The sequence below is a fragment of the Streptomyces sp. NPDC046985 genome (assembly GCF_040644415.1).
In the GTDB taxonomy this organism is placed as follows: Bacteria; Actinomycetota; Actinomycetes; order Streptomycetales; family Streptomycetaceae; genus Streptomyces.
Genome location: NZ_JBEYWK010000009.1, coordinates 1 through 56,932, shown reverse-complemented (window position 1 = coordinate 56,932; position 56,932 = coordinate 1). Strand labels below are relative to the sequence as shown.

Genomic DNA, 56,932 nt, shown 5'->3' with positions numbered 1-56,932 from the left:
GCCCCGCCGAAAGCTCAGCTCGCCCCCGCCGCACTCGACGGGCCCAGCCCGCCGAACGCTCGGCGTGTCTCCGCCGCGCTGCACGAGCCCAGCCCGGCCGAACGCCCCGGTCCGCCCCTCCGCTCCGGACGGGCCCGACCCGCTGAACGCCCCGGTCCGCCCCGCCGTACTGAAGGAGACCGACTCGCGCAGCGCCGGAGGTACCGCACCCGTGGCCATCGTCCACCCCACCGAGCCGCTGCCGAAGGAGGGACCGCGGCCGGCGCCCGAGCCGGGGACGGCGCCACTCCCGCAGGCGTCGCCCCCGTCGCCCCCGCAGCCGCCGCGGGGCAGGGACGGCTGGCACCTCACCTCGCCTGTGGCGCTGACCCTGCTCCTGCTCACCGTGGTCGTGGTCCAGGGCCCGCTGCGCGGGGCGCTGTCCGCGCCGGTGATGCAGAGCTGGATGACGGTGTTCACGGCGGTGGTGGTGCAGGCCCTGCCGTTCCTGGTCCTCGGCGTGCTGCTGTCGGCGGCGCTCGCGGTGTTCGTCCCGCCGTCGTTCTTCGCCCGCGCGCTGCCGAAGCGGACCGCGCTGGCCGTGCCGGTGGCCGGAGTGGCGGGCGCGGTGCTCCCCGGCTGCGAGTGCGCGTCGGTGCCGGTCGCCGGGGCCCTGGTCCGCCGGGGCGTCCCCCCGGCCGCCGCGCTGGCGTTCCTGCTCTCCGCGCCCGCGGTCAACCCGATCGTGCTGACGGCCACGGCCGTCGCCTTCCCCCGCGCCCCGCAGATGGTCCTCGCCCGCCTCGCCGCGAGCCTGCTGGTGGCGTGCGCGATGGGCTGGCTGTGGCAGCGCCTGGGCCGCGCCGACTGGCTGCGCCCGCCCGCCCGCGACCCCCACGACGGCCAGGGCAGGGGAGCGGCGTTCTGGGGTTCGGTACGGCACGACGTGATGCACGCAGGCGGCTTCCTGGTGGTGGGCGCGATGGCCGCCGCGACGCTCAAGGCGGTCGCCCCGGCGAGCTGGCTGCGCACGGCCGCCGGGAACCCGGCGGTCGCGGTCCTCGCGCTGGCCGCCCTGGCCGTGCTGCTGTCCATCTGCTCGGAGGCGGACGCGTTCGTGGCGGCGTCGCTGACCCAGTTCTCGCTCACCGCCCGGCTGGTGTTCCTGGTCGTCGGGCCGATGATCGACCTGAAGCTGTTCGCCATGCAGGCGGGCGCGTTCGGCCGGGGCTTCGCCGTGCGCTTCGCGCCCGCCACCCTCGTCCTCGCCGTGCTCGGCGCCGTCCTGACCGGGACGGTGCTGCTGTGAACCGCCACGCCCAGGCGGCCGTGCTCTTCTTGGTCGGCGCCGCCATGCTGCACGCCGGCGCCACCGGCCTCTACCTGCGCTACGTCAAGGCGGGCCTTCAACCGCTGCTGCTCGCCGCCGGAGCGGTGCTCGTCCTGACGGCGCTGATGACGCTGTGGTACGAGCGGTCCGGCCGCGAACGGCCCCCCGGCCCCGCCGCGGCCCTCGCATCCGAGGACGGCCACGGCGCCGGAGACCCCGGCCACGGCGCCGCTGACCCCGACCACGGAAGCGTCGAGCACGGCCACGCGAGCGGCCCCACCGCAGGGCACGGCCACCCGACCGACGGCCACGATCACCCGACCGACGACCGCCACCGCCCCACCGACGACCGTGACCGCCCCCCCGACGACCACGATCACGCGGCCGACGGCCAAGGTCACGCGCCGGACGGCCACGGCCACGCACCGGACGGCCACGGCCACGCACCGGACGCCCACGGACACGGTCACCGCGAACCCCGGATCTCCTGGCTCCTCGTCCTCCCCCTCCTCGCACTGATCCTGGTGGCCCCGCCCGCGCTCGGCGCCTACAGCGCCGTACGCGCGGGCACGGCGCTCCAGCCGCCCTACGGTTACGCCGCCCTCCCCGCCAGCGACCCGCTCCCGCTGAGCGTGGTCGACTACGCGGGACGCGCGGTCTACGGCCACGGCAGGTCGATCTCCGGCCGCCGCGTGCGGGTCACGGGGTTCGTCGCCCTGGACGGCGGGGGCACGCCGTACCTGGTGCGCATGGCGCTCAACTGCTGCGCCGCCGACGCGCAGCCGGTGAAGATCGCCCTGACCGGCCGGATCCCCCCGGTCCTGCGCCCGGACACCTGGCTGGAGGTCACCGGGACCTACACCGCCCGCCGCACCCGGGACCCGGTGAACGGCGGCCCGATCCCGTTCCTGACCGTCACCGCGGCGCATCCGGTCCCGACGCCGCACGACCCGTACGACGAGACGTGGAACCAGTGAGGACGGCGGCGCGGCGGCTCAGCGCTGCGGCGACGCGGCGCGGCGGCTAGGTCCTGTCCGGCGGATCATGTGACTGCCTCGGGTTCAAGTCGTTGGCATGCCCATGGGGCGTGGAGATCTCACGAACGAGGAATGGGTGCGGTTAAGGCCGCGTCTGCCGAAGTCCGGGCAGCGGGGCGGGCGCTGGGCAAGTCATCGCAGGGTGATCAACGGGATTCTCTTCCGGCAGTGCACTGGGGCGCCATGGCGGGATCTGCCTGCGCGGTTCGGGAAGTGGAAGACCGCCTACGAGCGGCACAGACGCTGGTCGGCGGACGGCACGTGGGACAAGATCTTTGCAGCCGTCTTGGCCGACGCCGACACGGAAGGACGCATCGACTGGTCCATGGTGTCCGTGGACTCCACCACCTGCCGGGCCCACCAGCACGCCGCAGGTGCGCGTGGAAGATCTCCACGGATGCCCGGGGAAAGGCGCACGCCTCGGCAGCACCGCCCTGACGAGGGACTCGGGCGCTCCCGGGGCGGCCTCACCTGCAAGATCGATCAGTGCCCTGAAAGGCTTCCGGGCCGTGGCCACGAGGTTCGACAAGCGCGCCCATGTCTTCCACGGCACTGTCACCGTGGCCTCGATCCGCCTCTGGCTCAAGGCGTGATCAGCCAGCTTCCAGCGCATCGGCCCGCTTCGCCAGGTCTGCCGCGATGTCATCCCAGTCCGGTCCGTGCAGCCACAGGTTCTCGGCGGCCTCCCGCATCAGCGCCGGCTCGTCCGGCCGCTGCAACAACACCAGTCGATAGGCCAGATTTCGGACCCAGACCGGCAACTGGCCGTCAACCACGTGCGGGCAGAGCTCACGCAGCATGGCGAGGATCTCATCCGTGTCCGCGAAGGTTAACTCCTCAACGAAGTAGTGCTCCCGGTGTTCCTGGTCGCATTCCGGCGTGGGTCGGTACTCGTCTCCGTAGAGACACCGGGCGTGCTCCGTCAGGGTGCTGTGCATGTCCTGGAGCCTACGACGCCATGATCCACCGGACAGGACCTAGTGCTGTGACCGGCGACACGGCCGGCGCGGCGGGCGGCGCCCGAATGCGCGACTCCCGCTGCTGCGAAAGGATCGGGAAGACAGCGGCGCGCCCCGCGCGGCGACGCGGGACGGCCCGCTGACCGGCGCCGCGGCGGCCGCCCGTGCAAGGGGGCGTCCGAGGAGGCGCGCAAGGGGCCGATGGGGTGACGCCCCGCCCCGGCATCCCGCCCCGGCCCCTGTCCCGGCGTTCCGACCGGAGTCCGGAGTATCGACATGGTCACCAAGCCCATCCTCAACCGTCGCGCACACACGGCGGAGCCCACCGCGCGCGCCGCGTACGCTCCCGGAGCCGCCGCCGACTGCGGCCTGCTGCTGATCCGGCTGACCTTCGGCCTGCTGATGGCCGGGCACGGCTCACAGAAACTGTTCGGTCTGTTCGGAGGCGCCGGCCTGACGGCGACCGGACGTGATTTCGCGTCCCTCGGTTATCGCCCGGGGAAGCTGTTCGCGGTGATCGGCAGCGCCTCGGAGCTGCTCGGCGGCCTCGGTCTGGCCGTGGGGCTGCTGACCCCGCTGGCGGCCGCCGCCCTGATCGGCGTGATGATCAACGCCATGGTGACCGTCACCGGCGCCCACGGCCTGTGGGAGACCGACCACGGGGTGGAGTACAGCGTGTGCATCGCCGTGGTCGCGCTGGCCGTCGCGGCCATCGGACCCGGCCGCCTGGCCCTCGACCGGTTCTTCCCCTGGGGCAGGGGCGGCTGGACGTCGGCCGCCTTCGCCCTCGGCCTGGGCGGCCTCGCGTCGATCCTCACCCTGGTCCTGTGAGGGCCGTACTCACCCTGCCTCGTGAGGGCCGTACTCGCCCCTGCCTCCTGAGGGGCCGTACTCACCCCGGCCCTGCGAAAGCCGCACTCCCGCTGACCCGGTGGGGGCGCCCCCGAGATCAGCCCCCAGCCCCGTACGTCACGTTCGGCCGGAGCACAGGTCACCGTCGCTGGTGATCATCCGCGCACCCTCGTCCGATCCGACTTCCGCGGGGGGACGAACGACCCGGCCGCACGGCTGTACCGTTGCGCAAGGTAGTAAGGGCGGCAGTGGCGGATCCGCACCGGGTCGGCCCGCTCCCCGAGGGACAATCACGGTTGAAGAACCGACGAGCGCCGGTCGACCGCCGGTGGAGAAGGGAAGGGGCAGCCGGATGCTGCGCAACGGACTGGAACCCTGGCACCTGCTGATCGTGGCGATCGTGGTCATCGTGCTGTTCGGCTCGAAGAAGCTGCCCGACACCGCCCGCGCGCTGGGCAGGTCGATGCGCATCCTCAAGAGCGAGGCCAAGGCGCTGAAGAGCGATACGCCGGACGCCCCGCCGACCCAGACGGCCGCCTCCTCCGCTTTCACCCCCGAGCCCGCGAAGCCGGAGCCGTCGCCGGGAGTCCCGTCGCCAGCGACCCCGGCGCCGGGCCCGAGCGCGAGCTAGCGCCGCGACCGTAGAGGTCCACCGGCTCGCGACGTCCGGCACGGCGCCTCGCCGCCCCGGACGCCGCGAGCTGTCCGGCAGACCTTCCTGGCGCACCTTCCCGGCCACAGCGCCCCGGAACGCCCGGTCAGCCGTCGAGCAGACTCCGGAGCGCCTCCAGCGACAGGCGGGCTTCCAGGACGGCGGCTCCGCCGTGGAATCGGACGCCCTCGGCCGCCAGGACGTCCGCGGGTGAGTCCGTACGCGTCGGGTCGGTCCAGTGGAAGCCCGCGCTGACGCGGCCGGACGCGGTGAGGACCCGCCACGCGTGGGGGCGCCGCACACAGGTGGCCAGGTGGGCGCCGACGAGAACGGCGTGACTGCCGACGAAGGACGCCACGTCGCCGTACGTCGTCCACCGCCCGGACGGGAGGGCGCCCAGCAGGGCATGGAGACCCGTCCAGTCCTTGCGGGCGCCGTTGAGCTGCTTGGCCAGGTCGGCGAGGCCGGCCCCCGCCAACAGCGATGCCCGGCCAGTCGACATCGCCGTGCTACACCACTCCCCACGCCCCTCCCAACCCAGCCAATCACCCTACTGAGCCCCAGGATCCACGCCTCCGCCGTGCACACCTCCGGCTTCGCCGAACCAGCTTCCCCGTGTCCGATCGATGACCGGGGCGCCGTCTGAGTACGCGTACTCAGAGGGGCTGGTGGCCGATACGGATGGGTTGCTCGACACAGCGTTACTACTGTTGCGGTCGCGCGTTCACAGGATCTCGGTGACGTGCGACGAGACATGAGGAGGGGCCACGCATGGCGTGGGACGAGTGGGAGCAGATCAAGGCCGCAGCGGCCGAACGGCACTCCGCGCGGATGCAGCTCAACCAACTGTCCGGCGACCAGAACGGCATGAGTCCGGGCGGCAGCGGCGCTCCCGGCAGGCTCCGGTCCGACAAGAAGGCGTGGTCTACGGCCGGCCAGGGCGTGGGGGACCTGCGGGACGACATCGGCAAGGCGCTGACGAAGCTGGAGCACGGCACGACAGCGCTCGGCAAGGGCGCCGGCTGTTCGACCGCGGCAGCCCATAAGAGCGTGTACGACTCCTGGGAGCGACGCGTGAAGGACATCAGCGAGCTGTGCGACGGGCTCGCCGGCGTGCTGGAAAAAGTGGGGAATGATCAGTTCAAGACTGATGAGGCCATCAGGGTCGAGATCGCTGGGCTGAAGGTCTGCTCCGGGGACGCGTCCGCCGCCGGCGGCACGGGCAAGGGCCGGTGATCCGGACGCATGGACCTCAAGGAACTCCAGGCCGTAAGCCCCTCTGAGTACGCGGACGCAGCGGACGGATACCGCGCGATCGGTGACATGGCCGACGCGGCCAAGGGCCGCATCGACAAGCAGATCACCGAGGTCATGCAGAGGGCCAACGAGGGCGAGGCCGCGGATGCGGCGCAGAAGCAACTGAATAAGCTCTCGCGGAACTTCCACTACACCCAGGTCGAATGCGGCCTGATCAGCGGAGCACTCAACGGTTTCTCGTCCGAGATCGCCGCCTCACGTCGCCGCCTGATCGAAGCATTCGATGACGCGAAGGCGCTGTCGTACACCGTCGACGCAAACGGCAGCGTCGCGTACCCCGCCGGCGGCGAGAACGAACTGAGCGGAGAGGAGACCGCCGGCGGAACGGTCACCGGGTCGAACGGCGTCTACAGCCGTGGACCCGGCCCCGACATGACCGGTCTGCGCAGCCCCAACCCGAACCGTGCGAAGGCCCAGGACATCGCCGACCGCATCGCCCACGCTGTGCGGGAGGCCACGGAGATCGACGACCGCTACAGCAGGGTGTTGGAGAAGCTCAAGGCGGCCCCTGGGCTCACGGTCGACACCAGGACGTGGACGGACGTGGCCGCCGACGCCGACGCGGTGAGTTCGGCCGCGAGCGAGTACATCAAGGGGCACATCCCGCTGGACAAGTCGCCTGCCGACTGCAAGAAGTGGTGGGACAGCCTCAGCGATGAGCAGCGCGACGAGTACAAGCGGGCTTTTCCGGAGATCATCGGCAGCCTGGACGGCATTCCGTCCGAGGTCCGGGACGAGGTCAACCGCGAGAACCTGAACATGCTGATCGGCAAGCTCTCCGGTGAGGACGGCGAAAGGGCCAAGACCCAGGTGGACGCTCTCAAGAGCATCCAGCGGCAACTGCAGGACAACGCTGCGAAGCGACTGGTGGATCCCAAAGAGCCGCCCATGTACCTGTTGGGGGTCGGTGACGAGGGAGTGGGCCGTGCCATCGTCGCGTTCGGGAACCCCGACAGGTCGAAGAACGTGTCGGCGTATGTTCCCGGTCTCGGTACCGCCTTGGACACCGGCTTCGCGGGGGGCGACGTGAAGCGCGCCTATGACACTGCGGTCGACGCCCGGTACATCGATCCGTCCAGCGCGTCCCTCGTGTGGCTGGGCTACGACCCGCCGCAGCTAGACGCTCCCCTTGACCCCGCCACCTTGGCGTCCGACACGGATGTCATGTCCGCACATGACGCGGACAGGGGCGCACCGGCGTACGACTCGTTCATGGGCGGACTCGCGGCGACGAACGATCACAAGGACCCGCACCTGGTCGCGATCGGGCACTCCTATGGTTCTCGCCTCGTGGGCGCGGCAACGCAGGAGCCAGGGGGAATCCCCGGAGCCGATGACATCGTCCTTGTCGGGAGCCCTGGCGCCGGCGTCGACCACGCGGCAGATCTCGGGGTCGGAAAGGGCCATGTGTTCGTGGGCGCTGCCGAGAACGACCCCGTCAGCCACCTGCCGTCGAAGAAGGAGGCCGTGGCCGGCGCCGTCGGCTTCTTCGGCGGCGGTCCGGGCGGTGCGTACCTCCTCGGGGACCTCGCGGACCAAGGCGATGACGACCTCTGGTTCGGCAAGGACCCGGCCAGCGAGGCGTTCGGCGCCAGACGCTTCAAGGTGCTGGACGGCCCGATGCCCGTGGTCGACGGGCAGGGACTGACTCCGGCGCACTCCAACTACTTCAACCCGGGCAGGGACAAGGACCCTGTGTCCGCTGCCAACATCGCGGCCGTCGTCGCGGGCCGTCCTGACCTCGTGACCTGGGACGAATACCGATGAAGATTCGTGCTGTGGCCCTCATGGCGGCAACTCTCGTCCTTTCCGGTTGCGGCCTCATCGGGGGCGGTGGAAGCGAGGGCGGGAAGTCCGGCGCGCCGAAGGAGCGGAACATGAACATGCAGGAAGCGGCCGATCACGCGGAGGGGATCATCGACGCGACCCTCAAAGCGATCAACCCGTCGGTCAAGGTCATGCGGGGGCCGTCGAGTGACTCCACCTGCACCGATTCCAAGAACGACGGCACCGGTACCGGATCGGTCACCCGTAGACGCTATGTGATGACGATCATCTCGGATGAACGACGCGGCAGCTTTCTCGGCGTCGTCGAGCGCTACTGGAAGAAGCAGGGTTACAAGATCACATCGGTGCGAAACAGCACTGACATGCCGGCGATCTTCGCGATCGCGCCGAACGGCTTCGGGGTCAGTGTGGAGTTCGGGTACAAGGGCCAGGCCGGCTTCCAGGTGACCTCACCGTGCGTCGACGAGTCGAAGGTCACCGAGGCGCCCAGGCAGCCCCTTGATCCGAACTCGCCGGAATCGAAGGGACTCCCCTACCTTCACTCCGACTTCTGGTCGGCGCGCACCCGGATCTCCTCAGCCTCGCCGACAGCGACGGGAGGCGAAGGGTGATCCTCAAGAAGCGCGGCCGAGTGAGGGGTGCGGCCCACATCGTGGCCTCCGACGAACTGGCCGAGCTTGCTCGGCTAGTCCGTGGACGGATTCCTCAGCACGTGCCGGCTGGGCTGTTCGAGCCCGTGCAGGACTGCCTCGACAGGGCCCTGCCCTCCTGAGATCCGGTGCCCGCGACGGGCGGCCTGTCACGACGCTGCCCCCGAACGACAACGGAGCCGACGTCGTCGGCCGTCTTCCGGACAGCCGGAGCATGGTGATCCAGCGCAAGCGGTTCGCGCCGACCAGCACGATCGCGAGCCTTGAACTGCGCGACCTGCCAGGGTGACTCCCGGCAGCGGACACGCTGGAAGCAGGCTTACAGCGAGTAACCCCCTGTAAGCCAGTAACCCCTGGATCGGGGCAGGAAGGCAGGGGAACTTCCTGTTCAGCTCCCACTCGTGTCGTACAGCTTCCAAGCCGGCCAGCGGACGGCTTCTTCTTCCTCGCGTCCGCCGCTCAGCAAGTTCCGTCGGAGCAGCGTCAGCCGCAGATGACGTGCCGCGTCGGCCTCTTCCTCTGGCCCCCGATCGAGCAGTACGGCCCGGGTCGCTGTGCCCTCGGTGTTGCGCACCAGCGCGTCGGCCGGATGCCCGTGACGGCTCTCACCCAAGGTGACGGTGGTCCCGGGCAGCCGGGAGAGGACCTGATAGAGGCGCTTGGACAGGGGGTCTCCGGCATGGTCCTGTGGGCCTGAGCCGTCGTTTTCCGCTGCGTCGAGCAGCGCGGCGGCCACACCGCCCCGTTCCCGCCAGCGGTCTTTGTCCCCCACCACGATCAGGTGACTGCGTGCCCTGGTGATGGCGACGTTCCAGAGGTTCAACTGGCCGGCGACCCATTCGACGGCGCCGGGATGCATGCCCTCTCCGGCGACGAGGGAGAACACCATGACGTCGCGTTCGCCGCCTTGGAAGGTGTGTACCGTACCGACGCGCAGACGCTTCTCGTCATATCGCCCCAGCCGACGACGCAGTGCTTCGGCCTGCGCTGTGAAGGGCGTCACGACGCCGACGGTGGCCTCTGAAGGCAGTTGCTCCAGCAGATACCGGACGCTCGCATCCACTTTGTCCATCTCGACCTCGTTGACCCAGGAGCCGCCGTGCCGGGGACGGGCGGCCGGTCCGGGCACGTGGGTCCAGATGACTGCCGGACGCGGCAGGGCAGGCCGTCCGCGAGTGTCCGTGAGAACGGTCAGGTCACCGTCGTAGAAGAAGTCGTTGGAGATCGCGGCGATACGCGGATGGCAGCGGAAGTGCTCGTCAAGCAGCAGGCTGCCGCCGACGGACCTCTCGGCGGCGTGGAAGGCGGAGTGGCGCCGGTAGGCGAGGCGGTGCTTCTCCAGCCATTCCGAACGCAGCCCGACCTTCCGCCGGATGAGGGCCTCACGTTCCGGGCTGGTCTCCGTGATGTGCGCCAGTTGCATGGCGTCGCCGATCACCAGGGCCCGCCGTGCGCGGAAGAGCAGCGGCAGAACGTGCGGGATGGCGCACTGGCTGGCCTCGTCGATGACGACGAGGTCGAACAGAGCCGGGCCGGGTGGGAAACGCCGGGCGGAAAGGCTGGTCACCGCCCAGCCGGCCACCGCGGGCCGGGCCTTCTGTCCGTGGGCCCGGCCGAGGACTTCCCGTACGTCGGGCCAGTCGCTGTGGCCGCTGTCCCGTGCGCGCAGCAGGTCGAGGATGCGGCGGCGTCCGGCACGGGCATGGGCCTGAACAGTGCTGGCGAGAAGGATGCGTGACGCGGCATGCACAGACGCCTCGGCACTGTGCAGTGCCTCCGACAGCGCCGTGTCGTCGACGGAGGCCACGAGACTGTGCCGCTCACGCCAGTCGGCCTCGGCGGCGGCGAAGCCGGCGAGCGCGAGGCACCCTTCGACGCGATCACCGTCGTACGCACCGAGGCCGTGCTTGCGGAGGAAGCGGGTGCGACGCCAGTGCCCGAGGACCCACGTGCGGGCGAGGCGGGCCGCCTTCTCCTCCACCTCTTTCGGATGCGGCAACCCACTGAGCACCTGGTGCAGTTCGGTTACGGCGACGCCGAGCTGCCTGGCGTTCTCCTCACGGGCCTCACCGGCCTGGCGCAGCCGCCGTTCCGTGGTCGCGATGTGCGTGAGAGCGCACCGATCGCGAGCGAGCTGGTCGGCCGACACGTCGACCTCCACGGCTGCGGTGGCCACGTTGGGGGAAGGCTCGGCCATGGACCGCAACTCGTGCAGGGCGGCGGCCTCGTGCTTCGCATTGCTCGTCGCGTTCCTCCGGGCCGAGCCGGTGCGCACGACGCTGCCGGGAACCAGCCCGTCGCACCGACGCCAGACCTCGTCCACGGCCTCGTTATTCGTGGACGCCACCAGGACGGTCTGCCCGTCGACGATGGCGGTGGCGACGAGGTTGGCCACAAGCTGGCTCTTGCCGGTGCCGGGAGGACCCGTGGCCACGGTCAGGCGGTGGGTCATGGCGGAACGGATGACTTCGGTCTGGGCTTCGTTGCAGGGCAGAGGTGTCACCAGGCGCGCCGGTTCCGTGTCTGCCAGGGTCAGCGCACGTGCGCGCTGGGCGGCGTCGGGCGCCAGGGCGCCGAGGGCAGTCACCTGAATCTGGTCCGTCTGCTTCCCGATGTCCTTGAAATCGTCGAGCAGTCGCTTCGTGAAGCCGGTCTTGGGAAGGGCCGTGAAGAGGACCGCGGCATTACGGGCGCCGTGGCCGGGGGTGTGGACGTCGATACGGTCCGCGAGCTGGTCAGGGCGGAGTTCCTGCACACAAGGCAATGCGAAGTCCTGGGCCAGGAGATTGCGCGCCTCCACCGCCATACGGTCGTGCTGGCCTCGATGCCAGGAGGGCTGGAAGGTGTCCGCGAGCTGGGCGGCTTCCTCCTCGCCGAGCCAGTCGACAGCGAGTCGTGGATGTGGCTGAACCGGGCCGTAGGGCTTCAACCACACCTCGCCCTCCCCCTGGACGATCTCGACGCGCCGTATCAGCAAAGGGGCGAACTTCGGATGCCGCCAGGAGCGTCCGGCACGCGGACCGGTCAGGACCACAGCGGGGTAGCCCGCCCACAGCTCGGCGTCCTGCTCTGTCGCCGATTCGACGAGGGCGGCTGCCTCCTCGGGGAGCGCGACGCAGCCGTCGGCATCGACATCGCCCGACAGGAAGCGTTCCGCCCCGGTAAGGCAGGCGTACGACGTGTGGTGATGCCCTACCTCCATCAGCGGTGTCTCGGTGTCGTCGGCCAGGACGCACTCGCGGTAGTAGTCCAGGAGGTCGGACCAGGTCGGCTGAGTCACCGTCGACTTCGCCGGCCCGGATTGCGGCTGCTCCGCAGCGGCCTGACGCGGTCGATGACTCAACGGTTCGAGAATCGGAGCACGGCCGAGCGGAGAGGCGGCGATCACGATGCGGTCGTCGACACCGTGCGCCGAATGCACCGGTACCTGTCGGCCCCCTCGTGCCCGCATACGACGGTTGACGTAGGCGAACAGGTCGTCCACCGACACTTCACTGCTGCCGTCCTTGCTGACCTTGCCCGTTCGGAGGGCTTCGATCACTTCGGCGGTGAACGCGGAAGGCTTCACGTCGGCGCCTCCGCCGGCATCGGCGTACGAGTTCTCGCCGGCGCGCGAGGACGACAGGACGTAGACGCCTCTACTGGTCAGCAGTGCCTGCTCGCCGGACTTGGCCATGGCGCCGTCCGGCTGCCGGTCGGAGGTGCGCAGGCCGACGGCGAAGCCACCGCTGCGACAGCAGTCGATCATCACGACCTTCTGTGGCGCTACGCACTGTTCCAACAGCTCATTGACGAAGCCGGCGCTCACACCGGTCTCGGCCGCCCTGTCGAAGTCCGTGTCCCGGGCGACGACATGGAACTCGCCGCCGTCCCTGACCCGTCTCACACCGTGCCCTGAGACGTACAGCAGTGCCAGTTCGTCCTCGTCGCACGCCGTCAGGAACTCGCCGATGGCCAGTCGCATGTCGTCGGCGGTGAGGTCGGTCTCCGTCCGGACGGAGACGAAGTTGCCGATGTTGCGGTGCCGCAGAACCTGAGCGAGCCCCCAGACATCAGCCTGTGTGGACGGCAGCGGCGCGAAGCGGTCGTCGTCATAGTGCTCGGCGCCGATGAGCACGGCGCGGCGTTTGTGCAGGCGGGTCACGGTGCGCCGCCCTCCGGCCCCGGGCGGCCCTCGCCACCCGCAGCCCGGTCCAGGAACTCGTGGACCATCCGTTCCTGCGCCGCATCCGGGCGTCCTGTGATCTTGACTGAGTTCTCCCCGCAGGACACCTCGACCTTGCGGTGCCGTTCCTTGGCACACCACTCTTTGATCAGTGTGATGAGCACCTGAGAGGCCGGACGGGCAACAGCGGTTGCCGTGGCCGCCCACAGCGCCACCTCGTCCACGCCCGCGCCTTTGTGACCAGGCTCAGCGAACGCTCCTTCGGACGCGAATCCGACAGCCAGACCGTCTGCCGCCCGTAGCGTGTCGTACAGGTCCCGGGTGAGGCGCTCCTGTCGAAGCGTGTCGCCGCCCGTGGACACGACGAGTCGCCACTGGAATCCCCCTCCCTGCATGGGCCCTCCTTGCTGTTGTCTCATCGCTTTCTTGCTCTGCACATATGACTCTGGCATGGGGAACGCTTGCTGAGAAAGTCGCGAAAGAGTGAGAATGACGGCATACTGCCCCCTCACTCTGCCCCTCCGACCGTCGGCCCCCGGTCAGCTCCGCTTCCCGGGCCGGCGCTTTCTGCGGGTCTCCGGCAGAAGGCTCATCGCCATGATCGAGCCGTCCTCACGCAAGGAGACGGGGCCGTCCCAGTCGTCCTCGAACCGCGCGGAACGCCAGGACGAGCGCAGGGCATGCGCCTGTCGCCGGAACTGCTCCACCCGCCCGTCCCGCAAGTAGTGGAACAGGTCTTCGGCTAGTCCGGAGAACGCCTCGACCCGGGTGCCGTTCAGCCGGAACACATGGTCGGTGCCGACGAAGGTCACCCCGCCTATTTCGACTTCCACGTCCTGGACGATGCCGGTACCGGCATGGGTGAAGCCTTCGAAGTGCCGACGGCCCTGTCGCTTCGTCAGATACTGTGCGGTGAGCTCTCCGCCGCCGGTGAAACCCATCAGTCCCGCAGCTCCCGCACGCGCGAGAGTCCGCCGGAACCAGGCGTACTGCTCCGGCTGCACCTGGAAGCCGCTGACCCGCTGTCCTTCCCCGCCGTCAGGGTCCGGGATGCGGACGTCCGGGAAGATGTTCAGGTCGTCGAGTGCCTGGTCGGCGTTCGCAGCAGGATCGTTCGGCGGGAAGACCAACGACCCGTCGCCGGGGGCACGCAAAATGTGAACGGTGATGCCGCCCTGCCCGAGCAGCTCGGTCGACGTCACCAGTACCGGCGTCTCGTTCCACCGCCCCACGTGCACCGCTTCCACCTGCGCGGAGGCGCTGGCCAGTTGGGTGTACGCGTAAGGGGTCTTCCCATGCATCCCTTTGCAGGCGAAGGGAATGACCTTGGACGGCTCGCCCGGTTTCCACGCCTCCAGGAAGAAGTCGGGCCGCTGCCGTACCCAGTCCCGGCGCCGCACGTCCTTGCCCACCAGCGCCCAGCCGGCCTGTAGCGCGATGTCCGCGTCCACGACGGAGACGGTGTGTCCTGGATACTGTTTCCGGACGATGCGTTCGGCGACGGTGAGCGCGAATCCGATGCCCAGCTCACCGGACTGAACGGTCTTGTAGTGGCGTCGTGGGTTCAGCCCCTCCTCGGAAAGCTTCATGTACTTCCCGGAGCTGCCCTCCAACGCCTGGCAGTACTTCAGACATCCCCAGTGCTCGGCCAACCCGCGTCCCGCGCCCTGCCGGGAGAGTACGGTGGCGCGCCCGAGGGCGTGCAGCACCTCCCACGGCGTCACGGTGACCGACCGCCCTCCCTCCGCCGCAGACACTTCCCGTAACTCCGGTTTGCGCCGAACCCGCTCCCGTCCGTCCTCCTGCCGCTCCTTGTCGTCCTTGGCCGCAGCGTTGGCTACGGTACCGGCCAGAGCGGTGGTCGAGGCGACCTGCACGTGCCAGGGCTTCACCAGGTTTTCGAGTACGACTGACGTGTCCGTCACTGTGTGCTCCCCCCTACGGCATGCCGGATGCACGGATGCACGGCAAAGGTGGGACGGTAGAACGGGTACGAGGAGCGCATACAAGGGTGCATACCGACGCAATGGCTCAATGGGCACGTGGACGACCGACGTGCACTGGCTCGGTGTGATGCTGGTTTACCTGCGGGATTCGTCGAGCGTGGAGGCGTGCGTGGAGGCGTGCGCGGAGCGCAGGTCGGAGGCAGGAACAGGCTTGATCGCTTCAGGTCTCGGAGACTACGACGGAGGCCGTGCGGTACACGCGGCCGTGGGCCGAGAACAGATCCCGACGGCCCAAATCCGCGGACGCGTAACGCCACGACCGCTGGTGCGAGCCACGGCGCTCGGCTGCGATCGCCTCATCTAGGAGAAGCCGACCAAGATCTCCTCCTGGATATCTCCCAAACGATCCCCAGAAACCACTCAGGGGCCTGACCCACACTACGGATCAAGCCCCTGACCTGTTACTTCACTGTCGGGGTGGCGGGATTTGAACCCACGACCTCTTCGTCCCGAAGCAACTTGGGTGGGGGCGCTGCCTTGGGTCGGTGTGCCGCTCACCTGCGTCGATGGTCCGCTGCCGTTCGCGGCCGTCCGCCGTTGTTCGTCGGCGTTGTCACGCAGTTAGACACTCACCCGCCGCGACTCCGGTCACCTCTTGCGGCGCTTGCTCGCCCTTTCCTTCATCTCGGCCTGGCCGCGCTTCGTCCAGGCACCTTGGTGGAGGTGGCAGCGCGATGTGCCCTTCATCGTCTTGTTCTGGCAGCGACCGCCGGCCGCCGTCGGCCAACCGCACTTGCCTTGCTTCCACTCGCCCATCGTCCACCCCAGTGGTCCAGCGCACCGTTTGCCAACCAGCGTGCGGGACGGTGCAGACATGGGGGAGGGTGCATGGCAGGCCCGCACTCGGGGCCCCAGGCGTACGCGGTCAGTACAAGCGGCGCATCTCGTCGACGCGCACGCTTTCCAACTGTGGTGGTGGCCCTGGAGGCCTCGGACGGGTCCGTTCACCTGCGTTCATGAGAGGTCGACTGGTGGGGCAAGCCCTGTGAGTGGTCCCCGCTGTACGGCCGTGAACGCGGCTGAATGAGACGGAAACTGAAACGGCTCGGCTGGCCGCCGATACGGCTCTATCCCTCGTGCTGACGCTGTCACTACATGGGAGTATGTGGGCGTGGAGACCGCGGCGGACCTGCGAGTGACGCTTGAGTCGTTGGCCAAGGAGGACGGTGTCTTTGGCCGGGTCGAGAGCGAGGATGCGGGCTCCGTCGAAGAGCACGTGTACGGCTTGGTCCTTGAGGCGCAGGAAGCCTGGGCGCCGTACGCCATCGAGGGTTCGCGGGGGCCGACCCGCCCCGCTGACATCGCCGATGCCCTGACAGCCATCGACAGGGAAGAGGCGGGAATCGTCATGACCTACCTGTCTGCGGGTGACCTGGTCTTCCCCGGTCGGCTGCGTCGTGATCGTGAGCACGCCCATCGAGCGGCAGAGCGAGTCGTGAAGCTGCTGGGACGGGACTCCACGTGGTGGACGAACATCGAACTATCGGATGCGGGCCATGGGTGGAACCCGGTATCTCGGTTCACCTTCGACGGAGTGGTCGCAGGCACGGGCAACGGGTTTGTCGTGGCCCTGCTCCAAGTCGGAGAAGACTGACGCGTGATGCGTCGCGGTGCTGAACAGCGCTTTTAGGAGAGCGGCGGGGAGACCAGGCCGCTCACCTGGGGCTTCGGTACCTGGCCAGGTTGCCGGCAACTCGACTGTGAGACACCGATTTTGACCGCAGCTGACTCCTGCATCTGGCACGGCAGTGGCACGAATCTCAGCCCACGACAGTAAGTGTGCCGGCTGAGCGCGCACACGTATGCCTAGCTGCGCCCCCCACCGGCTTCAACCGTGATTGGCCTGCGGCCTCCTGGCTCCGGTTGACAAGCCATGAGAAGCGAGGGCGCTCTAGCTGAAGCCCACGGGTGTCCGGCCCCAGGTGACTTACCGGCATATCGTCACGCAGGTGGGGGATGCTGTGCGAGTCTTGTCATGGTCGAAGAGGAAGCGATGGGGGACAAATGGGTATCTTTTTCTCGGATCATTTTGGAATTGACCGATCCACTCTTGACGAATATGGTGCCCTTAACGTGTGCCTACTTAGTGATCTACCCTTGTTTATAGACCCCTTCCTTCTCTTTCACAGCGAAAAGGATGAATATCAGGAGCTCCATGAAGGCATTCTCAACTACATGGCCTTCCTGCGAGACAAGTCGACCGAGGGCCCGATCGGCAGGGGACTTCTGGAATCTTGGTTCTATTTCAAAGAGGTGAAACAGAACTGGCTAGGCTTCACAATGCTTGGAAATGGGGGACACGCGCTGGGTGCGTCATTCGCAAGCTCACTCAACGAAGGCCTTGCTGAAGTATTTCAAGACTTCGGCGAAGAAACTATCACAAAAGGAAGTCATCCTGAGAAGCTATCCCTGATCGCAGGGGGTGTCGGACGGGATTCGATCAGCGACTTCACTACCAACCTGATCAAGGAATATCTACTCAATTACACCCAGAAATTCACTCTGGCCAACATCGATCCGTCTCAGCGTAAGATTTTCCACGTGCGGAGGGTGCGGTTTAATTACAGGACTGAGGCTTGGGAGGACGGTCAGTTTACATTGCCGAAACTGCGCAATGATTTCGTCCTTCTAACGCCCAAGGATATTCTCACTCGCGACGACACGTGGATTAATAAGAACGACCTCATCAAAGACTTTCAGGATCTTCCGCTTGCCGTGTCGAACGTGCAACTACGTGAACAGATCAACAACTTCTTCTACAAGCACCTTCCTGACAGGCCGAAGCGCAAGGAAATTGATGAGGCCGCTGTCGCGACCATTCGCAGGTTCCCCGAGTTGGTCGATTATTACATCAAGACTAAAGAGGATTCCGGAGAAGAAGCGGCAGATGCAAGCGCAGTCAAGGTAGAGGATCTGGTCAGCGTTTTTATTGAGGGACTGGATGCCGTCCTTGCCGATCTGCAAAATAAGGTTCGTTTCTATGACAAGCTTCCAGATTCGTACGCCGAGTGCTTGGAAAGGGTGAATGCGTTTAAGCGATATGTGGAACACCAGGACGGTTATAAGCTCATCAATAGAGGAGGCCGAGGCTTCAGTCAAGAGTCAGAAGTTCAGCTTTTCTTCGGGCTTGTCTGGTATGGAACGGCATTTGACGTCAACAGAGAGGTAAATAACGGTCGCGGGCCGGTGGACTATAAGGTCTCTATGGGAGCTGACGACAAGACTCTGATCGAGTTTAAGCTCGCGAGTAATTCACACCTCAGGAGAAATCTGGAAAATCAAGTAGAGGTCTACGAAGAGGCTAACGATACACGTAAGTCAATTAAGGTGATTATTTCATATACGGAAACCCATGAAAAAAAGGTTCTCCGGATCCTTTCTGACCTTGGTATTAGCAATAAAGAAAACATCGTGTTGATTGATGCCCGTAGTGATAATAAACCGTCAGCTTCGACAGCCTAGTACTTTGAATCAATACAGAGCATCCATAATGCTCTCTAGTCGGGGCGTCGAAGTGTGAATAACGGGGGGGGGTGCAATGACTTCGGATTCTAGGCGAGATGTGGAGAAGGGTGCTCTAGACACAGTGGCCGCAGCTATCGCCACTGGTGCGGGAATTGCCGTCGGCGGCCCCGTTGGTGGGATTGTGGGGGCTTCCTCTGCGCCGGTGCTGAGTTCGGCCGCTGGGATGCTGATCGAGCATGTCCGTCAGCGCAGACTGCACCGAAGCGGGGAGGTACTGAGAAATGTTGCGCGAGCTCTCGGCACGGACGAAGACTCGGTAGTGGATCGACTAATATCCGATGATGGAATTCTAGAGTTGGCGAGCCGCGTAATCCTTGCAGCCCAGGATATATCCTTGGACCAGAAGAGGCGTGCTCTTGCTCGCGCTCTGGCGGCCGCTATTTCGGATGAGAATCCTGCGACTCTTGATACCTCTGGGCTAATCGCAAGAGCGATCACGGGCCTTGATGCGCCACACATTAGAATGATGGTCATTCTAGAGGATGCGGTACCCGTCCCTTCCCAACCTGATGACGCCATGAAATATGGCATGCAGCTATCGGAAATATCTCAAAAAGATCCTGGTTTGTCTGATGGTGCGTATGCCATCCTTAGGCAACTCATCTATTTGGGCGTAGCCGAGGATGCCACTAACGGAATGACTTTTCTTGACATGTATCGCGCGTACGCCCTGTCTGGGCTTGGCAGGAAGGTTCTCGAAACGCTGCGAGGCAATCCGAGTGCGGGTTCCTGATTTCTAAGTCAGAGGCAGGATCCTGATGAGGTCGGCGGAGCGGCTTTGGTGTCGCTGCTTTGGCGCGAGTGATCATGGCCCCGTAAGCTTCCGGCGCGTCGGGCAGTCTGTAGACCTGCCCGGTGAAGCACGACGTTGGGGCCATGATTTTCGAGGCTCGCGTCAAAGTGGCTGCCTAAAGCCGTGGAGCAGACCGCCCCAGCCATGACCTGCCCCTTCTCCGGCCTTGGGCGGCTGATTGCCCTGAGCGGGGCCGGGCCGCGCGCGGGGAGCGGAGCGAGCCGCCTTGAACCAGTAGAGAAAGTTTGAATCATGGTCGCCCGCCGGGGCTGGTCAGGCTCATGCGGTCCGGGGCCCGGCTGCCTCGTGGTGTAGAACCCTGGCATGGGGAGTGAACGGCGAGAGCGGATGAAGGCTCTTGGAACGCGTCTTCGCGGGCTCCGGGCTGAGGCCGGTCTGACGGGCGCCGTTCTCGCGGAGCGGGCTGGAGTGGGCCAGCCGACCGTGTCCAAGGTGGAGAACGGGCGCATGGTGCCCAGCGCCGACGTCCTGGGCCGCTTGTCCGATGCGCTGGGTCTGGACGAGTCGACCACTCGTGAGGTGCGAGACCTGCTGATCGCCGTGGAGACCGCGCCGGACCCCGCCGAGAGCCCTGACGCCGGTGAAACCGCCGGGACCGTGCTCGATGACGCGGTGCGCTCCGCTCGGCTGGTCCGGTCGTTCCAGTGCGTCGTGCTGCCGGCCATGCTCCAGAGCGCCGAGTACGCCCGGCACGTCTTCCAGAGCGCACCCGGCGCTGCTCCGGAGGCTGTCGGCCGTGCCGTCTCCGCCCGCGTCGAGCGGCAGAGCGTTCTCTACGAGCCGGGACGGGAGTCCGTGTTCGTGCTCACCGAAGGCGTCCTTCGCACTTGGCCGGGCAGCCCCGCGCTGATGCTGGCCCAGCTCGATCGGCTGCTGGCTGTCGAGAGTATGGAGACGGTCCGCCTCGGTGTCATCCCGTGGCGTCGGCCCGTGCCCGTCATGCCTCGCCACGGTTTCACCCTCTGCGACGGGGCGGCCGTCGTCGTCGAGACGCTGCGCGACGAGCGCGTAGTGGACGACGCGGCCGAGGTCCGCGCCTACGAGGAGACGTTCGGCCGCTTCGAGGAAGCCGCTGTCTTCGGGGCTGAGGTGCGGGAGCTGGTGCTGCACGTGATGAGCGACTTCCGAGGTCTGGGCGACTCCGCCACACGATAGAGGAATAATTCCTCTAGATGCCTGGCTTACTAGCCGTGTGTCGGAATACTCTGCGTCCTGCATCGTCTAGCCCCCTAGACGCGGAGGGGGATCCCATGTCTGCAAAGTGGTCCCGCACCTTCCCTGGGCACGCCTGGCAGGTGGCCGAAGCGCGCCACTTCGTCGCCGGTCTGCTCGAAGGGGAGCATCCGGGACTCGTCGATGACGTTGTCCTGGTGGTGGGTGAGTTGGCGGCCAACGCGGTCCGGCACACACGAAGCGGCTGCTACCGCGGTTGGTTCCTCGTGGTCGTCGGCTTCAGCGACGACGTCGTGCGTGTGCAGGTGATCGACCAAGGCGCGGAGACGGAGCCCCGGATCCGGGAGCACTTCTCTCTGGCGGACGAAGGCGGGCGCGGCCTCGCTCTGGTGGCCGCCAGCGCCAAGGACTGGGGCGTGAGGGAGCTGGCCGACGAGGGGCGCTCCGTCTGGGCGGACCTGGCCCGAGTGACCGTCTGATGATTCGGTGGGTGGCGCCGATCTTTACTGTCCAGTGCGGCGGTGGAAGGTGAGCCCCAAGGGGGTGCCTCGCCGAAGGGCGGCCTTCTACGTGATCGGAGTTCGTTCGGGCCGACGGCTCGCGCCCGTTCTGTCTAGAGCCCTAGACTCCCTAGTGATCCAGGGAGGAGAAGGCATGTCGGACGAGTTGCGGCGCATTATGGCGATCGATGACCCGTATCAGCTCTTGCGCGAAGTCACGTCGCGCTTGGCCGACGCGCAGCAGGAGGTGACCGAACTCGCTCGGCTGCGTCGCCGCGTCGTCCAGGACCTCCACGCGCAGGGTCTCTCCTACGCGCAGATCGCCACGGAAGCCGGCCTGAGCCGCGGGCGCATTCACCAGATTCGCCACACCGGGCCGGCGCCCGAAGGGGCTTTCCTCGGGCGCGGCTCGACCATCGTCGCCACCCCCCTGCGGCGCGACGACGAGCGCAAGCGAACCGTCGTGGCCGTGGACGACGTCAGCTCCGTGAAGCGGCTGGAAGACCTCGCCCGGTCGTACGGCCTCGACGTCGTCTCCGAGCACGTGCCGGTGAGCGGAGAGATCGACCTCAACCGTGACGGCCTGATCGTGGTCTGCCGTCCGCGCATGTCTCAGCAGATGTGGGACGCGTACGCCCAAGACCCGGTACTCCGCTGGGAGCGCGCCGACGACGGGCCGTGGACCATTGCGGACCGCCGGACCGGCACGGTGCACCGGTCGGGGCAGGACGGCGACCCGGCTCGCCCCTACGACATCGGTTACGTCGGCAGACTGCAACGCCCGGACGGCAAGGGATCGTTGCTCGCCATCGCCGGTATCCACACACAAGGCTCCCTCGGCGTCGTCCAGTTGCTCAGCTCCGACCTGAACACGCTGTGGGGGCAGGTGGGCGAGCACCGGTTCTCCGCTCTCGTGGGCGTCGAGTACGACCCGGAGACCAGCGAACCGCGATCCGCTGAACTGCTCACCCCCCTCTACCGGCACGACGAGGAGCCGACGGCGTGAGGGTCGCCCTCGTCTCGCAGCCCGCCGAGCCGGGGCGGGAGAACGAGGACTTCGCGGCGGTCGCGCCCGGAGCGGCCGTGCTCCTGGACGGCGCCGGCGTCGGCAACGCGGAGACCGGGTGCACACACGGCGTCGCCTAGTTCTCCGCGACCGTCGTGGGGTCGGCCTCACTTGTGCGCCCGACGAACTTGCCGAGCGGCGAGGTCTTCCCCTCCCGGAGACGCCCCCGACCCGCCGAGCGCTGCGGTGCCCCGGCTCCGAGACCGCACCAGGGAGCGGATCTCACCCATGGGCTCGACGCGGTCGACGAACGTGATGGGCAGGCCGGTCTCCGTACGTTCTCTCGTTCTCCCGAACAGCCGGCAACCGGTGTCACTCGCTGCACTCAGGCAGCCACAGGGCCCGTGAACGTGGAGCCAGTCGCTGTCACCGACTGCCGAGAACCGATCAACGTGCCTTCTCCCCACGTCAGTTGGGAGGAGGTCCACTCTTGGATACGGTGGGTCCTGGTTCGGGGATGCGCCAGACGATTCGGACCTGCTCTTCGAGGGGCAGCGAGGGGCCACCGACGTAGATGCGGTGGATGAGATATAAGACGGCCAGCCGGAGTGCCTCTGGTTCGATGTCGTCTACTCCCGCCACCTTCGCCCGACTCAGTTTGTTCACTTGGCGGACGATGTGTGGCTCGGTTTCGAGAGGGCCCAGCTCGGCGACAATCTGTGGCTCGAGTTCGGCATCTTCTCGCATAGCCAGGATCGAGCGCGTCATCAGATCGGGCTCGGCTTCGATCCGGTCGAGAATGCGGGCGAGGACGTAATCATGGATCACGTCTGCTTCGATCTCGCCGTGCTCCTCGGGCTCCTCGCCTGTGCAGCTCGGACACCCCTTGCACTCTGCAGGTTCGAAGGGGTTGGTCTCCGGGCCTTCGTCGGCTTGACGAGTAGAGATGAAGCACGAGGCAGCCCACATGATCTCGGATCGACTCAGCTCAAGATCCTCAGCGGTCCACAGGCCGGGATCCGTGGGGCTGCTGCCGCCCTCCGGCATCGGAAGCTCGGAGCGCATCAGAGACTCCAGGCTGACCCAAAGGTGCTCCCAGTTCTGGGAGCTGAGCAGCAGAGTAGCCACCGCGTCACCTGGGCGTTTCCAGAAGATGAGGTCCTCATCGTCGCCGTTGACGAAGTGCAGAACGTGGTCCGTCGGGTCGAATTCGGCCCCGGACATCTCGCCCAGGTGGGTGAGGACAGCCTGCCGGCCTCGGTAGCGTCCGACGTACCGGCGGGCATGGGAGACGAAGGACTCCATGGTGATGTCGTCCAGCACCGCGTTGGGGCTGACGCCGATGAAGCGTGGTGGATTGAGAGGGCCGAATCGTCTGAGCTGCTGGGTGGCGTTTGCCCAGTGCAACCTCGTGGTGCCGGGGTCGAACACCACGCAGTAGACGGGGATGTTGCCATTGGCCCAGGTGTCGCCGTGTTGATCGACAGGCACCGCGTAGCCGTTTCCTCGACGCCAGCTGTCGCCACCTTTGACCTGGACCTTGATGGTGTCGCTCGTGACTTCCCCGTCGTCGGTGAAGGTGACATAGAAGTCCTCGCCGAAATCGTTCTGCCCGGCTATCTCCTGAACGATGTGATCGTGCTCCTCGAGCAACGACCGCAGCGCGTTCACCGCAGCCTGTCCTACGCGCCGGCCCTGCGAGATCTTTGGCATGTCACGTACTCCGGAGGTTCCTCAAGTGCCCCAGACGGGCCCAGGACGACGTCTTCCTGAGTCACCATGCCCCATGCCTCTGACACCGCGTCCCAGAAGGGGCGGCGACCCGGAACGCGCGATGGCGGGGACTAGCGCAGCCCGATACGACGATGGTCAGGACCCCAAGGGCTCCGCGCCGCACGCCCACTGCTCCCGAGCAGCTACCGAGGGAACGCAAATCAGGCCCGGCACTGATCTCTCAGTACCGGGCCTGACCTGCTGTTTTGGCTGTCGGGGTGGCGGGATTTGAACCCACGACCTCTTCGTCCCGAACGAAGCGCGCTGCCAAGCTGCGCTACACCCCGATGTCGCTGCGTGTCGCGGCGACGACGTTTACTTTAGCCCACTGGTGGCCGGAGGCGAAATCCGGTTGTGGTGCGTCGGTGGCGGACCGGGTTCGGGCGGGTGTGGTCGAGGGCGACGAAGACGAGGGCGAGAGCGTAGAAGGCGAGGCCCAGGAGGAGGGCGTTGGCCAGGACGTGCTTGTAGCCGTGCCGGGTGACGTCCAGGAACGGGTACAGGTAGCGGTCCCTCGCGCCGGACGGGAGCAGTTCGCCTCGGGTGAGGAAGAAGGCCAGGTAGGCCAGGGGAAAGAGCATCCACGAGGCGGCCTGGCGCAGGTGCAGGCGGCCGGGAGGGGTCAGCAGGAGCCAGTCCAGGAGGACGGCTGCCGGGAGCGCCGTGTGGAGGAGGTGGCCGGCCGTCGACTGCCACAGCGGATGCGTGCCGGGCATGCCGGTGATCGACGGCGGCGGCGACGCGCTGGCCAGGAGGGCGTGGTGGACCAGGGCCGTGATCGTGGCGTAGAGCATGACCGCGCCGGTCAGTGCCGTGGGTACCGGGTGCTGGGCGGTCCAGGCCCTGCGCGCGGAGAGGGCGAGGATCACCGTCAGTGCGATCGCGCTCTGGATCGCCCAGTCGCTCAGGACGCGCGACGGCGGGCCGATCAGCATGTCGGCCGTCACCGCTCCCGCCGCGGCCCCGGCGACCGCGAGGCGGTACACCGCCGCCCACGGGTGACGCGTGGGGGTCACCACGGCCGTCGCGGGCACGGTCGAAGGCATCAGGAATGAGGCGACGAAGCCCGGTATCGCCGGGAGGTCCGGTATGTCGCGGGGGATCGCGCCTACCGCGCTCGTCTTCGATCCCGCCGCCGATCTCGCCCCCGTTTCCGCCGTCGACTTGGCCCCAGATGTCGACCCAGGTGTCGCCGCAGGTGCCGGTGCTGCCGGTGCTGCCGGTGCTGCCGGTGCTGCCGGTGCTGCCGGTGCTGCCGGTGGTGCCTGCGGCGCCGGTGGTGCCTGCGGCGCCTGTGAGGCGGGGGACGTCTGCGCTGGCGCGTCCAGCGCGTCCAGCGTGTTCCCTGTGTTCGGCGCTGGCGCCTGCGGTACGGGCGGGGTGTCGGCGGCGGTCATGCCCTCAACGTAGGGAAACAGGGCATAACGGGCGATGCGGGTGGGCCGTGTGGGTGACGCCTGACAGGCGCCAGGTCAGACGCGAGGGGCGCCGTCAGCCCCGGCTCACCAAGGTCAGCAACGTCGCCTCCGGCGGGCAGGCGAAGCGGACCGGGGTATAGCGGTTGGCGCCGCAGCCGGCCGAGACGTGCAGGTGGGAGGTGTGGCCCTCGGCCGTGTGGGCGGACAGGCCCTTGACCCGGTCGGTGTCCAGGTCGCAGTTGGTGACCAGAGCGCCGTAGAACGGGACGCAGAGCTGGCCGCCGTGCGTGTGGCCGGCCAGGATCAGCGGGTAGCCGTCGGCGGTGAAGGCGTCCAGGACGCGCAGGTACGGCGCGTGCACCACGCCCATCGAGAAGTCCGCCGCGCCGGAGGGGCCGCCTGCCACCCTCCCGTAGCGGTCGCGCTTGATGTGCGGGTCGTCCAGGCCGGTCAGCTCCACCGAGGCGCCCTCGAGCTTCAGCGTGCCGCGCGTGTTGGTCAGGTTGAGCCAGCCCGCCGAGTCGAAGCCGTCCCGCAGGTTCTCCCACGGGTTGTGGATGACGCCCACCGCCGGCACGTTGCCGTTCAGACCGTGCCGGCCGGTCGTCTTCTCCAGCAGGTAGCGGGCCGGGTTGCGCGGCCTGGGGCCGTAGTAGTCGTTGGAGCCGAAGACGTACGCGCCCGGGAACTCCATCAGGGGGCCCAGCGCGTCCAGGGTCTCCGGCACGCCCTCGGGGTCCGAGAGGTTGTCGCCCGTGTTGATCACGAAGTCGGGGCGCAGCCCGGCGAGCGAACGCAGCCAGCGCTGCTTCTTGCGCTGGCCGCCGACCATGTGGATGTCGGAGACCTGGAGGACGCGCAGCGGGCGCATGCCCGAGGGCAGGACCGGGACCGTCACCCGTCGCAGGCGGAAGGAACGGGCCTCGAACCCGGCCGAGTAGAGAAGTCCGGCGGCCGCGGCCGCCGTGACGCCCAGGGGAACTCCGTATCGCGCGCGCATGCCCCCATCGTCTCAGGGGCGTGCCGCGCAGCGGAAGTCGCGCGGGCCGACGCGGCGGCGCGGCAGGGAGATCGGCGTGCCCGGCGGGACGGCTGGCGCGTCCCGTGGCGCGTACCTGAAATGGGCGTTCCGTGGCGCGTACTCGAAATGGGCACGCGGGCGGCGGGCCGCACCTGCGACAATCAGTGCCATGACCACGCTCAAGTCGAAGCTTCAGGATGACCTCAACTCCGCGATCAAGGAGCGTGACGAGCTGCGTTCCTCGACGCTCCGGCTGACGCTCACCGCGATCACCAAGGAGGAGGTCGCGGGCAAGACGAAGCGCGAGCTGTCCGACGACGAGGTCCTCAAGGTGATCACCAAGGAGGCCAAGAAGCGGCGTGAGGCGGCCGACGCCTTCGCGCAGGGCGGTCGTGCCGAGTCGGCCGAGCGGGAGAAGGCCGAGGGCGAGGTGCTGGCGGAGTACCTGCCGCAGCCGATGTCCGACGACGAGCTGGACGCGATCGTCGCTCAGGCCGTCGAGGAGGCGAAGGCGTCCGGCGCCGAGGGGCCGCGTGCCATGGGCGCCGTCATGAAGATCGTGAACCCCAAGGTCGCGGGGCAGGCCGAGGGCGGGCGCGTCGCCGCCGCGGTCAAGAAGCTGCTGGCCGACTGAACCCGCACGGTCGGCCGATCCGTTCAGTCGACGGGGAGTCGACTCGCTCGGTCCGGCTGGCGGCCCGTTCCGTCCGGGGAGTCGACCCGTTCGGTCCGGACGTCGATCCGTTCCGTCCGGGGAGTCGACCCGCTCGGTCCGGGAAGTTCGACCCGCTCGGTCCGGACGTCGATCCGTTCCGTCCGGGAACGAGAATCCGTCCGAGAACGAGAAAAGGGGCGCCGGCCTTTCGCCGCGCGCCCCTTTTCCACGTTTCACGCTTCGGGCATCACACCTTGGGCTCCACGCCTCGGGCGCCTGCCCCAGGCGCCCTACCCCCCGTGCCGCCCGCCGCCGCCCCGGCCTCCGCCGGACCGGCCCTGCGGGAAGCCCTGGCCGCCACCGCCGCCGTTCAGGCCGCCGAAGAGACCGCCGATGAAGCCGCCGCCGTTGTCGCCCCCAGCGCCGCCGCCGCCCGCGCCGTCGCCGCGGTTGCCGTGGCGGTCGCCGTCGCCCTTGTCGCGTCCCTTGCCCCGGTCGGGGGAGTCGGGGATGTCGACGACGTTGAAGGACGGGGACGGCTTGCCCGCCAGAGCGCCGGTCATCGCGTCCCGCCAGATCGGGCCGGGCACGTCGGCGCCGTAGACCAGGGCGTGCATGACGCCGCCGATGCGGATGTCGGTCATCTGCACCTGCTGGGTGGCGCTGCCCACCCACACCGCGCCCGCCATGTTCGGCGTGTAGCCGACGAACCACGCGTTCTTGCGCTCGTCCGTGGTGCCCGTCTTGCCGGCGTTGGCGCGGTCGGAGAGGCCGGCCTGCTGGCCCGTGCCGGAGTCGATCACGCCTTGCAGCAGGCTGTTGACGGTGTCCGCGGTCTGCTCGGACATGGCGCGCGAGCAGGTCGTCTTCGGCACGGCCAGCCGCTTCTCCTGACCGCCGCTCACCTTCTGGGTGATCGACTCGATCGCCACCGGCGTGCAGTACGTGCCGCGGGAGGCGAACGTGGCGTAGGCGCCGGCCATGGTCAGCGGGGAGATGCCCACCGCGCCGAGGGCGATGGAGGGCGTCTGCGGCAGCTTCTTGCCGTCGCCCTGCACCACGTGCAGCTTGTCGGTCATGCCGACCACCGGGCACAGGCCGATGTCGGAGATCAACTGCACGAAGTAGGTGTTGACCGACTTCGCCATGGCCTCCTTCATCGAGTAGGGGCCGTGCTCGGAGGTGTTCTCGTTCTCGGCGTCGTCGTGGTCGTTGTTCAGCCACTGCTTGCCGTCGCACGCCTGGACCGGGCTCGGGTACGGCATCTTGTACGGCGAGGGGTACTCCTGCGTCGGCGGCTTGCCCTGCTCCAGCGCCGCCGCCGCGACGAACGGCTTGAACGTCGAACCGGTCGGGAAGCCGAAGTTCGAGCCGCCGAGGTCGCTGCCGACCGAGTAGTTGATCTCGGTCTCGTTCTTGCCGTAGCCGTACGGCTTGGACTGGCCCATCGCCAGGACCTTGCCGGTGCCGGGCTCGACCAGCACGCTCGCCGCGGCGACCGAGTCGGACTGGTAGATGTGCCGGCGCAGCGACGTCTGCACGGACGCCTGGGCCTGCGGGTCCAGGGTGGTCCGGATGGTCAGGCCGCCCCGGTTCCAGATCTTGGCGCGCTGGGCGCGGTCCTTGCCGAAGACCAGGTCGCTGAGGAAGACCTGCTCGACGTACTTGCAGAAGAAGCTGGAGTCCTTGACCGCCGTGATGCAGCCGTTGCGCGGCTGGGTAACCTTCAGCTCCAGCGGCGCCTTCTTCGCCTTGTCGGCCTCCGCCTGGGAGACGTCGCCCATGTCGGCCATGCGCTGGAGCACGGTGTTGCGCCGCTTGACGGCCTCGGCCTCGTCGTTGACCGGGTCGTAGCGGCTCGGGGACTGGACGACGCCCGCCAGCAGGGCGGCCTGCGGGAGGGTCAGGTCCTTGGCGTGCTCGGAGAAGTAACGCTGGGCGGCGGCCTCGACGCCGTACGCCTGCTCGCCGAAGAAGGTGATGTTCAGGTAGTTCTCGAGGATCTTCTTCTTGCCCAGATCCTGCTCGACCTGGATGGCGTACTTCAATTCCTTGATCTTGCGGCCGAGGGTCTGCTGGGTGGCCTCGGCGACCTTCGTCGGGTCGTCGCCTGCCTCCTCGACGAAGACGTTCTTCACGTACTGCTGGGTGAGGGTGGAGGCGCCCTGGGCGACCCCGCCGCTCTGCGCGTTCTTGTTGAGCGCGCGCAGCACGCCCTTCAGGTCGATCGCGCCGTGCTGGTAGAAGCGCGAGTCCTCGATCGCGACGATCGCCTTCTGCATGTACGGCGAGATGTCCTTCAGCTCCACCACCGTGCGGTCGCGGGAGTAGACCTGGGCGAGCTGGTTGCCCTGGTCGTCCAGGATCGTGGTGCGCTGGCTGAGCGGCGGACGCTTGAGGTTGGCCGGGATGTCGTCGAATCCCTGGACCGATCCCTTGGCCGCCAGCCCGAGCGCGCCGGCCGCGGGCAGCGCGATGCCGGCCATGACCACCCCCGCGAGCACACTGACACCGAGGAACTTGGCGGCCTGCTGCGTAGGCGACAGGCCGCCGCCCGAGCGCTTCTTTGGCATGAGGGCAGCCTACGTTCTCATTCGCCGGACACGCGTATATGCCTTGGCCTAAGCTGCTCACGACCGTCACACCGGCCCGGCTTCCTCTCCATACCCGTCTCCCCACCCGTCTCCATATCTGTCTCTACGCGCACCGGCCCCGGATCGTTCCCGGACCTCCCGCCTTCCCTGGCCGAAGCGTTTCCGAGTGCGGAGTGGGGGTGCGCCGGGCGCCGCGGTGACGTGACGTCAGCACGGTGCGCACGCGCCCGGAAGCGCCGGGTGCGATGAACGGCGTCCGTTGTGACACACCGGAAAGATCCCGTTCTGACGGGAATGTCGCGCATGTCGGCAGCTCACTCCCCCGGGTGACGTGCGGCGACCCATAGTCCGTTCGGGCCATCCAAGATTGGGCCCGCTGGGGGTGTTGCGCTGTGTCCGCCTTCCGTAACGTCCTCAACTGGCGGCGGTGAATATGCCGCTGCCGCCGTGGGGGAGCCTCGATTCGGGAGAGGACGGCGCCGGTATGGGCTGGGTAACCGACTGGAGTGCGCAGGCGGCCTGCCGCACTACCGATCCAGATGAACTGTTCGTTCAGGGAGCGGCGCAGAACAGAGCCAAGGCGGTGTGCACCGGCTGCCCGGTCCGCACCGAATGCCTCGCCGACGCGCTCGACAACCGCGTCGAGTTCGGGGTGTGGGGAGGCATGACGGAGCGCGAGCGCCGCGCACTGCTGCGCCGGCGGCCGACCGTCACGTCCTGGCGCCGGCTGCTGGAGACCGCGCGCCTGGAGTACGAGCGCGGGATCGGTCTCGTTCCTCTCGACGACGACCAGGTCTACGAGGACTACGCGGCGGTGGGCTGAGGGCCCCGCGGGGCCCTCGCCACCCGCTCGAGCGCACGCCGCGCATCGAGCCTCGCCCGCCCCAGCGCACGCCGTGTTCCGTGGCGCACGCCCTATTCCGTCCATCCAGCGCGCGCCGGGCCTCGTCCGCCCAGCTCACGCCGTGCGTCGGGCCGCGCGCGCCCAGCCCGTGCCCCCCACCGGACGCCGTGCGCCCAGTTCGCGCCGCCCGTTCGGCTGTTCGGGTGATTGCTGGCTACGCGAGTGACCGCTCGGCTACATGGGTGACTGCGCGTCGGGCCCGTCCTCCGGCTCGGGCAGCTCGCGGCGGTGCTCCGCGAGCCTTCTTCCGATGTCCCGCAGGCCCGCGAGGTCGTGCACGTCCCCGGGCAGCGCGGCGACCTCGGCCACCGCCACCTCGGGGTGCCGGGCCGTGAAGCGGTCGCGCGTGCGCTGCTCGCGGGAGAGCAACTGCATGCGCTCGGCGTGCAGCCTCAGCAGGCCCGCGGCCACGTGGCTCACGGAGTCCGCCGAGACCGTGGATTCCGCGAAGCCCGCGGAATCCGCCAGGTCCGCGGGTTCTGCGGGTTCTGCGAGGTCGGTCGGGTCTACGGGATGCGCGGGGTGCAGGGGGCCGTTGGGCTCCGTAGGCGCTTCGGGGGGCGCGGAGTCCTCTGAACGTCCGTACGGTTCGGGAGAGGTACGAGGAGCAGCCTGCCCGTCCGCCTGATCCACAATGCGGGAGTCCTCAAGATTTTCCGCGGCGGCGAGCGCCCGCTCGGCCGACAACTGGCCCGCGCCGCTGCCGTGGACGCGGTTGAGCACCAGTCCGGCCAGCGGCATCCGTTCGGCGGCCAGCCGCTCGACGAAGTAGGCGGCCTCGCGCAGCGCGTCCCGCTCCGGGGCCGCGACCACCAGGAACGCAGTCCCCGGCGCCTGGAGCAGCTTGTACGTGGCGTCCGCGCGGGTCCGGAAGCCGCCGAAGGTGGTGTCCATCGCGGACACGAACGTCTGCACGTCCTTGAGGAGCTGCACGCCGAGCAGCTTGCCGAGCGTGCCGGTCATCATCGACATGCCGACGTTGAGGAACTTCATCCCCGCTCGTCCGCCGAGCTTCGCCGGGGCGGTGAGCAGCCGGATCAGCCGCCCGTCCAGGAACGAGCCGAGCCGCTTGGGCGCGTCGAGGAAGTCCAGCGCCGAACGCGACGGCGGGGTGTCGACGACGATGAGGTCCCACTCGTCCCGGGCCCGGAGCTGCCCCAGCTTCTCCATCGCCATGTACTCCTGCGTGCCCGCGAAGCCCGCCGAGAGCGACTGGTAGAACGGGTTGGCCAGGATCGCGGCGGCCCGCTCGGGGTCCGCGTGCGCCTCGACGACCTCGTCGAAGGTGCGCTTCATGTCGAGCATCATGGCGTGCAGCTCGCCGCCCGGCCGCCCACCGCTGTCGCTGTCCGCGCCGCCGAGGGCCGCGGCGCCCTGGTCCTCGACGCCCTTCACCCGGCGCGGGACGTTGTCCAGCGAGTCGATGCCCATGGACTGGGCCAGACGGCGGGCCGGGTCGATGGTCAGGACGACCACCTTGCGGCCGCGCTCGGCGGCCCGCAGTCCGAGGGCCGCCGCGGTGGTCGTCTTGCCGACGCCGCCCGAGCCGCAGCACACCACGATCCGGGTCCCCGGATCGTCGAGCAGCGGATCGACGTCGAGCAGCGGCGCGTGCGCGAGACGGCGGCCGCCGTCCTGCGCGGCCGCCTGCCCCTGCGCGCGGCCGGCGGGGCGGTCGGTCTCCCGTGTCTGCGCCGGTTCCGGACTCATGACATCCCCTGCTTCCGCAGCTCGGTCGCCAGTTCGTACAGGCCCGCCAGGTCCATGCCCTCGGCGAGCAGCGGCAGTTCGTGCAGCGGCAGGCCCAGCTCGCCCAGCACGGAGCGCTGCTCCTGCTCCAGCGCGTACCGCTCGGCGTACTCCTCGGCCTGCCCCAGCAGCGGTTCCACCAGGCGCTCGGCGTTCCCGCCGCGGCGGGCGCCGCCGAGTCCGGCGGCGGACAGCGACGCCGCGAGCGAAGCCCGCGGCACGCCGCGCACGAGTTCCAGGTCCGCCCCGTCCAGCACCTGCGGCCGCACCATGTTCACGATGGTGCGGCCCACCGGCAGCCGGGCGCCCCGCAGTTCCGTTATGCCGTCCACGGTCTCCTGGACGGGCATCTCCTCCAGCAGCGTCACCAGGTGCACGGCCGTCTGGGCCGACTTCAGCACCCGCATCACCGCCTGGGCCTGATTGTGTATCGGGCCGATCTTGGCGAGACCGGCCACCTCGTCGTTGACGTTGAGGAAGCGGGTGATGCGGCCGGTCGGGGGCGCGTCCATGACCACGTAGTCGTAGACGAACCCGCCGTCCCGGTCCTTGCGGCGCACCGCCTCGCACGCCTTGCCGGTCAGCAGGACGTCCCTGAGACCTGGCGCGACGGTGGTGGCGAAGTCGATGGCGCCGAGCTTCTTGAGGGCCCGGCCGGCGCTGCCCAGCTTGTAGAACATCTGGAGGTAGTCCAGCAGCGCCTGTTCGGGGTCTATGGCGAGCGCGTACACCTCGCCGCCGCCGGGGGCGACGGCGATCTTCCGTTCTTCATACGGCAGCGCCTCCGTTTCGAAGAGCTGTGCGATGCCCTGCCGACCCTCGACCTCGACGAGGAGCGTGCGCTTCCCCTTCTCGGCCAGGGCCAGCGCGAGGGCTGCGGCGACCGTCGTCTTACCGGTCCCGCCCTTACCGCTGACGACCTGGAGCCTGCTCACGCCTTCGAGACTAACCAGTACTCGCCCCGTGCACGCGCGAGGTGTGGACAACCGGGTCCTTGACAGGGCCGCGAGCGGGGCCGCCGGCAGCGGATACAGTCGCCTCATGACCAAGTGGGAATACGCAACCGTGCCGCTGCTCGTCCACGCCACGAAGCAGATCCTGGACACCTGGGGCGAGGACGGCTGGGAGCTGGTCCAGGTCGTGCCCGGCCCCAACGCCGAACAGCTCGTGGCCTACCTGAAGCGGGAGCGGCAGGCGTGAGCGCGGTCGAGGCGAAGCTGGCCGAGCTGGGCCTGACCCTGCCGGACGTGGCGCCCCCGCTGGCCGCCTACCAGCCCGCCGTGCAGTCCGGGCCGTACGTCTTCACCTCCGGCCAGTTGCCGATGGTGGAGGGCAAGCTGCCGGTCACCGGCAAGGTCGGCCTGGAGGTCACCGCGGAGGAGGCCAAGGATCTGGCCCGTACCTGCGCGCTGAACGCGCTCGCGGCCGTCAAGTCCGTCGCCGGCGACCTGGACCGCGTCGCGCGCGTGGTGAAGGTGGTGGGCTTCGTCGCCTCGGCCGCCGACTTCACCGGCCAGCCCGGCGTCGTCAACGGCGCGAGCGAGCTGCTGGGCGAGGTGTTGGGCGATAAGGGCGTGCACGCGCGCAGCGCGGTCGGCGTGGCGGTGCTGCCGCTGGACGCGCCGGTGGAGGTCGAACTCCAGGTCGAGCTGCTGCCGTAAGCGCGGGAGCGGCGGTCCGCTGACCGGCGGTCCGCTGACCGTGAGCGCGGGAGGGGGTCCCTGGCCGTGGGCGCGGGGGTGGCAGCGGCGGCCCCTGGACCGTGAGCGCGGGGCCCTCTGACCGCGAGCCGCTGACCTCGGGTACCTCTCGAACATTCGCCCGTCACGGGATAGCGTGCGGCCATGGCGAATGGGCAGTGGTTCCCCCCGGAGTGGCCGGACCGCATCCGCGCGCTCGCGGACGGCACGCTCACTCCGGTGACGCCCAGGCGCGCGGCCACCGTCATGCTTTTGCGGGACACCGGGACCGGCCCCGCCGTGCACATGCTGCGCCGACGCGCCTCCATGGCCTTCGCCGGAGGCGCGTACGCGTATCCCGGCGGGGGAGTGGACCCGCGCGACGACGACCGCGCGGTGCGCTGGGCGGGTCCCCCGCGCGCGTGGTGGGCCGACCGGCTCCAGGTCGCCGAGGCGGAGGCGCAGGCGATCGTCTGCGCGGCCGTCCGGGAGACCTACGAGGAGGCGGGCGTCCTGCTCGCCGGACCCGGCGAGGACTCCGTCGTCGGCGACACCACGGGCCCGGACTGGGAGGCCGACCGGGCCGCGCTGGTCGCCCGTGAGCTGTCCTTCGCGGAGTTCCTGGACAGCAGGGGCCTGGCGCTGCGCTCGGACCTGCTGGGCGCCTGGGCGCGCTGGATCACCCCGGAGTTCGAGTCGCGCCGCTACGACACCTGGTTCTTCGTGGTCGCCCTCCCCGCGGGCCAGCGCACCCGCAACGCCTCCACGGAGGCCGATCGCACGGTGTGGATCCGCCCCGAGGACGCGGCGGCCGGATACGACCGGGGCGAGCTGCTGATGCTGCCGCCCACCATCGCCACGCTGCGCCAGCTCGCCGCCTGCGGCAGCCCCGCCGAGGCTCTGGCGGCCGCCCCGAGCCGCGATCTGACCCCGGTGCTCGCGCGGGCCCGCCTGGCAGCCGGCGAGGTCGTCCTGACCTGGCCGGGGCCCGAGGAGTTCACCCGGACCGTACCGGCCGACGGTCCGGCCACCGCGTGACGGCGCCCCTGCGCCGCCCGCTCCACGACGTTCAGGAAGGTCCCCTCGCATGACGGACGCGGCAGCGCTCCCCGGCCAGCCCCGCGGCGGCGTCCTCTCCGGGCCCGCCACCGCGCGGGCCGTCAACGTCCTGGCGCCCAACGCCTCCGCCATGACCCTGGACGGCACCAACACCTGGATCGTCTCTGAGCCCGGCGCCGAGGCGGCGGTGGTGATCGACCCGGGGCCGCTGGACGAGAGTCACCTGAACGGCGTCGTGGCCGCCGCCCGGCAGGCCGGAAAACGCGTCGCGCTGACCCTGCTGACCCACGGCCACCCCGACCACGCGGAGGGCGCGGCCCGGTTCGCCGAACTGACCGGCACGCGCGTGCGGGCGCTCGATCCGGCGCTGCGGCTGGGCGAGGAGGGGCTCGGCGCCGGGGACGTGATCGCCGTGGGCGGACTGGAGCTGAGGGTCGTGCCGACCCCGGGCCACACCGCGGACTCGCTGAGCTTCCATCTCCCGGCCGACCGCGCGGTGCTCACCGGCGACACCGTCCTGGGACGCGGTACGACGGTGGTGGCGCACCCCGACGGCCGCCTGGGCGACTACCTGGACTCGCTGCGCCGGCTCAGGTCCCTCACGGTGGACGACGGCGTGCACACGATCCTGCCCGGCCACGGGCCCGTCCTGGAGGACGCCCAGGGCGCCGTCGAGTTCTACCTCGCCCACCGCGCCCACCGGCTCGCCCAGGTCGAGACGGCGGTCGAGGACGGCCACCGCGCCGCGGCCGACGTCGTCGCCCACGTCTACGCCGACGTGGACCGCTCGCTGTGGCCCGCGGCGGAGCTGTCGGTGCGGGCCCAGCTCGACTACCTGCGGGAGCACGGGCTGATCCCGGACGGGGCGTGAGGCGGGCGCCAGGTGTGTGCTCGTTGAGCCGCCAGGCGAGTGCTCGTGAGGCGGGCGCCGGGTGCGTGCGCTCGGCGGACGCGCCCCCGGGGTCAGCGGGACCGCTTGGCCAGCCGCTCGACGTCGAGCAGGATGACCGCGCGGGCCTCCAGGCGGAGCCAGCCGCGTTGGGCGAAGTCGGCCAGGGCCTTGTTGACCGTCTCGCGGGACGCGCCGACCAACTGGGCCAGCTCCTCCTGCGTCAGGTCGTGCACGACGTGGATGCCCTCCTCGGACTGCACGCCGAAGCGCCGTGAGAGGTCGAGCAGGGCGCGGGCGACGCGGCCGGGCACGTCGGAGAAGACCAGGTCGGACATCTGGTCGTTGGTCTTGCGCAGCCGCCGGGCGACGGCGCGCAGCAGGGCGCCGGCCACCTCGGGCCGTACGTTCAGCCAGGGCTGGAGGTCGCCGTGGCCGAGGGCGAGCAGCTTGACCTCGGTCAGCGCGGTCGCCGTCGCGGTGCGGGGGCCCGGGTCGAACAGCGACAGCTCCCCGATCAGCTCGCCGGGGCCGACGACGGCCAGCATGTTCTCGCGTCCGTCCGGCGACGTCCGGTGCAGCTTCACCTTGCCCTCGGTGACCACGTACAGGCGGTCGCCCGGGTCGCCCTCGTGGAACAGCGAGTCGCCGCGGGCGAGGGTCACCTCCGTCATGGAGGCGCGAAGCTCAGCGGCCTGCTCGTCGTCGAGCGCCGCGAAAAGCGGATTGCGCCGCAGAACGTCGTCCACGAGTTCTCTCCTTGTCGACCTGCTCAGGGGGTCTTTCTCCCCCGCGTGCCAGGGGACCGTGTTCCCCATTTTGCCGGACGATCCGAACAGTGTGATCTGTCACAAGGATGCCGCACAGGTGTGCCGGGGTACGCGGCAGGGGTCCGAACGGGCGCCGGTCTCCGGGGTCCGCAGCGGACGCGGGCGCCGGGCCCTAGGCTGGCCGGGTGTCCCCCTCGCCGGTGAGAGCGCAGGCCCAGGGGCCTGAACGGGTGGTGGCACGTCAGGATTCCGCCATGGGCGAACAGGAGCCCGACGACAGTATGAAAGTAACAAAAGTAGTGAAACGGGCGTCGAGCGAGGCCGCCGCAGAGAAATCCTCGGCCTCCGCCGCCGGGAAGACGACGGCGGACGGTGAGTCCGCCGCAGGCGAGTCCCCCGCGAGCGAGGCGCCCGCCGAGAAGCCCACTGCGAAGAAGGCGCCCGCGAAGAAGACGTCCGTGAAGAAGGCGTCCGCGAGCAAGGCGCCCGCGGAGAAGGCGCCTGCCAAGAAGACGTCAGCGAGCAAGGCGCCCGCGGAGAAGGCGCCTGCGAAAAAGGCGACCGCCAAGAGGGCGCCTGCCAAGAAGGCCCCCGCCAAGAAGGCGTCCGTAGCGAAGGGCGGCACGGTGAAGCCGGTGAAGAAGGCCGTTGCTCCCCAGAAGGCGGACGTCGCGCCCGGCAAGGCCACCGCCGACGTGCGCGAGGCGGCGCCTGTCACGACCGTCGCCGTACGGCCGTCCAAGGGCGAGTCGCGCACCGCCCTCGTCCGCCGGGCCCGCCGGATCGACCGCGAGCTGGCCGAGGCGTACCCGTACGCCCATCCGGAGCTGGACTTCGAGAACCCCTTCCAGTTGCTCGTCGCCACCGTTCTGTCGGCTCAGACCACGGACCTCCGGGTCAACCAGACGACGCCCGCGCTGTTCGCCAAGTACCCCGCCCCCGAGGACCTCGCGGCCGCGGTCCCGGAGGAGGTCGAGGAGATCCTGCGGCCGACCGGCTTCTTCCGGGCGAAGACCAAGTCGGTGATGGGGCTGTCGAAGGCGCTGGCGGAGAGGTTCGGCGGCCAGGTCCCCGGGCGGCTGGAGGATCTCGTCACGCTCCCCGGCGTCGGCCGCAAGACCGCCTTCGTCGTGCTCGGCAACGCCTTCGGCCGCCCCGGCATCACCGTGGACACGCACTTCCAGCGGCTGGTGCGGCGCTGGCGGTGGACCGAGGAGACCGACCCCGGCAAGATCGAGGCCGCGGTCGGCGCGCTCTTCCCCAAGAGCGACTGGACCATGCTCTCGCACCATGTGATCTTCCACGGCCGCCGCGTCTGCCACGCCCGCAAGCCCGCCTGCGGCGCCTGCCCCATCGCCCCGCTCTGCCCCGCCTATGGAGAGGGCGAGACCGACCCTGAGAAGGCCAGGAAGCTGCTGAAGTACGAGAAGGGCGGCCTGCCCGGCCAGCGCCTGAAGCCGCCGCAGTCCTACCTGGACGCGGGCGGTGAACCGGCGCCGCCGCTGGGGCCCCGGTGAGGCCGTCGGCGCCTAGTGCGGAACGAATCCGGTCCGGTCGCGCGTTGGAGGAGGCGGGACGCAGGAGGCGGCGAGGACCGCGTGCGCGGGACGAGGACGGGGTGGGCGATGACGCGGGCGAGTAGGACGGCGAACGGCGCCGTCGGCGGCCCGGCGGGAAGACCGCCCGCGGCGGGCGGCCGGTCCGCGGCGACCGAGCCGTCGGCGGGGATCGACCCGTCCGCGGGGATCGACCCGTCCGCGGGTGCTGACCCGTCCGTGGCGACCGAGCCGTACCCGCGGATCGACCCGTCCGTGGCGACCGACCCATACCCGGGGACCGACCCGTCCGTGGTCGCCGACCCGACAGCAGTTGCCGAATCGTCAGCAGCCGCCGGGCCGCCAGCAGTCGACGATCTGTCAGCGGCGGTCGCCGGGCGGGTGGACGTGACGCGGGCCGGTTCCGCGGTGCTCAGCAAGGAGGGGCTGCCGCGGTGGCTCGCTCCCGTCGTGCGCGTCGTGGAGACCGTCCGGCCCGGCCAGCTCAGCCGCTTCCTGCCCCCGGAGAGCGGCGCGGGGCGCCAGTCCGCCGTCCTCGTGCTGTTCGGCGAGGGCGAGCGCGGGCCCGAACTGCTGCTCATGGAGCGCGCGAGTTCGCTGCGCTCGCACGCCGGGCAGCCGTCCTTCCCCGGCGGGGCGCTCGACCCGGAGGACGGCGATCCGCAGGGCGTCGGCCCGTTGCGGGCGGCGCTGCGCGAGGCCGAGGAGGAGACCGGCCTCGACCCGGACGGCGTCCAGTTGTTCGGCGTGCTGCCCCGGCTCTACATCCCGGTCAGCGAATTCGTCGTGACGCCCGTGCTCGGCTGGTGGCGCGAGCCCAGCGCGGTGGGCGTCGTGGACCCGGCCGAGACCGCCCGCGTCTTCACCGTCCCCGTGGCGGATCTCACCGATCCGGACAACCGTGCCACCGCGGTCCACCCCCGCGGCCACCGCGGCCCGGCATTCCTGGTCGAATCCGCCCTCGTCTGGGGCTTCACCGCCGGGATCATCGACCGCCTGCTGCACTACGCGGGCTGGGAGCGCCCCTGGAACCGCGAGAAGCAGGTCCCGCTCGACTGGCGGGCATGACAGGGTGGTCACCGCGCCGCTCCGGCCGGAACGTCTCGGGGCGCCGACCGCTGCGGCGGAGCGGACGCGGACCGGCCCGAGGGGGACCCGAAAGACGATGAGGCGAGGCTCGACGCGGTGAACGTGCTGGACATCCTGCTGCTGGTCGCCGCCGTGTGGTTCGCGGTCGTCGGGTACCGCCAGGGCTTCGTCGTCGGCGTCCTGTCGGTGATCGGCTTCCTCGGCGGCGGACTGGCCGCCGTGTACGCGCTCCCGGCCGTGTGGGGCGCGCTGACGGACGACTCGCCGGTCAGCACCACCGCGGCCGTCGTCGGCGTCGTCGTCGTCATCGTGTGCGCCTCCATCGGGCAGGCCCTGACCACCCACCTGGGCGGCAAGCTGCGCGTGCGCATCACCTGGTCCCCGGCGCGCGCCCTGGACGCCACCGGCGGCGTCCTGGTCAACGTCGGCGCGCTGTTGCTGGTGGCGTGGCTGATCGGCTCGCTGCTGGGCAGCACGACGATCCCGACCGTCGGCCGGGAGGTGCGTACCTCCAAGGTGCTGGTGGGCGTCTCCGGGGTGCTGCCGGAGCAGGCGAACACCTGGTTCAAGGACTTCACCTCCGCCCTCGCGCAGAACGGTTTCCCGCAGGTCTTCAGCCCGTTCGCCAACGAGCCCATCACCGACGTGCGCCCGCCCGACCCGGCGCTGCGGCACAGCCCCGTCGTGAGCCGTGCCCAGCGGTCCGTCGTCAAGGTCGTGGGCACCGCGCAGGGCTGCGGCAAGGTTCTGGAGGGCAGCGGCTTCGTCTTCGGCGACCGCCGGGTGATGACCAACGCGCACGTCGTCGGCGGCGTCGACGAGCCCACCGTGCAGATAGGCGGCGAGGGCCGGAAGCACGACGCGAAGGTGGTCCTCTACGACTGGCGCCGCGACATCGCCGTGCTGGACGTGCCGGACCTGAAGGCGCCCGCCCTGCGGTTCTCCGGCGCCGCCGCCGGCAGCGGACAGGGCGCCATCGTCGCCGGCTTCCCCGAGAACGGGGCGTACGACGTGCGGGCCGCGCGGGTGCGGGGGCGCATCACGGCCAACGGCCCGGACATCTACCACCGCGGCACCGTCCGCCGCGACGTCTACTCGCTGTACGCAACCGTCCGCCAGGGCAACTCGGGCGGGCCCCTGCTCACCCCCGACGGCAAGGTCTACGGCGTGGTGTTCGCCAAGTCCCTCGACGACGCCGACACCGGTTACGCGCTCACCGCGGACGAGATCCGGCAGGACGTCGCCCAGGGGCGCACCGCGACCGAGCAGGTGAACAGCGACAGTTGCGCGATGTAGCCGTCCGCCGACGGTTCAGCCGCGCGGGTCGGCCACGCGGACGGCGTACGTCAGCCACGCGGGATACGCGGGTCGAGCGCGTGGACGGCGTACGTCAGCCGCGCGGATGGCGCGGAGCGAACGCGCAGGTCGCGCGGGTCGAGCACGCGGACGGCGTACGTCAGCCGTGCGGGATACCCGGTCCAACCCGCGGACGGCGTGACGTCAGCCGCGCGGATGGCGCAGGCGCACCGATACCCAGCGGGCGCGGCGGCGCAGGATGCGGGGGATGCCGACCCGGGGGCCGAACTGCGTCAGTCGCCGGGCGTCCCCGTGCCGGGACCCCGGACCGTTCACCGAACGGCGGGTGCGTACCGCGTCACTGTAATCGTGCGTCCAGCCCATACCGGGACCTCTGCCCCCGCCCCAAGGTCGATAATCTCCCCTCCGCACCCCAATTGGCGTATGCGCGGGGCAAATGGCCGTTCGCAGGACTGGTGTTCGTGTCCGGATACCGGGCGCGGCGTCCGGACCGCCGCGCCGCAGAGCCGCCGGGCCGGTCACCGGTCGGGCTCGGGGTCCTTCAGCCAGTTGACCAGTTCCGCCGAGAACGCCGCCGGGTCCTCCTCGTGCGGGAAGTGGCCCAGACCGTCGAACAGCCGCCAGCGGTACGGCGCCTCGACGTACTCGCCGGATCCCGCCGCGCTGCGGGTGCGCTGCACCGGGTCCAGGGAACCGTGCAGATGCAGCGTCGGCACGCGCACCGGGCGCTTCATGCGGCGGTAGAACTGGACGCCGTCCGGACGCGCCAGCGAGCGCACCAGCCAGCGGTACGGCTCCACGGAGCAGTGCGCCGTGGACGGGATGCACATGGCCCTGCGGTACGTCTGCACCGTCTCGTCGTCCGGCAGCCGCGGACCCGACCAGTCCCGCATCAGGCGGGCCACCAGCGCGCCGTCGTCGGCGGTGAGCTGCCGCTCGGGGATCCAGGGCCGCTGGAATCCCCAGATGTGGGAACTCGCCGCCGTCTGGCGGGCGTCCGCGAGCATCGCCGAGCGCCAGCGCCTCGGGTGCGGCATGGAGACGACCGCGAGGCGGCGCACCAGCTTGGGGCGCATCACCGCGGCCGTCCACGCCAGGTAGCCGCCCAGGTCGTGGCCGACCAGCGCGGCGTCCGCCTCGCCGAGCGAGCGGATCACGCCGGTGACGTCGAGGGCGAGGTTGGCCGGGTCGTAGCCGCGGGGGGTGCGGTCGCTGCCGCCCACCCCGCGCAGGTCCATCGCCACGGCCCGGAAGCCCGCGTCGGCGAGCGCGCCCAACTGGTGCCGCCAGGTCCACCAGAACTGCGGGAAGCCGTGCAGCAGCAGCACCAGCGGTCCGTCGCCGGCCTCGGCGATGTGGAAGCGGGCGCCGTTGGCGGCGACGTCCCGGTGGACCACCTCGCGGTCGCCGGGGATGCCGAGCCGTACGACCGAGGTCGATTGCGCCGAGGGAGTGGCGGGGTCCGTCATGAGGACGAGCGTGCCACAGCCTCGATGGCCTCGGGGGTCCGGTCCCGCACGGCGGGCAGTTCGGCGCGCGGGTGCGGCTTGGCGTTCTGGAGGACGCCCGCGGACTGCTTCACCGAGGTGGCGACCTTCTGCGGACCCTTGCTCTTCTTCGCCTTCTTGGCGAAGAAGACGCCGATCAGCGCGAGTCCGCCGGCCACGAGGACGTTGGCGGCGAAGGACAGCAGGAAGCAGACCGCGAGGTTCCAGCCGCTCCAGGTCCGAATGCCGTAGGCCAGGGCGAAGTTGAGCATCGGCAGCGAGAACACCAGGACCGCGCCGGCCACCGAGAAGGCGCCCCCGCTCACCGCTCCGCGCTTGACGTCCTGCTTGAGCTGGGCCTTGGCCAGTGCGATCTCGTCGTGCACCAGCGCCGACAATTCGGTCGTCGCCGAGGCGAACAGTTGGCCGATGCTGCGTTCGGCGCCGACCGGGCTGCCGTCGGGTGCGCTCATCGCGGTCTCCCTCTTATGCCTGACTGGAAACGGTGCTGCTTGTTCGTACCGTCGCTGTCCCTTTGTACCGTCCCGTCAGATCATGCCGGACGGCGGTTCCGCTCGCCTGCCCCGCCCGCCGCTTCCGTAAGCGGCCCTGTCGCCGTCGGCGGCGCGGTTCTCGCGCTCCTCGCGCTCCTCCGCGTGCTCTGCGGCGTGCTCCGCGGCTTCGGACCGCCGGCGGTGGCGGGCGTTGCGCCTCCTCAGCAGGACCGTGGCCAGCGTCGCCGCGATCACAGAGCCGGTGAGCACGGCGGCCTTGACCTGGTCCGCCAGCGCCGCGTCGCCCGCGAAGGAGAGACCGCCGATGAGCAGCGAGACGGTGAAGCCGATCCCGGCGAGCGCGGCGAGGGCGAACAGGTCGGCCCACGCCAGGTCGTCGCTGAGCGAGGCACGGGTGAAACGGGCGGTGAGCCAGGTCCCGCCGAAGACGCCCACCGTCTTGCCGACCACCAGGCCGAGGACGACACCGAGCGTCTCGGGACGGGCGAACACCTCCGCCAGCGCCCCGACCGAGACCGACACACCCGCGCTGAACAGGGCGAACAGCGGCACCGCCAGACCCGCCGACAGCGGCCTCACGAGATGCTCGACGCGCTCGCCCGGAGAGCGGTCCTCGCCTTCACGGACCGTGCAGCGCAGCATCAGGCCCATGGCGACGCCCGCGACGGTGGCGTGCACGCCGCTTCGGTACGTCAGCGCCCAGACGACCAGGCCGAGCGGTACGTACAGGTACCACCCGCGCACGCCCTTGCGCAGCAGCACCCAGAAGAGGACCAGGCCGGCCGCCGCTCCGCCCAGGGCGGCGAAGTCGACGCGCGCAGTGAAGAACACCGCGATGATCAGGATGGCGCACAGGTCGTCGACGACGGCGAGGGTGAGCAGGAAGGCGCGCAGGGCGCTGGGCAGGGAGGCGCCGGAGACGGCGAGCACGGCCAGCGCGAACGCGATGTCGGTGGCGGTCGGCACCGCCCAGCCGGCGGGCGATCCGCCCCCGGCCAGGTTGACGACGGCGTAGACCACCGCGGGCACGGCCATCCCGCACAGCGCGGCGACCACCGGCAGGGCCGCGGCCGCCGGGTCCTTCAGCTCCCCGGCCACCAGTTCGCGCTTCAGCTCGATCCCGGCGACGAAGAAGAACACCGCGAGGAGTCCGTCGGCCGCCCAGTGCGCGACGGAGAGATCGAGGCCGAGGGCGGCGGGCCCCAGGCGGAGGTGCGCGGCGCTCTCGTAACCGGCGTGCAGCGCCGGGACGTTCGCCCAGACCAGCGCGACGATCACCGCGACGAGCAGCAGCATCCCGCCGACGGTCTCGGTGCGCAGCGCGTCGGCGACGAAGGCGCGCTCCGGCAGCGGCAGGCGGCCGAGGGCCGTGCGGGCGGGGTGGTGGGCGCGAGCGATGCGGTGGGCACCGATGGGCCGCTTGGTGCGGCTGTGGCGGCTGTGGCGGGTGCGCTGGGCGGCCATCGGGACCTCCGGTCGTCGGGCATGACGGAACGCATGCCGACCAGACTTCCCGGCTCGCCTCAGTGATCTTCGATCTTCTGCGATGTCGCTGTCGCCGCTCCTTCGGGAGCGCTTTACCTATTTTACCAAGGCCGAACGGCGAGGGTGTGGCGTGAGATCGGCCATCGGGGTGGGGTTCGGAGGCGAGGGCGAGAGCAGAGGTTGGGCGAGGTCAGGGGCCGGGACGAGGTCAGAGGCCGGGCGGGGGCAGAGGTCGGGGCGAGATCAGGGGCCAGGCGGGGGCAGAGGTCGGGGCTCGGCGGGCGCGCACGGCGCAGGGCAGACGGGGCGTCCGGCGGTCGTGCGCCGCCGGATGCCCCGCTCCCCGCCCTGCCGTGGGGCGCCGTCGTGCGGGCCTCGCCCGCTCGGTCCCCGCTCGGTCCGCGCTCAGTCCTCGCTCGGGGCCGCGGGGAGCTTCGCCTGGATGAGGTCCATGACCGTGGAGTCCGTGAGCGTGGTGACGTCGCCGAGCTGCCGGTTCTCCGCCACGTCGCGCAGCAGACGACGCATGATCTTGCCCGAGCGGGTCTTGGGCAGCTCGGCCACCGGCAGGACCCGCTTGGGCTTGGCGATCGGGCCCAGGGTGCGGCCGACGTGGTCGCGCAGCTCGGCTACCAGGTCCTCGGTCTCGGCGGCCGTGCCGCGCAGGATCACGAAGGCGACGATCGCCTGCCCGGTGGTCTCGTCCGCCGCGCCGACCACGGCCGCCTCGGCGACCGCGGGGTGCGAGACCAGCGCGGACTCGACCTCGGTAGTGGAGATGTTGTGCCCGGAGACGAGCATCACGTCGTCCACGCGGCCCAGCAGCCAGATGTCGCCGTCATCGTCCTTCTTGGCCCCGTCCCCGGCGAAGTACCGGCCCTCGAAGCGCGACCAGTAGGTGTCGATGAAGCGCTGGTCGTCGCCCCAGATGGTGCGCAGCATCGACGGCCAGGGCTCGGTCAGCACTAGGTACCCGCCGCCGCCGTTGGGCACCTCGCGGGCCTCGTCGTCCACCACCGTGGCCTCGATGCCCGGCAGCGGGCGCTGGGCCGAGCCCGGCTTCGTCTCGGTGACGCCCGGGAGCGGAGAGATCATCATGCCGCCGGTCTCCGTCTGCCACCAGGTGTCGACGACCGGGGTGCGGTCCGAGCCGATGTTCTTCCGGTACCAGACCCACGCCTCGGGGTTGATCGGCTCGCCCACCGAGCCCAGGACGCGCAGGGAGGACAGGTCGAACTTCGCGGGGATGTCGTCGCCCCACTTCATGAAGGTGCGGATCGCGGTCGGCGCCGTGTAGAGGATCGTGACCCCGTACTTCTGCACGATCTCCCAGAAGCGGCCCTGGTGCGGGGTGTCGGGCGTGCCCTCGTAGATCACCTGGGTGGCGCCGTTGGCCAGCGGGCCGTACACGATGTAGGAGTGGCCGGTGACCCAGCCGACGTCGGCGGTGCACCAGTACACGTCCGTCTCCGGCTTGAGGTCGAAGACCGCGTGGTGCGTGTAGGCGACCTGCGTGAGGTAGCCGCCGGAGGTGTGCAGGATCCCCTTGGGCTTCCCTGTGGTGCCCGAGGTGTAGAGGATGAACAGCGGGTGCTCGGCCTCGAACGCCTCCGGAGTGTGCTCCGGCGACTGCCGGCCGACGACCTCGTGCCACCACACGTCACGGCTGTCGTCCCAGGCGACCTCCTGGCCGGTGCGCCGGACCACGAGCACGTTGCGGACGCCCTCCGCGCGCCCGACCGCCTCGTCCACGGCCGGCTTGAGCGCGGACGGCTTGCCGCGCCGGTAGCCGCCGTCGGCCGTGATCACGACCTTGGCGTCGGCGTCCTGGATGCGGGCGGCGAGCGCGTCCGCGGAGAAGCCGCCGAAGACGACGGAGTGGGCGGCGCCGATGCGGGCGCAGGCCAGCATCGCGATCGCCGTCTCCGGGATCATCGGCATGTAGACCGCGACCCGGTCGCCCTTGCGGACGCCCAGTTCGAGCAGGGCGTTGGCGGCCCTGGACACCTCGTCCTTCAGCTCGGCGTAGGTGAGGGACCGGCTGTCGCCGGACTCGCCCTCGAAGTGGATCGCCACGCGCTCGCCGTGCCCGGCCTCCACATGCCGGTCCACGCAGTTGTACGCCACGTTGAGCGTGCCGTCCTTGAACCACTTGGCGAACGGCGGGTTCGACCAGTCAAGGGTCTCGGTCGGCGCCTCGGCCCAGGTCAGCCGGCGGGCCTGCTCGGCCCAGAAGCCGAGCCGGTCAGCCTTGGCCTGTTCGTACGCCTCTGCCGTGACGTTGGCGTGTGCGGCCAGGTCAGCGGGCGGCGCGAAGCGTCGCTCCTCCTTCAGGAGGTTGGCCAGGCTTTCGTTGCTCACGACATCTCCCTTTCCCAGGGTGTCCGTTGTGTCCCCGGCCACAGCTCATCAGACCCGGGGGGCCGATGACAAGGGTCGACGAATAATTGGTTTAGACCTGTGCTGTGGGTAGTCGGGCGGACGCCCGTGCGGTGCGCGCGTGGTCGACCGTGCTGTGCCCGTATGCCCGACGGGCACAGCTCGTATACGGGGCCGACCGCGCGGTCCGCGTCGGCTGCCCCGCTGCTCGCATGGGACCGACCGTGCTGTTCGCGGCGGGTGCGCCGTCCCTGCGCGCGGACGACGCCCCCGCCGGGGTCGGCTCGGCCCCCGGTCCGCCCGGCCTGGGAGGCGCGGTACAGGGTCTCGCGCGACCGGCCCAAGGCGGCCAGCCAGGCGGCCCTGGGAGAGGAGCCCAGGGAGGCGGCCTAGGGAGAGGCGGCCTCGGGAGGCGTGAGCGGCCAGGCGGCCTCCGGGGGCGTGACTGGTCAGGCGGCCCAGGAAGAGGGGCCTCGGGAGGCGACCTGGGGAGAGGCGGCCTCGGGGGGCGTGACCGGCCAAGCGGCCCAGGGAGGCAGGACCGGCCGTGCGGACCGAACAGGCGGGACCTGCCATGCGGGACCGAACAGGTGGTGGGACCAGCCACGCGTGACCGAACACCCGGGACCGGTCAGACGCGACCGGACAGGCTCTGCGTCGCCTCCGTCCCGACCCGGGTGAACACGCCGTCCCCCGTCGCCTCCGTGAGCAGGTACGCCTGGGCCTCGGCCACGTGGAAGTACATGCCGTGCAGCTCCAGCGCGCCCGCCCGAAGGGCCCGTGCGACCGAGTCATGGGCGCGCAGGTGGTCGAGCTGCTGCACGACATTGGTCAGGCACAGCCGCTCGACGGCATCGGCCGGCCTCCCCTCGCTGGTCCAAGGCCCGGCGCGGCCCTCGTCCGCCAGTCGCTCCAGGCTGGCCTGCCCGTGCCGCAGCCACCGGCCGAGTGGCGTGCGGGCCGGGGCGGCGCCGGGGCCGGACCCGGTGTCGAGCAGTGCCTGCATCGCGCCGCACCCGGAGTGGCCGCAGACCGTGAGGGACCGCACCCCGAGCACGTCCACCGCGTACTCGATCCCCGCCGCCACCGAGTCGTCGCCCTGCTCCTGCCCGGGGAGCGGCACCAGGTTGCCCACGTTGCGCACCACGAAGAGGTCGCCCGGCCCGCTGGCCGTGATCATGGACGTGACCAGCCGGGAGTCGGCACAGGTGAGGAAGAGCTGGGAGGGCTGCTGTCCCTCCCGGGCGAGCCGCGCCAACTCGTCGCGCACATGGGGTGCGACCGTGTCCTGGAACGTGCGGATGCCGCGGGCCAGTTGCTCCCTGCTCGCGCCGTGCCCGAGGCCATGTCCACGTCCGTGTCCGAGGCAGTGTTCGGGGCTGGAGCCGGCACTGATTCCGGACCCGATGCTTGCTCCGCTCCGGCTTCCCGCCTTGCTCACGATGCCTGCCGCGCTCAGGCCGGTGTCCTTCATGATGCTGACGACGGTGACGTCGGGGTCCGGATCGCGGCCGGACTCGGGTTCGGCGCCGGGCGCCGATCTGGCACGTGCCCCTGCTTCAGACACGCTCGGCCCTGCGGCTGGGCACGAGTCTGGGGTCGGGGCCAACCGGGGACCAGTAGCCGTACCGCTGCCCGTCGGCTCCGTCGGCTCCGTCGGCTCCGTCGGCTCCGTCGGCTCCGTCGGCTCCGCGGGAGCCATGGGCGCCGTACGCGGGCCGCCCTCGCACTGGTGGTTGCGCCAGGGCGTCCAGGGCCGGCATCGGCACCCCGGGGCGCCGGACGGATCGGTCGGCTCGGCGATCTGGACTCCGGCACGCCGACCGGTGAGCTGGACGGCGCCGCCCCGCGCGGTGTGCGCACGCTGCCAGTCCTGGAGTGACTCGAACGCCGCGTGATCCATGAACGAGCCGTCCAATTCGACGACGGCGCGGCTTCCTTGCGGGACCAGATGCAGCGCCCGGCTGAGCCGCGGCACGGCGAGGAACGTCAACTGCCCGCTGACGCGGACGTAATGGACTCCTTCCTGCTCGTCGTGGGTGATGCGGGTCCGGGTGAGGCGGCGCAGGGCGAGGACGACCGCCGTGGCGACCCCGAGGGCCACGCCCTCCAGGACGCCGAGGACCGCCACGCCGAGGGTGGTGACGGCGTACACCAGCACCTCGCGGTGGCGGGTCACCGTGCGGATGTGGTGCAGGGACACCATCTGGATGCCGACCGCCATCACCAGGGCGGCGAGCGAGGCGAGCGGGATCAGCTCCAGGAGCGGGACCATCAGCAGTGCGGCTGCCACTACGAGAACGCCGTGCGTCATCGTGGAGTTCCGGCTCACCGCGCCTGCGCGCACGTTCGCCGAACTCCGCACGGCCACTCCCGCGACGGGCAGTCCGCCGAGCGCCCCGGAGACGACGTTCGCCGCGCCTTGGCCGCGCAGCTCCCGGTCCAGGTCGGAGCGGCCGGGCCGGGTGAGCGGTCCGGGATGGCCGGCCACCAGCTTGTCCACGGCGACGGCCCCGAGCAGCGACTGCACGCTGCACACCAGTGTGGTGCTGAGCACCGCGGCCGCCAGACCGAGCACCGGTTCCTCGGGCAGTCCGGCCAGGGCGTGACTGCGCCAGGACGGCAGGTCGACCCGGGGCAGCACCAGCCCGGCCGCCGAGGCGACGGCGGTGGCCCCGGCGACGGCGGCCAGCGCGGCCGGAATCCGTCGCAGCAGCTTTCCGGCACGGCCGGGAATCTTCGGCCAGAGCAGCAGCAGGGCCAAGGTGAGCGCGCTCACGGCCAGGGCGGCGGGGTCGAGCCGGACCAACTGGGCGGGCAGCGCACGAAGGTTGTCGAGTACGGCGCTCTGCGGGGTGCCGCCGAGGACGATGTGGAGCTGGGCGACGGCGATGGTCAGACCGATGCCGGCGAGCATGCCGTGCACGACGGCGGGGCTGACGGCCAGCGCGCCGCGGGCCACGCGCATGCAGCCCAAGAGGAGTTGGGCGAGGCCGCTGAGGACGGTGATGGCGCAGGTGGTTCGCCAGCCGTAACGGTGGATCAGGTCGGCGGTGACCACCGTGAGTCCTGCGGCGGGACCGCTGACCTGCAACGGGGAACCGCCGAGCCGGCCGGCGACCAGTCCGCCCACGGCGGCTGCCACCAGGCCGGCTTGGAGCGGGGCGCCGGTGGCGAGGGCGATGCCGAGGGACAGCGGCAGGGCGATCAGGAAGACCGCGACGGCGGCGGACAGGTCGGCGCCCGCCGGACGGAAGCGGCGCCTCGGTGGCGGGCTGTGCGGGGGATGGGCGTGCGGAGGGTGCGGGGAATCGGCGGCGCGGGCGGGGACGCAGGCGGACATGGCTCCGGTCTCCTCCAATTCAGCGGACACAGCGGAATCAACAATCGGTAAAGCGATCGTAATGCAACGTAAAGTCCCAGCATGGGTTTTCGGTGCGAATGGGGCATCAAATCACCTTGTTGAGTGAAGTGAGCATTTTTTCGGCTTGTCTTACTAAATCTCTCTCGCCCTCGTGCGACCTTGGCGGCGCTGTCGGCACGTCCGGCAGACCGCCAGCACACGCCGCCTCGGCGTGGGACGAGAGAAGGAAGAAGGTGGGCGGAACATGGCCGCCACCCAGAGGATCGCCGCAAGCGTCGTCGCCGCCGCAGCCTGCGCCTCCTCGCTCGCCGGTTGCGCGAGCGGCGCGGGCGCTCCCCGCCACGGGGCGCCCGGCGCACCCGGCGGGCACGCCGTGCCGAGGCTCGCGCCGCAGCGGCCCGGCAGCGCCGTCCGCCTGATCGGGGACGGGTCCACCGCGTACACCGGCGCCCAGCCGCTCCAGCCGACGCCGCAGCGGCTGAAGCCCGGTGAGAAGCCCCCGCAGTTCGTCGTCTTCTCCTGGGACGGGGCGGGCGAGGACAGCCAGAAGCTGTTCTCCCACTTCCGCAAGGTGGCCCAGGACAACGACGCGAAGATGACGTTCTTCCTCAGCGGCGTGTACATGCTGCCCAAGGAGAAGCGCGACCTGTACCACCCTCCGCAGCACGCGGTCGGCAGCTCGGACATCGGCTTCAACGACACGCAGGGCGTCGCCGACACCGAGCAGCAGGCACGGCTGGCGTGGCTGGAGGGCAACGAGATCGGCACCCACTTCAACGGCCACTTCTGCGGACCCAACGGCGGGGTCGGCACGTGGTCGGTCGGCGAGTGGGAGAGCGAGATCGCCCAGGCGAAGCAGTTCGTGAAGACCTGGAAGACCAACAGCGGCCTGAAGGACCTCGCCCCGCTCCCCTTCGACTACGACAAGGAGCTGATCGGCGGGCGCACCCCCTGCCTGGAGGGCCAGAAGAACTTCGTGAAGGCGGCGAGCGGTCTCGGCTTCCGCTACGACAGCAGCGGCGTCGACAACCAGGTGTGGCCCAAGAAGAAGGACGGTCTGTGGGACCTGTCCATGCAGCTCGTGCCGTTCCCCGGCCACCCCTTCGAGCAGTTGACCATGGACTACAACTTCATGGTCAACCAGTCCGGCACGCGGACCCAGGGCGACCCGGCCAAGTTCGCCTCCTGGGGCTCCCAGATGCACGACGGCCTGCTCAAGGGCTTCGACCGGGCTTACGACGGCAACCGCGCGCCGCTGATCGTCGGCAACCACTTCGAGTCCTGGAACGGCGGCGCCTACATGCGCGCCGTGGAGGACGTGGTGAAGGAGGTGTGCACCAAGCCCGAGGTGCGGTGCGTCTCCTTCCATCAGTTGGCGGACTGGCTGGACGCCCAGGACCCGCAGATCCTCGCCCGGCTGCGGGGGCTCGGGGTCGGCGAGCCCCCCAAGCAAGGCTGGGCTTCCTTCCTCACGGCCCAGCCGTCTCCGGCGCCCAGGGGAGTGCCCGGGGCGCCGAAGCCGTAGGCCCTGCCGTCAGGCGGGGGCGGTGACGCCCTCGCCGAGCACGAACCCGGGGTCGATCTGCGCGGCCAGGTCGGCCCCGGTCCGCTCGTTCCCCCAGGAGGCGGCGTTCTTCAGGTGGAAGTGCGCCATCTGCCGTGTGTAGGCGCCCCAGTCGCGCCGCTCGTAGGCGGCGTCGGCGGCGTGCTGGAGCAGGCGCAGGGCGCGGCGGTTGGCGTCCTCCAGGCGGTCGAACCGCGGTGGCCGGCCCTTCTCCATGGAGCGCACCCAGTCCGAGTGCCCCACCGTCACGAGCAGGTCGTCGCCGACCTCGGCGCGCAGGAAGTCGAGGTCGTCCTGCCCCTGCGTCTTGTTGCCGACGACCTTCAGCACGACGCCGAAGTCCCGGGCGTACTCCTTGTACTGGCGGTAGACGGAGACCCCCTTCCGGGTCGGCTCGGCGACGAGGAACGTGACGTCGAAGCGGGTGAACATGCCGGAGGCGAAGGAGTCCGAACCCGCCGTCATGTCCACCACGACATACTCGTCGCGGCCGTCCACCAGGTGGTTCAGGTACAGCTCCACCGCTCCCGTCTTGGAGTGGTAGCAGGCGACCCCCAGGTCGGCGTCGGTGAAGGGGCCGGTGACCATCAAACGGACGGCGCCGCCGTCGAGTTCCACCTCTCGGGCGCAGGCTTCGTACAGTGCGTTGTCCTCGCGCACCCGCAGCAGTCGCGAGCCCTCGCCGGGCGGGGTCGTCTTGATCATCGTCTCGGCGGAGGCGATGCGCGGGTTGTCGCCGCGCAGATAGTCCTTGATGAGGGGGAGCCGGTCGCCCATCGCGGGCAGCGCCGCGGCTTCGCCCTCCTCCAGTCCGAGCGCGGCGCCCAGGTGCTGGTTGATGTCGGCGTCGACCGCGACGACGGGCGCTCCGGTCGCCGCCAGGTGGCGGATGAAGAGGGAGGACAGCGTGGTCTTGCCGCTGCCGCCCTTCCCGACGAAAGCAATTTTCATGTTCACCAAGCGTAGTCGATCGGTGGCTCAGTGTGTCGCTATGCGTGAAGAAGGCCACTCCTTCGAGGAGCGCGCCGTCCGGGTGCGTAGGGTCGCTCCCATGAGTACGACAGTTGCGACCGCCGATCCGCTCGCGGCCCTGGGCACGCTCCCCGGCGTGGCCGAGTCCGTGGAGTCCGTGCGCAAGGCCGTGGACCGGGTCTACGGACACCGGATCATGCGGCGCCGGAGCAACGCGATCACCTCCGAGGCCGCGCTGCGCGGGGCCCGCGGCTCCGCGGCGCTGTCCGGCGCGGACTGGGCTCTGGAGGAGGTGCGCCGGCGCACCGACTTCAGCGGCGACGACGAGGCGCGCGTGCTGGGCGCGGCCCTGCGCCTGTCCGCCGAGGCCGGCCAGTTGCTGTCCGTCTGGCGGCAGTCGCCCCTGCGGGTCCTGGCCCGGCTGCACCTGGTCGCCGCCGCGGAGGCGGGGGACGCCGTCGGGCGTCCGCGCCAGGCGGGCGAGGAGGTCCACGAGCCGCTGATCGAGCTGCCGCCGCCGAGCGCGCCCGAGGTCTCAGGGCGGCTGGAGGGGCTCTCCGAGCTGATCGTCACGGGCAGTTCCGCGCCCGCCCTGGTCACCGCGGCCGTCGTGCACGGCGAACTGCTCGCGCTGCGCCCCTTCGTCTCCCACAACGGCCTGGTGGCGCGGACGGCCGAGCGCATCGTCCTGATCGGCAGCGGTCTGGACCCCAAGTCGGTCTGCCCGGCCGAGGTGGGCCACGCCGAGCTGGGCCGGGCGGCCTACCGGGCGGCCCTGGACGGCTATGTCTCGGGCACCCCGGAGGGCATGGCGGCCTGGATCGGGCACTGCGCGCGGGCGGTGGAGCTGGGCGCGCGCGAGTCGACGGCCGTGTGCGAGGCGCTCCAGCGCGGCGCGGCGTAGACGCCAGGCGGCCTAGCGAGGGCTTGGGGGGCGGCGTCAAGTCTCGAGGCGCGTGCAAGGGCCTCGGCGCGGAAGTGCGGCGGCACGAAGAACTCGTGCCGCCGCTGGCATGACCACCCGGTTACCAAGCGTCCTCGATAGCTTGCCCATCAGGCCGGGAACTTCGCCCGTCACCTGGTGCGGCTGGCCCGTAATCGACGGGTCGACGTCGCGTGGGTGCCCAGTGTTCATGCTCGGTCCGTGGGGCCATGTGCGCTTAGCGGGCGATCCTGGCGGACGTCCTTCGGTCTCGCGGGCCTGAGACCTTTGTACTGCACCCGTGGGGTAAGCGGAACCCTTGCTCGCACTTCTTTACTTGCAGGTTCAAACAGGCCGTCGAGGGGCGCTGTCGGGCGGTTTTATCCCTGTCCTCCCGGCGCGGCGGTCCGGGCCCGTGCCGACGGTCAGGCGGCCGGGCCGCGGCGTCGGCTCGCGTACCAGACAAGCCCCGCGGTGGCCGCCGCCGCTCCCACGGCGGCCGCCGCCACCAGGGCGGGCCGGGGCGGCACGGACAGTGCCGGCAGCCGTTGCTTGAGCCGCACCGGGCGGTGGAAGTTGAGAATCGGCCAGCCCCGCGCGACGGCCTCGCGGCGCAGCGCCCGGTCCGGGTTCACGGCGTGCGGATGACCCACCGCCTCCAGCATCGGCACATCGGTGGCCGAGTCGCTGTAGGCGTAGCAGCGGCGGAGGTCGTACCCCTCGGACGCGGCCAGCTCGCGGACCGCCTCGGCCTTGGTCGGGCCGTAGGCGTAGTACTCCACCTCTCCCGTGAAGCAGCCGTCCTCGCCCACCACCATCCGCGTCGCCACCACCCGGTCCGCGCCCAGCAGCTCGCCGATGGGCTCGACCACCTCCGCGCCCGAGGTGGACACGATGACGACGTCGCGCCCGGCGGTGTGGTGCTCCTCGATGAGGGAGGCGGCCTCGTCGTAGATGATCGGGTCGATCAGATCGTGCAGCGTCTCCGCGACGATCTCCTTCACCAGCCGTACGTTCCAGCCGCGGCAGAGCGCGGACAGGTACTCCCGCATGCGCTCCATCTGGTCGTGGTCGGCGCCGCCGGCGAGGAACACGAACTGGGCGTACGCGGTCCGCAGCACGGCCCTGCGGTTGATCAGTCCGCCTTGGTAGAAGGACTTGCTGAAGGTGAGCGTGCTGGACTTCGCAATGACCGTCTTGTCCAGGTCGAAGAAGGCTGCTGTGCGAGGCAAGGAGTGGTTTTCCACGCTCCTGAGCATAGGGGGAGCCCATTCGGCGTAAGGGTGGGCGTGTGGGTTTGCTTGAGAAGCCTCTCGGGTACACCATGGAAGTCACGGATCGTTCGCGACCGTGCTAACCCGGCCCGACTCCTCCCCCCCCGAGTCGGCCGTGGAGACGACCCCCGCTCTCCCCCCCGGCGGGGGTCGTCGCATGTCCGGGTGCGTTTTCTCCTCTCCGCGCGCCGCCGAGCGCCCTGTCCGCCGTCTTCCGCGGGCTCGTTCGTGCCTCTCATGATTCCTCACGCTGCGTAGTCGTGGTGCTGCGTTCAGGCAATTGAGGAAGAACTGGCGCACGGCTCACCAGTTCGGGTGAAGCGCATTTTCACAGCCGTTCGGTTGTCCACAGGATTTGACCAAGATCCACATCATTTCCGGGATCGCTGCACCGTGATTCCTGCGCGCTCCGCTCACGGCGAGTTCACGACCCGTTTCGTTTGCCGGGCGCGTTCGGCCGGTTCGTATCGGCCTTCCGTCCGAAGACCGGTCGCCGGTTCTTCACATGTCCGGGACGCCCGCGGCCGCCGAGGCCGCGCGCGTCATGCAGCGAAGGGGGAACCGACCCATGACCACGACCGTCACTCACGATCCGCCGCCCGGCGGCCCGGACCGGCCGGGCAGACCGCTCATCGTCACCGAGGACGCCGTGCTCCTCGACGACCTGCTGCGGCTCTGCGCGGCCGCGGGCGCCACGCCCGAGGTCCATCACGGGCCGCCCGAGCGCCGAGGCGACTGGGAGGCCGCGCCCCTGGTGCTGGTCGGCGACGACGCCGTCCGGCGGGTGCGCGGAACGGCCCGCAGACGCGGCGTCGTGCTGGTCGGCCGCGACCAGGACGACTCCGGCGTCTGGCGGCGCGCCGTCGAGATCGGCGCCGACCACGTGCTGGTGCTGCCGGACGGCGAGCAATGGCTGGTCGACCGGATCGCGGACGTCGCCGAGGGCGTCGGCCGCCCCGCGCTCACCGTCGGCGTCATCGGCGGCCGCGGCGGGGCCGGCGCGTCCACGCTGGCCTGCGCGCTCGCCGTCAGCGCGGCGCGCGAGGGACTGCGCACCCTGCTGGTCGACGCCGATCCGCTGGGCGGCGGCCTGGACGTGCTGCTCGGCGGCGAGACGGCCCAGGGACTGCGCTGGCCCGCCTTCGCCGCCTCGCGCGGCCGCGTCGGCGGCGGCGCGCTGGAGGAGTCGCTGCCCGCCCTGCACGCCCTGCGCGTGCTGAGCTGGGACCGCGGCGACTGCGTCGCCGTCCCGCCGCAGGCCGTCCGCGCGGTCCTGGCCGCCGCCCGGCGGCGCGGCGGGGCCGTGGTCGTCGATCTGCCCCGCCGCGTGGACGAGGGAGTGGGCGAGGCCCTGGCCCAGCTCGACGTCGGCGTGCTCGTGGTCCCCGCCGAACTGCGGGCCGTGGCCGCCGCCGCGCGGGTGGCCTCCGCGGTCGGCATGGTCCTGCGCGACCTGCGCGTGGCGGTCCGCGGGCCGTACGCGCCCGGACTGGACGACCGCGAGGTGGCCCGGCTGCTCGGGCTGCCGCTGGTGGGCGAGGTACCGGTGGAGTCCGGGCTGCGGCGGCCCGGCGAGGGCCGGACACCGCCAGGCGGCGCCGCACGCGGACCGCTGGCCCGGTTCTGCACGGCCTTCTGGGAGCGGGCCCTGATCGAGGCGGGCGCCTCATGAGGGCGCAGACCGAGCAGCGACGGCGCCGGACGGACGCCTCGGCGGGAACCCTCGCGGGCGCCCTGACAGGCGCCGATCGCTCGCTCGGCGGCCCCGACGCGCCGGGCGCGAGCGAGCCCGGGATCTCCGAACGGCTGCTGGACGGCGTCCGGCAGTGGCTCGCCGAGAGCGGGGCCGAACCGACTCCGGCGCGCGTGGCGCAGGCGCTGCGGGAGCAGGGCCGGGTGCTCGGGGACGCCGAAGTGCTCGGGGCGGCCGAGCGGCTGCGGTCGGAGCTGATCGGCAGCGGCCCGCTGGAACCGCTGCTGGCCGACCCGGCGGTGACCGACGTCCTCGTGTCGGCGCCGGATCGGGTCTGGGTCGACCGCGGCGGCGGGCTGGAGCGGTCCGCCGTCGCCTTCCCCGACGCGGCGGCTGTACGGCGCCTCGCACAGCGCCTGGCCGCGGTGGCCGGACGGCGCCTGGACGACGCCCGCCCGTGGGTCGACGCTCGGCTGCCCGACGGCACCCGATTGCACGCGGTGCTGCCCCCGGTCGCCGTCGGCTGCACCTGCCTGTCGCTGCGGGTCGTGCGGCCGCGCGCCTTCACCCTCGGCGAGCTGGTGGCGGCGGGCACCGTGCCGCCGGGCGGCGACCGCGTGCTGCGGGAGCTGGTCAGGGCGCGGCTGTCCTTCCTGATCAGCGGCGGCACCGGAAGCGGCAAGACCACGCTGCTCAGCGCGCTGCTGGGACTCGTCGGGCCGGGCGAGCGGATCGTGCTAGCCGAGGACTCGGCGGAGCTGCGCCCCGACCATCCGCATGTCGTCCGGCTGGAGGGCAGACCCGCCAACCAGGAGGGCGCGGGCCTGGTCGCCCTGGAGGACCTGGTGCGGCAGGCGTTGCGGATGCGGCCGGACCGGCTGGTCGTGGGCGAGGTGCGCGGCGCGGAGGTGGTCCATCTGTTGGCCGCGCTGAACACCGGCCACGAAGGCGGCTGCGGTGTGTTGACCGAACTAACTTCGCTGTTTGTGCAGGTCAGAGCCTCTTCTGCTAGCTTCCCGGCATGCCTGAGCGGAGTGATCCCGAGAGGGAT

General features: G+C 70.3%; 46 protein-coding genes, 1 tRNA gene and 2 pseudogenes. 28 read left to right on the top strand and 21 right to left on the bottom strand.

Annotation, left to right across the window (positions count from 1 at the left end; all coding sequences use genetic code 11):
- Positions 1-211 precede the first annotated feature (211 nt).
- The 3 genes and pseudogenes from ABZ861_RS13865 to ABZ861_RS13855 form a co-directional block, all read left to right on the top strand.
- Positions 212-1,288 (top strand): permease, encoded by a 1,077-nt coding sequence (locus ABZ861_RS13865; protein WP_361628807.1) that lies wholly within the window; start codon positions 212-214, stop codon positions 1,286-1,288.
- Entirely contained in the window at positions 1,285-2,286 is a 1,002-nt protein-coding gene (locus ABZ861_RS13860; RefSeq protein ID WP_361628804.1) for a TIGR03943 family protein, read from the top strand. Before ABZ861_RS13865 ends, ABZ861_RS13860 begins: the two co-directional genes overlap by 4 nt.
- Positions 2,287-2,389: 103 nt before the next feature.
- A pseudogene (locus ABZ861_RS13855) lies at positions 2,390-2,827 on the top strand (IS5 family transposase); the annotation flags it as partial.
- 112 nt (positions 2,828-2,939) lie between these two features.
- On the opposite strand, the gene ABZ861_RS13850 reads toward ABZ861_RS13855, so the two are convergent.
- Positions 2,940-3,284 (bottom strand): hypothetical protein, encoded by a 345-nt coding sequence (locus tag ABZ861_RS13850; protein WP_361628801.1) that lies wholly within the window; start codon positions 3,282-3,284, stop codon positions 2,940-2,942.
- A gap of 297 nt (positions 3,285-3,581) precedes the next feature.
- Here ABZ861_RS13850 and ABZ861_RS13845 point away from each other — a divergent pair, with 297 nt between their 5' ends.
- On the top strand, positions 3,582-4,136 hold the full coding sequence (locus ABZ861_RS13845; RefSeq protein WP_361628798.1) for a DoxX family membrane protein: 555 nt from the start codon (positions 3,582-3,584) through the stop codon (positions 4,134-4,136).
- 373 nt (positions 4,137-4,509) lie between these two features.
- A complete protein-coding gene (tatA, locus tag ABZ861_RS13840) occupies positions 4,510-4,788 on the top strand; it encodes a Sec-independent protein translocase subunit TatA (protein ID WP_361628795.1) in 279 nt (92 codons plus the stop codon).
- Between the two features lie 127 nt (positions 4,789-4,915).
- Here the strand turns inward: tatA and ABZ861_RS13835 are convergent, their stop codons facing one another.
- Positions 4,916-5,311 carry a hypothetical protein gene (locus tag ABZ861_RS13835; protein ID WP_361628792.1) on the bottom strand — a complete coding sequence of 132 codons (396 nt, stop codon included), beginning with the start codon at positions 5,309-5,311 and terminating at the stop codon, positions 4,916-4,918.
- 269 nt (positions 5,312-5,580) lie between these two features.
- On the opposite strand from ABZ861_RS13835, the gene ABZ861_RS13830 reads away from it, so the two are divergent.
- The 3 genes from ABZ861_RS13830 to ABZ861_RS13820 all read left to right on the top strand — a co-directional run bounded on the left by ABZ861_RS13830 (position 5,581) and on the right by ABZ861_RS13820 (position 8,525).
- Complete coding sequence (locus ABZ861_RS13830; protein ID WP_361628789.1) at positions 5,581-6,045, top strand: hypothetical protein; 465 nt, start codon at positions 5,581-5,583, stop codon at positions 6,043-6,045.
- A 9-nt stretch (positions 6,046-6,054) separates the two neighbouring features.
- The gene (locus ABZ861_RS13825) at positions 6,055-7,893 is read left to right on the top strand and encodes an alpha/beta hydrolase (RefSeq protein ID WP_361628786.1); all 1,839 of its coding nucleotides are present in this window, start codon (positions 6,055-6,057) and stop codon (positions 7,891-7,893) included.
- Between the two features lie 110 nt (positions 7,894-8,003).
- A complete protein-coding gene (locus ABZ861_RS13820) occupies positions 8,004-8,525 on the top strand; it encodes a hypothetical protein (RefSeq protein WP_361628783.1) in 522 nt (173 codons plus the stop codon).
- Between the two features lie 427 nt (positions 8,526-8,952).
- Here the strand turns inward: ABZ861_RS13820 and ABZ861_RS13815 are convergent, their stop codons facing one another.
- The 3 genes from ABZ861_RS13815 to ABZ861_RS13805 all read right to left on the bottom strand — a co-directional run bounded on the left by ABZ861_RS13815 (position 8,953) and on the right by ABZ861_RS13805 (position 14,654).
- On the bottom strand, positions 8,953-12,708 hold the full coding sequence (locus ABZ861_RS13815) for an AAA domain-containing protein (RefSeq protein WP_361628780.1): 3,756 nt from the start codon (positions 12,706-12,708) through the stop codon (positions 8,953-8,955).
- Complete coding sequence (locus ABZ861_RS13810; protein WP_361628777.1) at positions 12,705-13,124, bottom strand: hypothetical protein; 420 nt, start codon at positions 13,122-13,124, stop codon at positions 12,705-12,707. Before ABZ861_RS13810 ends, ABZ861_RS13815 begins: the two co-directional genes overlap by 4 nt.
- 144 nt (positions 13,125-13,268) lie before the next feature.
- Positions 13,269-14,654, bottom strand: a complete 1,386-nt coding sequence (locus tag ABZ861_RS13805) for a hypothetical protein (RefSeq protein WP_361628774.1) — start codon at positions 14,652-14,654, stop codon at positions 13,269-13,271.
- A 1,192-nt stretch (positions 14,655-15,846) separates the two neighbouring features.
- Between ABZ861_RS13805 and ABZ861_RS13800 the strand changes: the two genes are divergently transcribed.
- The 7 genes and pseudogenes from ABZ861_RS13800 to ABZ861_RS13770 all read left to right on the top strand — a co-directional run.
- On the top strand, positions 15,847-16,329 hold the full coding sequence (locus tag ABZ861_RS13800) for a hypothetical protein (protein WP_361628771.1): 483 nt from the start codon (positions 15,847-15,849) through the stop codon (positions 16,327-16,329).
- Positions 16,330-16,739: 410 nt separating this feature from the next.
- Positions 16,740-18,197 carry a hypothetical protein gene (locus ABZ861_RS13795; protein ID WP_361628768.1) on the top strand — a complete coding sequence of 486 codons (1,458 nt, stop codon included), beginning with the start codon at positions 16,740-16,742 and terminating at the stop codon, positions 18,195-18,197.
- Positions 18,198-18,594: 397 nt separating this feature from the next.
- Positions 18,595-18,993, top strand: a complete 399-nt coding sequence (locus ABZ861_RS13790) for a hypothetical protein (protein ID WP_361628765.1) — start codon at positions 18,595-18,597, stop codon at positions 18,991-18,993.
- 384 nt (positions 18,994-19,377) lie between these two features.
- Positions 19,378-20,229, top strand: a complete 852-nt coding sequence (locus ABZ861_RS13785) for a helix-turn-helix transcriptional regulator (protein WP_361628762.1) — start codon at positions 19,378-19,380, stop codon at positions 20,227-20,229.
- A 95-nt stretch (positions 20,230-20,324) separates the two neighbouring features.
- Positions 20,325-20,726 carry an ATP-binding protein gene (locus ABZ861_RS13780; RefSeq protein ID WP_361628759.1) on the top strand — a complete coding sequence of 134 codons (402 nt, stop codon included), beginning with the start codon at positions 20,325-20,327 and terminating at the stop codon, positions 20,724-20,726.
- Between the two features lie 175 nt (positions 20,727-20,901).
- Positions 20,902-21,753, top strand: coding sequence for a sigma-70 family RNA polymerase sigma factor (locus ABZ861_RS13775; RefSeq protein ID WP_361628756.1), 852 nt, complete (start codon positions 20,902-20,904; stop codon positions 21,751-21,753).
- Positions 21,750-21,890: pseudogene (locus ABZ861_RS13770) on the top strand (integrase); the annotation flags it as partial. The gene ABZ861_RS13775 and the pseudogene ABZ861_RS13770, both read left to right, overlap by 4 nt.
- 331 nt (positions 21,891-22,221) lie before the next feature.
- Here ABZ861_RS13770 and ABZ861_RS13765 read toward each other — a convergent pair.
- The 4 genes from ABZ861_RS13765 to ABZ861_RS13750 all read right to left on the bottom strand — a co-directional run bounded on the left by ABZ861_RS13765 (position 22,222) and on the right by ABZ861_RS13750 (position 25,944).
- Positions 22,222-23,466, bottom strand: a complete 1,245-nt coding sequence (locus ABZ861_RS13765; RefSeq protein ID WP_361628753.1) for a DUF4365 domain-containing protein — start codon at positions 23,464-23,466, stop codon at positions 22,222-22,224.
- 273 nt (positions 23,467-23,739) lie between these two features.
- Positions 23,740-23,813 (bottom strand) — tRNA-Pro (locus tag ABZ861_RS13760).
- Positions 23,814-23,846: 33 nt separating this feature from the next.
- Positions 23,847-24,572, bottom strand: coding sequence for a Pr6Pr family membrane protein (locus ABZ861_RS13755; RefSeq protein ID WP_361628750.1), 726 nt, complete (start codon positions 24,570-24,572; stop codon positions 23,847-23,849).
- A 445-nt stretch (positions 24,573-25,017) separates the two neighbouring features.
- Positions 25,018-25,944: a metallophosphoesterase gene (locus ABZ861_RS13750; RefSeq protein ID WP_361628747.1), complete on the bottom strand. Its 927-nt coding sequence runs from the start codon at positions 25,942-25,944 to the stop codon at positions 25,018-25,020.
- 190 nt (positions 25,945-26,134) lie between these two features.
- Between ABZ861_RS13750 and ABZ861_RS13745 the strand changes: the two genes are divergently transcribed.
- Positions 26,135-26,599, top strand: a complete 465-nt coding sequence (locus ABZ861_RS13745; RefSeq protein WP_361628744.1) for a GatB/YqeY domain-containing protein — start codon at positions 26,135-26,137, stop codon at positions 26,597-26,599.
- 311 nt (positions 26,600-26,910) lie between these two features.
- Here ABZ861_RS13745 and ABZ861_RS13740 read toward each other — a convergent pair whose 3' ends face one another.
- Positions 26,911-29,193, bottom strand: a complete 2,283-nt coding sequence (locus tag ABZ861_RS13740) for a transglycosylase domain-containing protein (RefSeq protein ID WP_361628741.1) — start codon at positions 29,191-29,193, stop codon at positions 26,911-26,913.
- A gap of 505 nt (positions 29,194-29,698) precedes the next feature.
- Between ABZ861_RS13740 and wblA the strand changes: the two genes are divergently transcribed.
- Complete coding sequence (gene wblA / locus ABZ861_RS13735; RefSeq protein WP_361628738.1) at positions 29,699-30,037, top strand: transcriptional regulator WblA; 339 nt, start codon at positions 29,699-29,701, stop codon at positions 30,035-30,037.
- 255 nt (positions 30,038-30,292) lie between these two features.
- On the opposite strand, the gene ABZ861_RS13730 is transcribed toward wblA, so the two are convergent.
- Together ABZ861_RS13730 and ABZ861_RS13725 are read right to left on the bottom strand one after the other, a co-directional pair.
- The gene (locus ABZ861_RS13730) at positions 30,293-31,828 is read right to left on the bottom strand and encodes an ArsA family ATPase (protein ID WP_361628735.1); all 1,536 of its coding nucleotides are present in this window, start codon (positions 31,826-31,828) and stop codon (positions 30,293-30,295) included.
- Complete coding sequence (locus ABZ861_RS13725) at positions 31,825-32,802, bottom strand: ArsA-related P-loop ATPase (protein WP_361628732.1); 978 nt, start codon at positions 32,800-32,802, stop codon at positions 31,825-31,827. Before ABZ861_RS13725 ends, ABZ861_RS13730 begins: the two co-directional genes overlap by 4 nt.
- 106 nt (positions 32,803-32,908) lie before the next feature.
- Between ABZ861_RS13725 and ABZ861_RS13720 the strand changes: the two genes are divergently transcribed.
- The 4 genes from ABZ861_RS13720 (at position 32,909) to ABZ861_RS13705 (ending at position 35,476) form a co-directional block, all read left to right on the top strand.
- A complete protein-coding gene (locus tag ABZ861_RS13720) occupies positions 32,909-33,067 on the top strand; it encodes a hypothetical protein (protein WP_361628729.1) in 159 nt (52 codons plus the stop codon).
- Complete coding sequence (locus ABZ861_RS13715) at positions 33,064-33,528, top strand: RidA family protein (protein WP_361628726.1); 465 nt, start codon at positions 33,064-33,066, stop codon at positions 33,526-33,528. Before ABZ861_RS13720 ends, ABZ861_RS13715 begins: the two co-directional genes overlap by 4 nt.
- A 183-nt stretch (positions 33,529-33,711) precedes the next feature.
- Positions 33,712-34,584 (top strand): NUDIX hydrolase, encoded by an 873-nt coding sequence (locus ABZ861_RS13710; RefSeq protein WP_361628723.1) that lies wholly within the window; start codon positions 33,712-33,714, stop codon positions 34,582-34,584.
- Positions 34,585-34,633: 49 nt separating this feature from the next.
- Entirely contained in the window at positions 34,634-35,476 is an 843-nt protein-coding gene (locus ABZ861_RS13705) for an MBL fold metallo-hydrolase (RefSeq protein ID WP_361628720.1), read from the top strand.
- A gap of 92 nt (positions 35,477-35,568) precedes the next feature.
- On the opposite strand, the gene ABZ861_RS13700 is transcribed toward ABZ861_RS13705, so the two are convergent.
- Complete coding sequence (locus ABZ861_RS13700; RefSeq protein WP_009189818.1) at positions 35,569-36,243, bottom strand: Crp/Fnr family transcriptional regulator; 675 nt, start codon at positions 36,241-36,243, stop codon at positions 35,569-35,571.
- Positions 36,244-36,518: 275 nt separating this feature from the next.
- Here ABZ861_RS13700 and nth point away from each other — a divergent pair, with 275 nt between their 5' ends.
- From nth to ABZ861_RS13685, 3 genes are all read left to right on the top strand, one after another.
- Positions 36,519-37,781 carry an endonuclease III gene (gene nth, locus ABZ861_RS13695; protein WP_361628717.1) on the top strand — a complete coding sequence of 421 codons (1,263 nt, stop codon included), beginning with the start codon at positions 36,519-36,521 and terminating at the stop codon, positions 37,779-37,781.
- 420 nt (positions 37,782-38,201) lie between these two features.
- Entirely contained in the window at positions 38,202-38,888 is a 687-nt protein-coding gene (locus ABZ861_RS13690) for a CoA pyrophosphatase (protein WP_361629325.1), read from the top strand.
- A 117-nt stretch (positions 38,889-39,005) separates the two neighbouring features.
- On the top strand, positions 39,006-40,205 hold the full coding sequence (locus ABZ861_RS13685) for a MarP family serine protease (RefSeq protein ID WP_361628714.1): 1,200 nt from the start codon (positions 39,006-39,008) through the stop codon (positions 40,203-40,205).
- Positions 40,206-40,409: 204 nt separating this feature from the next.
- Here the strand turns inward: ABZ861_RS13685 and ABZ861_RS13680 are convergent, their stop codons facing one another.
- From ABZ861_RS13680 to ABZ861_RS13655, 6 genes are all read right to left on the bottom strand, one after another.
- Positions 40,410-40,589: a hypothetical protein gene (locus tag ABZ861_RS13680; protein ID WP_361628711.1), complete on the bottom strand. Its 180-nt coding sequence runs from the start codon at positions 40,587-40,589 to the stop codon at positions 40,410-40,412.
- Between the two features lie 155 nt (positions 40,590-40,744).
- Positions 40,745-41,695, bottom strand: coding sequence for an alpha/beta hydrolase (locus tag ABZ861_RS13675; protein ID WP_361628708.1), 951 nt, complete (start codon positions 41,693-41,695; stop codon positions 40,745-40,747).
- Positions 41,692-42,186, bottom strand: coding sequence for a phage holin family protein (locus ABZ861_RS13670; protein ID WP_361628705.1), 495 nt, complete (start codon positions 42,184-42,186; stop codon positions 41,692-41,694). The genes ABZ861_RS13675 and ABZ861_RS13670 overlap by 4 nt, the downstream gene beginning before the upstream one ends.
- A gap of 75 nt (positions 42,187-42,261) precedes the next feature.
- Positions 42,262-43,692, bottom strand: a complete 1,431-nt coding sequence (nhaA, locus tag ABZ861_RS13665) for a Na+/H+ antiporter NhaA (RefSeq protein ID WP_361628702.1) — start codon at positions 43,690-43,692, stop codon at positions 42,262-42,264.
- A gap of 426 nt (positions 43,693-44,118) precedes the next feature.
- Entirely contained in the window at positions 44,119-46,074 is a 1,956-nt protein-coding gene (acs, locus tag ABZ861_RS13660; RefSeq protein WP_361628699.1) for an acetate--CoA ligase, read from the bottom strand.
- Between the two features lie 649 nt (positions 46,075-46,723).
- Positions 46,724-49,435: a SulP family inorganic anion transporter gene (locus ABZ861_RS13655; RefSeq protein WP_361628696.1), complete on the bottom strand. Its 2,712-nt coding sequence runs from the start codon at positions 49,433-49,435 to the stop codon at positions 46,724-46,726.
- A gap of 265 nt (positions 49,436-49,700) precedes the next feature.
- On the opposite strand from ABZ861_RS13655, the gene ABZ861_RS13650 reads away from it, so the two are divergent.
- On the top strand, positions 49,701-50,981 hold the full coding sequence (locus tag ABZ861_RS13650; RefSeq protein ID WP_361628693.1) for a hypothetical protein: 1,281 nt from the start codon (positions 49,701-49,703) through the stop codon (positions 50,979-50,981).
- A 9-nt stretch (positions 50,982-50,990) separates the two neighbouring features.
- On the opposite strand, the gene ABZ861_RS13645 is transcribed toward ABZ861_RS13650, so the two are convergent.
- The gene (locus ABZ861_RS13645; protein ID WP_361628690.1) at positions 50,991-51,971 is read right to left on the bottom strand and encodes an ATP-binding protein; all 981 of its coding nucleotides are present in this window, start codon (positions 51,969-51,971) and stop codon (positions 50,991-50,993) included.
- 100 nt (positions 51,972-52,071) lie between these two features.
- On the opposite strand from ABZ861_RS13645, the gene ABZ861_RS13640 reads away from it, so the two are divergent.
- Positions 52,072-52,896, top strand: a complete 825-nt coding sequence (locus ABZ861_RS13640) for an oxidoreductase (protein ID WP_361628687.1) — start codon at positions 52,072-52,074, stop codon at positions 52,894-52,896.
- A gap of 443 nt (positions 52,897-53,339) precedes the next feature.
- Here the strand turns inward: ABZ861_RS13640 and ABZ861_RS13635 are convergent, their stop codons facing one another.
- Complete coding sequence (locus ABZ861_RS13635; RefSeq protein ID WP_361628684.1) at positions 53,340-54,173, bottom strand: HAD-IB family hydrolase; 834 nt, start codon at positions 54,171-54,173, stop codon at positions 53,340-53,342.
- 583 nt (positions 54,174-54,756) lie between these two features.
- Here ABZ861_RS13635 and ssd point away from each other — a divergent pair.
- A complete protein-coding gene (gene ssd, locus ABZ861_RS13630) occupies positions 54,757-55,860 on the top strand; it encodes a septum site-determining protein Ssd (protein ID WP_361628682.1) in 1,104 nt (367 codons plus the stop codon).
- Positions 55,861-55,982: 122 nt separating this feature from the next.
- Positions 55,983-56,932: TadA family conjugal transfer-associated ATPase (locus tag ABZ861_RS13625; protein ID WP_361629322.1), on the top strand; the 950-nt coding region annotated here is incomplete at its 3' end.

What these genes read in the sequence shown, in the direction of transcription:
- ABZ861_RS13850 (WP_361628801.1), bottom strand. Translation starts at nt 3,284, where the DNA reads ATGCACAGCACCCTGACGGAGCACGCCCGGTGTCTCTACGGAGACGAG.
- ABZ861_RS13845 (WP_361628798.1), top strand. Translation starts at nt 3,582, where the DNA reads ATGGTCACCAAGCCCATCCTCAACCGTCGCGCACACACGGCGGAGCCC.
- tatA (WP_361628795.1), top strand. Translation starts at nt 4,510, where the DNA reads ATGCTGCGCAACGGACTGGAACCCTGGCACCTGCTGATCGTGGCGATC.
- ABZ861_RS13835 (WP_361628792.1), bottom strand. Translation starts at nt 5,311, where the DNA reads ATGTCGACTGGCCGGGCATCGCTGTTGGCGGGGGCCGGCCTCGCCGAC.
- ABZ861_RS13830 (WP_361628789.1), top strand. Translation starts at nt 5,581, where the DNA reads ATGGCGTGGGACGAGTGGGAGCAGATCAAGGCCGCAGCGGCCGAACGG.
- ABZ861_RS13825 (WP_361628786.1), top strand. Translation starts at nt 6,055, where the DNA reads ATGGACCTCAAGGAACTCCAGGCCGTAAGCCCCTCTGAGTACGCGGAC.
- ABZ861_RS13820 (WP_361628783.1), top strand. Translation starts at nt 8,004, where the DNA reads ATGAACATGCAGGAAGCGGCCGATCACGCGGAGGGGATCATCGACGCG.
- ABZ861_RS13810 (WP_361628777.1), bottom strand. Translation starts at nt 13,124, where the DNA reads ATGCAGGGAGGGGGATTCCAGTGGCGACTCGTCGTGTCCACGGGCGGC.
- ABZ861_RS13795 (WP_361628768.1), top strand. Translation starts at nt 16,740, where the DNA reads ATGGGTATCTTTTTCTCGGATCATTTTGGAATTGACCGATCCACTCTT.
- ABZ861_RS13785 (WP_361628762.1), top strand. Translation starts at nt 19,378, where the DNA reads ATGGGGAGTGAACGGCGAGAGCGGATGAAGGCTCTTGGAACGCGTCTT.
- ABZ861_RS13780 (WP_361628759.1), top strand. Translation starts at nt 20,325, where the DNA reads ATGTCTGCAAAGTGGTCCCGCACCTTCCCTGGGCACGCCTGGCAGGTG.
- ABZ861_RS13775 (WP_361628756.1), top strand. Translation starts at nt 20,902, where the DNA reads ATGTCGGACGAGTTGCGGCGCATTATGGCGATCGATGACCCGTATCAG.
- ABZ861_RS13765 (WP_361628753.1), bottom strand. Translation starts at nt 23,466, where the DNA reads ATGCCAAAGATCTCGCAGGGCCGGCGCGTAGGACAGGCTGCGGTGAAC.
- ABZ861_RS13755 (WP_361628750.1), bottom strand. Translation starts at nt 24,572, where the DNA reads ATGCCTTCGACCGTGCCCGCGACGGCCGTGGTGACCCCCACGCGTCAC.
- ABZ861_RS13750 (WP_361628747.1), bottom strand. Translation starts at nt 25,944, where the DNA reads ATGCGCGCGCGATACGGAGTTCCCCTGGGCGTCACGGCGGCCGCGGCC.
- ABZ861_RS13745 (WP_361628744.1), top strand. Translation starts at nt 26,135, where the DNA reads ATGACCACGCTCAAGTCGAAGCTTCAGGATGACCTCAACTCCGCGATC.
- ABZ861_RS13740 (WP_361628741.1), bottom strand. Translation starts at nt 29,193, where the DNA reads ATGCCAAAGAAGCGCTCGGGCGGCGGCCTGTCGCCTACGCAGCAGGCC.
- wblA (WP_361628738.1), top strand. Translation starts at nt 29,699, where the DNA reads ATGGGCTGGGTAACCGACTGGAGTGCGCAGGCGGCCTGCCGCACTACC.
- ABZ861_RS13730 (WP_361628735.1), bottom strand. Translation starts at nt 31,828, where the DNA reads ATGAGTCCGGAACCGGCGCAGACACGGGAGACCGACCGCCCCGCCGGC.
- ABZ861_RS13720 (WP_361628729.1), top strand. Translation starts at nt 32,909, where the DNA reads ATGACCAAGTGGGAATACGCAACCGTGCCGCTGCTCGTCCACGCCACG.
- ABZ861_RS13710 (WP_361628723.1), top strand. Translation starts at nt 33,712, where the DNA reads ATGGCGAATGGGCAGTGGTTCCCCCCGGAGTGGCCGGACCGCATCCGC.
- ABZ861_RS13705 (WP_361628720.1), top strand. Translation starts at nt 34,634, where the DNA reads ATGACGGACGCGGCAGCGCTCCCCGGCCAGCCCCGCGGCGGCGTCCTC.
- nth (WP_361628717.1), top strand. Translation starts at nt 36,519, where the DNA reads ATGGGCGAACAGGAGCCCGACGACAGTATGAAAGTAACAAAAGTAGTG.
- ABZ861_RS13680 (WP_361628711.1), bottom strand. Translation starts at nt 40,589, where the DNA reads ATGGGCTGGACGCACGATTACAGTGACGCGGTACGCACCCGCCGTTCG.
- ABZ861_RS13675 (WP_361628708.1), bottom strand. Translation starts at nt 41,695, where the DNA reads ATGACGGACCCCGCCACTCCCTCGGCGCAATCGACCTCGGTCGTACGG.
- ABZ861_RS13670 (WP_361628705.1), bottom strand. Translation starts at nt 42,186, where the DNA reads ATGAGCGCACCCGACGGCAGCCCGGTCGGCGCCGAACGCAGCATCGGC.
- nhaA (WP_361628702.1), bottom strand. Translation starts at nt 43,692, where the DNA reads ATGGCCGCCCAGCGCACCCGCCACAGCCGCCACAGCCGCACCAAGCGG.
- ABZ861_RS13655 (WP_361628696.1), bottom strand. Translation starts at nt 49,435, where the DNA reads ATGTCCGCCTGCGTCCCCGCCCGCGCCGCCGATTCCCCGCACCCTCCG.
- ABZ861_RS13650 (WP_361628693.1), top strand. Translation starts at nt 49,701, where the DNA reads ATGGCCGCCACCCAGAGGATCGCCGCAAGCGTCGTCGCCGCCGCAGCC.
- ABZ861_RS13645 (WP_361628690.1), bottom strand. Translation starts at nt 51,971, where the DNA reads ATGAAAATTGCTTTCGTCGGGAAGGGCGGCAGCGGCAAGACCACGCTG.
- ABZ861_RS13640 (WP_361628687.1), top strand. Translation starts at nt 52,072, where the DNA reads ATGAGTACGACAGTTGCGACCGCCGATCCGCTCGCGGCCCTGGGCACG.
- ABZ861_RS13635 (WP_361628684.1), bottom strand. Translation starts at nt 54,173, where the DNA reads ATGCTCAGGAGCGTGGAAAACCACTCCTTGCCTCGCACAGCAGCCTTC.
- ssd (WP_361628682.1), top strand. Translation starts at nt 54,757, where the DNA reads ATGACCACGACCGTCACTCACGATCCGCCGCCCGGCGGCCCGGACCGG.